Below are 57,671 nucleotides of genomic sequence, written 5' to 3'. Positions count from 1 at the left end.
TCGTTACTTCCTAAGTACTGGATCATCTCCTGGGCAGGATTTACGTTACTCTACAGAAAAAGTAGAGGCTGTATGGAACTTTGCTAACAAAATTTGGAATGCATCTCGTTTTGCATTAATGAATATGGATGGCTTGAAATTTGAAGAGATCAATTTAGATGGTAAAAAATCGGTTGCGGATGCATGGATTCTTACACGTTTAAATGAAACGATTGAGCAAGTAACAAGACTTTCGGAGCGCTACGAATTCGGTGAAGTAGGCCGTGCGCTTTATAACTTCATCTGGGATGATTTCTGCGACTGGTATATCGAAATGGCAAAACTTCCGCTTAATGGGGAAGACGAAGCAGCAAAAAATATGACGCGCTCTGTGCTAGCTTATGTTTTAGACAATACTATGCGTTTGTTACACCCATTTATGCCATTCATCACCGAGGAAATCTGGCAAAACCTTCCGCATGAAGGGGAATCGATTACAGTTGCTGCTTGGCCGACTGTAAATGAAGCACTTTCCAATAAAGAAGAAGCGGATAATATGAAATTACTTTCTGAAATTATCCGCTCCGTTCGTAATATTCGTTCGGAAGTACAAACACCAATGAGCAAGAAAGTACCATTATATGTATCAGCGAAGGATGCAAATACATTAGCGGTGTTAGAAGCAAATGCTAAGTATTTAGAACGCTTCTGTAATCCAGAACCACTTGTATTTGGATTAGATTTAGAAGCTCCAAATCAGTCCATGTCTGCTGTAGTTACCGGAGCGGTTTTATACCTACCACTACAGGGATTAATCGATATAGATGCTGAGAAAGCTCGCTTAACAAAAGAGTTAGAAAAATGGGCAAAAGAAGTAAAGTTAGTACAAGGAAAACTTTCTAATGAGCGCTTCGTTTCAAAAGCACCTGAAGCAGTAGTTGCAGAGGAACGTGCAAAAGAAGCGGACTATCTAGAAAAACACGCTGCTGTGTTGAAGCGTATGGAAGAATTGAATAGTCTATAAGAATGGAGCGCACACTCGTTAATCTGAGTGTGCGCTTATTTATATGGTGGAAAGTTTCTTCAGATTCTAGTGATTCTTCATTTCATTCTAGCGATTCTCATTTGTATTCTAGTGATTTTTCTCTACATTCGAGTGATTCTCGGAAACATTCTAGCGATTCTTATCATATGCCAAAAAAGAGAGGACGAATTAATTCTCGTCTCTCTCATTTTTTGTAAGTTTATTATCGATATATTCCATAATAGGTTCTGCAATATCCTGCTTAGTAGTTTTGAAATAGGACCTTGCACCAACGGGATCTTCTATTTCATTGAAAAGCCAACTCTCATCAGGTAAGAGTAAAAAATCGATACCAATATAATCACTTTTTAAAGCTTTAGCAATTTTCTCTACCTCTGTAAGTTGTTGTGAGTTAAGTGTATATTTTTCAACCGCTCCACCTAATGTGAAATTAGATTTAAAGCTATCTTTTGGACCGGTTCTTTTTACTGCACCCACTACTTCTTCACCAAGCATGAATATTCGAACATCGGTAGCATTTGTTTCAATATAATGTTGTGCGATAATCGTTTCCTCGGAAAATGTATTCAAATAAGTAGATGCCTCTTTTTCGGTGTGTACTAATTCGACTTGTTTTCCACCGTGACCATTTATCGTTTTTAGTACTACAGGATATTCTTTTATTTCAGAAACAGTTGTTATCTTTTTAGTTGGAACAGTTGCGATTCCTAGAAGTTGAACGAGCTGTATTGCTTTTAATTTGTCATTAGCAATAACATTCACTTCTGCACGATTGAACATTGGTATATTTCGTTGTTCTAATTTCTTTGATAATTGTGGATTTCTTGTACGGAAAAATATAAAATCTGCTTGTGGAATGGGCTCCTTGTCATCTACTACTGTTAAGGTATGCGAAAAAGTACTTGCGGCCTTTATTAATCGGTCGATAAAGCTACGATTTCGTTCTATTTCTGCCCTCTCGTATATGAGTAACCCTTTCATACAACAGCAGCTCCAATTTTTGATTGAATATAATCGATCATAGCATCTCCAACATTTATTCCGGTTACATTATAGATATTTCTAATATGGGCAACCCCATTTACTTCACAAACTAGAGGTTCTTCATTTTCCCCAAACAACAAATCGACTCCCGCGAACTCTGCGCCTAAAGCTTCCGCAGCTTGTATCGCCACATCTTTTTGTCTTTGTGTGAGAATAATAGGAGAGGCAGAGCCGCCATTTGTTATATTGGCACGGAAATCTGTTTGTGATTCACGGAGCATACATGCAACGACTTGCCCGCCTACTACATTTACACGGATATCTCTACCTTTACTATTTTCGATAAATTGTTGGAAGACATATTCAATACCTGCTAACTCCTCTACTTTTGCAAAGAATTGTTCCCTTGTTTCAATTAAATATACTTTCATACCAAATGAGCCGTGTGCCTCTTTAATAATCATAGGTAAAGAAAGTATTTGGAGTACCTGCTCGTAATAGCCCGATTCTTTAATAGAAAACCCTGGATACACTTTAGGTGCAACAATTGTTGTTGGCATTGGCACTTGAGCATTTGCTAACATCATGTATTGCCTTGCTTTATTATCACAAATTTCAATTACGTTTGGATCATTAAATACTGGTATACCTTCGTTTTTCAAATACTGGGCAAGCAAAATATCTTTGTCAAGAAACACGACAAAATCAGGTTTAGCATGTAAATTTTGCTGGACATTCATTAGCAATTCATAATTTTTCACTAGAATGGCATGAATATCATGTCTATCCGCAGCTTCTTTCAATAGAAGTGCTTGATCGATAAATTTATCATGTGTAAGACTACCGTTATAAACGATCCAACATGTTTGCATAATGAATGACCTCCACTAGTACGTGTTATAATGTGTTCACAAGAAGTTTAGCACGAAATTTAATCAGACGGAATAGGGTGAACTACGTGGAAATAAAAAACTTTAATAAATACAAAATAAAATGGAATATACAAAGTGAAACGGTTATAAAACCAGGTCTTGAAACGATACAAGCTGCACTACAAAAACTTGGAAATCCCCAGGACAAGCATAAAGTGATTCATGTAGCTGGAACAAATGGTAAAGGATCTACTATTGCTTTTTTATCAGCGCTAGCAAAGGAACATGGCTTGTCCTACGCCTCGTTTACTAGCCCGAGTATCTTTGATGTCCATGATCAAATTCAGATAAATAGTATACCCGTTACAGAAAAACAAATGGATAAAGCATTTTTACATATGCAAAAACGAGGAATTAGTGGAATGTTAACAGATTTTGAATTACTAACCGTTACAGCCTTTGTTGTCTTTGAAGCGCTAGAATTAGATATTGTATTCATAGAGGCAGGTATGGGTGGAAGACTAGATAGTACAAATGTTATGAAAAAATCAGTGGCTGTTATACCTAGCATATCCATAGATCATACAAATTTCTTAGGCGACACAATTGAAAAAATTAGTTGGCATAAAGCAGGAATTTTAAAATACAATAGCCAATTAGTTATAGGGTCCTTTATAGAGCCAGCAAAAACTGTCGTATATAAAGAAGTGGAAGATAAAAAAGCGGATGTCTTAGAGTACAGTGAAAATTTTCATATAAAGAATCATCAATATACTTATAAAGAATATTCATTTTCTAATTTAAGTCCCCAAATGATAGGGAGTCACCAACAAACAAATATGGCTATAGCCATTACAGCATTACTAATAAGTGGTTTTAAACTAGTAGAACCTAATGTGCAAGCAGCTGTAAAAAAAGCAAGATTGCCAGGTAGAATGGAGAAAATAAAGGATAACCTTTATTTGGATGGTGCCCATAATCAAGCGAGTATTGATGCATTGGTGGAAACTATTAAAGAAAATTTCTTTAACAAAAATATACATTTTATAGTAGGAATTTTAAGGGATAAGGATTATGTCTATATGTTAAGGAAGTTAGAGGAAATTGCTAGTTCTTTTGAATTTGTAAACTTCCAACATGAAAGAGCTTTAAATGCTAATATTTTGTATAAACACTGTACGCATAGTGTAAAGAGTATAACTTTAGATGCATATGACGTTGATTTGCTTAAGGGATTTGAAAATGATGTTACAATAGTCACTGGCTCTTTTTATTTTATCGCAGAATTGAAGGGAAAAACAGGAATTTAGTATTTGAAACTTTCAGACAACTTAGTGATATAATAATTTTATTAAAAAGTGTGTGTTTAGTAGTAGTTATTTAGATAGAAAGGAGATTAATAGTCAGATGAATTTTACAAAAAAAGCACAAAGAATTATGTTTGCTTTGTGGCTATTATTTGTTCCGCCTGGAACTCTCTTAATGTATTTATATTCTCCCGCTAGACCTGGTGAATGGGAAGGTTACGGAGCTTTTTTACTATTAGCGTTACTTTCAAGTATTTTTCCATTTTTTATAGCTGGAACTACTTTTGTTTTGGTCATATGGGTTCAAATTGCAATCTTTTTAAAGTATGGGATTTTAGCAGAGCTTATCTCCATGCAAATTTGTATGATACCGCTTTCATATCATTTGAAAATTTCAAGAGATTCCTTATTTAAGTATTTCTTTAATTCGTTTATGTTTTTTTCTCTTTCTGTCATATGCGGTACTTTAATAGTCTTATTAGGCTATGAAATAGGTAGTGTAAAAATAGGAGATGTAATTATATATGGTTCTATTTTTGCGATATCTTATTTAATAATAAACCATCTGTTCCTTTATATGAGGGAATATTTATGTAATATGAAAGTTATATTTTTCTCGAAAGACTTCTACTGGGAATTTGCATGTCTGTTTATAACATTACCGTTTGGTTTAGGTTTATATCTATTTGAACACTCAACGGGCAATACTGCTTTGTGGTTATTAGGGCTACCCTTAATATCGATCACATTATTAATACGTATGTATAGTGATTCAGAAAAAGTAAATGCCGATTTAAATGAGGCAAGTGAATTTGGACATCAGCTTGCGGAGCGCATGACTTCGACAGAAATATTGGATATGTTCTTGAAAAGATTATCTGATATGTTCCCATTTAATGCAGGGTACATTGTCGATAATGTTGAAGATAACTTTTTTGTTTTACGAGCAAGAGAAGACGGGGAAAACAAAGAACTAGAATATGTACATGATGATATAAAATATAGCCTAGCTGGTAAAGGATATGAAAAAGGAGAACCAATTCTTTACAATAAACAGACAGAATGGACACATATGAAACCGCCTTTTTTAGCGGATGATATGCAAAGTGTCATGTGTGTGCCTATCTATAGAAATCAAAAAATTGAAGGCGTTCTTGTTTTGGCAGCAAGAGAGAAGTTTGCATTTGAATCGTATCAACTAAAAATTGTCCATCTTCTTTGCTCATATTTTGCTGTTTCATTAGAAAAAGCTAGGTATGTAAAAGAAGCAGTAGAGAAAAGTGAAATTTGCGATCTAACGAAGATTTATAATTATAGGTATTTAGACAAGCAATTGAAGTTAGATATCTCAAGATTGAATAATGGAGCTTTTAGAACAGTTTCCTTAATCATGATGGATATCGATAAATTTAAAGCTGTCAATGATACGTATGGCCACCATAGTGGAAACATTATCTTACAGGAATTTGCAAATATTATTAAAAAAGAAATTGGTTTTAATGGGACGGTTGGGAGATATGGTGGAGAAGAATTCGTTATTATCTTACCTAATTATACGAAATTGCAGGCGATGAAGGTAGCCGAGCAACTTCGAAGGAAAATTGAGCAAACTCCATTTATGGTACCTCTCGATTTAGGAGAAATATCACGAGAAGAAATAATATTCATTACCGCAAGTATTGGTGTTTCTACAGCACCAGAAGACAGTGATGAAGGACTGTCCTTACTTCGAAATGCAGACCGTGCCTTGTATATTGGAGCGAAGCAAGCGGGTAGGAATCGAGTTGCGGAGTATGTGAGATAGATGTTATAGTGAATTAGGACCAATTAGATTAAGCTAATTGGTTTTTTTTTATTAGAAATAACAAACTGATAGGCAAAGGGAATGAAAAAAATGATAAATAAAGTAAGTGAACATTTTAATAATAAAGGCTTAACACTAGTCGAAGTTTTAGTATCCATCATTCTAATCTCGTTAATTTTGTTTACATTTTTTTCGTTTTTAATTCAATCTGCAAAAACTGGGAAAACTTCAGAAGAAGTAGTGGATGGAACATACTTAGCGCAACTAGAAATGGAAAAGTTATATGAGGTTAGTAGAAAGGGAGATTTTAACTCTGGTATCGATGAAATAGTAAATAGTTTAACATATAAACAAATTACTTCAACTACACAGGATGAATATGTATTTGAAAAGAGTATTGATGGTAGATACATTAAGTTGAAATTAAAAGAACATTCATATCCAGGAATGTCGTATTTAATTATAGAAGTTTTTGACCAAGAAAATGGAACAAGGCCTAGAGCTAAAATGGAAACTATTTTAGAATGGGGGTCATAATTGATGTGGAAACAATGGAATAACGAGAAGGGTATCACGCTCGTTGAACTTCTTGCAGCTGTTGTGCTCGCTAGTATAGTAATGTTATTAGTTTTCAGTGTGCTGATGTCTGGTACCAAACAATACAAGAATCAACTTGAAAAAAACAACCAACTAACGGATATTTCTTATGCATTAAAAATGATTACAAAAGATATTAGAAAGACAGAGAATCCTCGAATAATTAGTAAAAGTGAAATAGAGTTGAACGGCATTAATTATTCAAAAGTTGGCAATACAATTACTAGAAATGGTGATGTAATTGCTCGCGACATTGAAATATTTTTTGTTGATGATGGTTATGAGACGGGAAAATATGATGAAAAAAATATTAAATGGTTTATTGAAATAAAGAGTTTAGACCAGAAAGAAACCAAAAAGACTGAAATTTATATTAGGAAAGGAGATGAATAAGTTTGAAGTCCAATTACGAGGGAAAACTCAGACTATTAAATGCTAGAGGTTTTACGCTCTTAAGTGTATTAATGTTAGTAATTCTAATTACTGTTTTAGGAGTAAGTATACTAGCAGTAACGAGTAATAGCTTGAAATTATCTGCAAATGAACGGACTGATCAATCTACTTTTTATATAGCTGAAGCTGGTATTGTTGTTACTAGAAAAGATGCGGAGAATAAATTGCAACAAGCATATAGTAATGCTTATAACGAGACGCTTAAGGATTATAAGGAAGCAGAAGAAGATTACTTTCGGCGACCTATTAAAGAGCAAACAGGGTTTAAATTTGATTTTGCACGTGTATTAGAAGAGTATTACGCAGAATATGTGGGAAAAGTTCTACCTGAATCATGGAGTGTACATTCCGATAGTGAAAGTTATAAAAGCAGATTTAAATTTGAATCTAATTATAGTGAGAATAATTCAAAAATTACTCCGATTGCAAGAGTACTAGTCACTAGAGAGAGAAATAGTGATGAGGAAGTAGAATATAATATGACCTCAGTTGGTACAATTGGCAACAAGGAGCGTATCGTATCCCAGAAAATAATAGTCAATCTAAAAGTTGGAAACTTGGGGGAACCCGGAACACCAGGAACTCCGGGAACACCAGGAACACCTGGTCATGGCGGAGGGCCAGTCGAAGGATTGCCAGAAGATACAGCTATAATTGTGAAGAATGGAATAAAAATAAAAAGTTCAACTGTTACAGGGAATATTGGTACTTTGAAATCAGGTACTGGAAGTATAGTTATAGATTGGGGGGTGCCTACTATAAATGGGTTGTTTTATGTACCAAGTGGCTCGGAAAAGACAGCATTATCAAAACCAGCACAAATGGGGTTTACCACTAAAGTAAATGGAGGAGCGGCAGGGACTATTCCGGAACTACCTTCTTTCCCATCTCCACCAAAATATACTTCTTTAGGTAACTATACTCCTCTTGAATATGGATCTTCTTCCTTAAAAGTGCAAAATAATTCATCAATAGGAAATTTGAAAGTATCAGGGAGTCATACTTTAACAATAGATATAGGAGATGAGGATAAAGAACTTGTACTAGACAACTTAGAAATAAGTGGTGAAGCGCAAGTAATTATTAAAGGAACAGGGAAGTTAACACTACATGTAAAAAATAAACTTTATATTACAGGCAGCGGGAAGTTTAATGTACAATCCTCTAACAAAAATGCAGAAATCTTTTATTCAGGAAATGAAGTGCTTGGTAAGAACTTTGGTGGAGGGGCAGAAATACATGCTTCTATATATGCCATGAGGGCAAATGTAGATATCGCCTCAAGTACGAAAGTATATGGGAATATTCTTTCTGGTGGTAGTTCATTTATTGTACGTGGGGAGGGAAAGGTAGGTCCTTCCTTATACTTTGCTCCTAATGCACATTTTGAAGTTAGAAATAGCGGAAAAGTAACCGGAACCATTATTGGTAATTCTATTAGTATGGAGGGAGAGGGATTAGTTCAATATGGAGAACCGCAATTTAATACTTGGGTTCCTGGAACTCCTAGTACACCAGGTACGCCTGGGACACCTCCAACAGAATCCGAAAATCCTGAATTAACAAAAACAGAACCATTAATTGAAATCTAGTATCCCACCTTGATCGAATTCATCAGTTAACATAAAATATATCACCATAAATAATTCTAAAGACTTACCTTTATTTACGATTAATAAAACTAAAGTTTTAGTTTTATTTTGGTGATTTGTTAATTTTAAATGAACTTATGAAAAAAGTCATATACAATAGGGGGCGCTATATTGTATTATGATTACAATAAATATTAAACTCAAACTAAAAAAGAGTAAGTATTTAATCGGAGGAATGATTATGAAAATACTCACAAAAAACCTCATCATTATATGTTTCATTACATTGTTTATCTATGTTTTGATACCAAATAATAAGCTAACATTCTTATCCGTAGACGCTGAATCAATAAGTTCAACTATAGGTGGAGTAGAAATAGGAGAATTAGAGGCAGAAGAAATAACTAATCACCTGAAAAAAGCTATAGAAAATTGGAAGAGAGAAAGCGAGATTTTGATAGAAGGTGAGGGTGTACATTTACCTATAGATTCTACTTTTTTTGTTTTTGATGTGGAAGCTTCTGTAAATGAATATATCAATATTACTGAAAAGCCGTGGTATGCTTTTTGGAAATCAGATTCAATCATACATATACCTCTCCAACTTACATTAGAGCCTGAACTGATAACTACTATAGAAGAGAATTCACAATTGGATACGGAAAAGACAATAAATAACATCAAGCAGCAGGTAAGCATGTTATCTGAGGAACCTATCGAAGCTGTTTTAATGGACTTGTCAGCTCTGGAATCTGAGCGTATTGCTTTTTCAATTGAAGAAGTTTCTGTAAATCTAGCAGGTTTATCAGAGGTTACAGAAACGTTGAATGACCAGGTCATTTCTACTGGAGAAGTTTTTTCTTTTTTAGATCAAACTAGTGAAATAAGCAATTCTTTTAGTGATGAGACTGCAGATTTTATTGGTTCAATGTTATACAGCCTTATTCTACAAACAGATTTTGATATTGTGGAAAGGCATTCCCAAGGAGTAATTCCACCTTACTTAGAACCGGGAATAGAAGCAGATATTGACCTCCCGCTTAACAAAGATATAAAGTTTGTAAATAATAATAGTCCTGCACTATTAAAAGTAAGTTTAAAAGACTCGAGCTTATTAATCGAACTATATTCACTTTCTAATAAAACAATTAGTAAGTATGAGGTTCGTAATAGCCAAGTTGTTAAACCAAGAACAATTTATCGCTACTCTACAGATTTAAAACCAGGTGAGGAGAGTCTTTTACAAGAAGGTTCTACTGGATTGAGGGTGACCATTTATCGTGTTATTTCAGATAAAAAAGGACCGTTTAATAAAGAAGAGAATATCGGTGAGGACTACTACCCACCGACACATCGAATTATATTAAAATCCTCTTTAGCCTCTGAAGCTACGTTTACGAAGGATCCTGACTTGGAAATAGATTTGAATGGTGACGGATTAGCAGATGTGAATGTAAATGAATCTACTAACTTTACTAAACCTGAAAAAGATTCTGAGAATCCAATCATAGAAGAGGATTCGGATACGTTGCCAGAGGGTAGTTATTATGATAAGGCAGGAAATATTATTTCAACAAAGTAGTAATAATGAATTATAGAGTTAAGGGTGGGAGTGTATTGAAAAAAAACACACGTAAACTACTTGGAGATTTACTAGTAGAATCAAGCGTAATAGGATATGAGCAACTTGAATATGCCTTAACTCATAAAAACAAAAATGAGAAATTAGGTGATTATTTAATAAGTGAAAATTTAATTACTGAACAACAACTTATAGAAGTATTAGAATTCCAATTAGGTATTCCGCATGTAAATCTAAATCAGTACTCAATTGATCCTGAACTTATCCAATTAGTACCTAAGGAATTAGCGAAAAGAACAAATATAATGCCTCTGAAAAAAACTAAAAATAGGTTGTTAATAGCTATGGCTGATCCTATGGATTATTTCGCTATCGAAGAAGTACGCATGGCAACAGGATGTCAAATTGAGACAAGTATTGCTGCGAAAGATGATTTATATCGAACAATAACTAAGTACTATGATTTACAAGAATCAATGGATCAAGCTTTAATAGACATGACACCGACAGAAATAGAAAATGACAACCAAATTCTGGATGAAGATTCCCCCATTGTTCGGTTAGTGAATCAGATTATCGTAAATGGAGTGGCGCAACGTTCTAGTGATATACATTTTGATCCACAAGAGACAGAGCTTAGAGTTAGATATCGTATTGATGGAATGTTAAAAACAGAGCGGGCACTTCCCAAATATATGCAAAATGTTATTTTGGCTCGCATTAAAATTATGGGTAACCTCAATATTACAGAGAACAGAGTACCACAAGATGGACGTATTAAAATGACGGTTAATATGAGGGCAATAGATATTCGACTTTCTACATTACCGACCATCTATGGTGAAAAAGTTGTTATGCGAATTCTAGACATGGGTAATGCGTTAAATGACTTAAACAAATTAGGCTTCAATGATAAAAACTTATCGGCATTTACTAAAATGATTGAACATCCGAATGGAATTGTTCTACTTACGGGACCAACTGGATCAGGAAAATCCTCCACGTTGTATGCGGCTTTAAATAAACTCAATGATGAAAATGTAAATATCATCACTGTGGAAGATCCGGTTGAGTATCAATTAGAAGGTATCAACCAAATACAAGTACGAGATGAGGTTGATCTTACTTTTGCGGTCGGACTCCGGTCCATATTACGCCAAGATCCAGATATTGTAATGGTCGGAGAAATAAGAGACTTAGAAACCGCTCAAATTGCTGTTAGAGCCTCATTAACAGGACATTTGGTATTAAGTACACTTCATACAAATAGTGCAGTTGAGTCCGTTTCAAGATTACGAGACATGGGTATTGAGCCGTTTTTATTGTCATCTTCCTTGGTAGGTATAGTGGCGCAACGTCTAGTAAGAAAAGTTTGTAGAGATTGTGGAGTATATATTGAACCAAACGGAAGGGAAATAGAAATTTTCTCAGAACATGGAATGACGGTGGAAAAAGTCCGTCGAGGAAAAGGGTGTCCGGCTTGTAATCAGACGGGATATCGAGGAAGACTTGCGATCCACGAAGTATTAATAGTAGATTCTCTTGTAAAAGATATAATCCTAACAGGAAAAAGCCCAGCTCATTTGAGAAATCATATGAAGAATACTGGATATTTAAGTTTACTAGAAGATGGATTGTTGAAAGTAAAAGAAGGTCTTACAACAACAGAAGAAGTTCTTCGTGTAGCTATAGTTAACTGAGGTGAGTTATATGGAATTCGATATCATTCAATTATTAGAAAAAACCTTTCAAGATAAAGCTTCAGATTTACATTTAACAGTAGGAGTAACTCCAGTTTTTCGTGTGAATGGAAAACTAAAATCTTATGGAGATTATTTATTAAAAGAATTGGATACGAAAAGAATGTTAGAAGAGTTGTTATCTCCAGACAAGATGGAAGAGTTCGAATTAAAGGGAGAAATAGATTTCAGTTATGCTTTACCTGAACAATGTCGCTTTCGGATTAATGCATACCGCCAACAAAACCATATAGCTATTGCCATAAGAATGATTGAATCTCAGATTCCCTCAATAGAATCTTTGGGTATGCCCAATATACTTTATACACTTGCCGATAAACCTCAAGGGCTTATTTTAGTGACAGGTCCTACTGGTTCTGGTAAATCTACTACTTTAGCTTCAATGGTAGACTATATAAATTCTACTACATCTAAGCATATAATCACTCTAGAAGATCCAATTGAATATGTGCATAAACACAAAAAATCTATTATCAATCAGAGAGAAATAGGGTCTGATACTCAAAGTTTTTCGAATGGATTAAGAGCTGCTCTACGACAAGACCCAGACGTGATTCTTGTAGGAGAGATGCGAGATTTAGAAACAATTTCTACTGCAATAACAGCTGCAGAGACAGGGCATTTAGTCATGGCGACTCTTCATACTAGCAGTGCACCAACAACCATTGATCGAATTATTGATGTATTTCCCCCTCATCAACAAGGTCAAATTAGAATACAACTAGCAAACGTACTGCAAGGAATTGTTTCGCAGAGATTATTTATTAGTAAAAATGAAACTAGCCGTGTAGCTGCTACTGAAATTCTCATGCAAACACCATCCGTTGCGAATCTAATACGGAATGAAAAAGTGCACCAAATACAAAATGTTATGCAAACAAGTCGCGCTCTCGGTATGCACACACTAGAAACATCTATACAGCAATTAATCACAGCTGGCAAGATTTCTATAGATGTTGCACGCCCCTATTTGAACGTTGGTGATTTCTAATGGTAGTTTATAAATATATTGGTAGGACTTCCAGGGGTACCGTAAAAAAAGGTGTTGTGGATGCTTCTAATAAGCAGATGGCTATGACAAAATTACGGACTCAAGGAATAAATCCTCGGGAAATAGAGGAATCAAAAAGTATTTTTCATAAGGAACTGTCTTTAGGTGGTAAAGTGCGCAATCAGGACTTTGTAGTATACAGTCGACAATTTGCCACTCTCATTAGAGCTGGAGTTTCTATATTGGAATCTACAAAAATATTAGCTGAGCAAACTTCTAGCAAACCTTTAAAAAAAGGTTTGAAGGCTGTGGAAGAGGATGTACGTTCAGGTGTTTCCTTTTCAGATGCAGCTTCCAAAAATTCAAAAGTATTTCCTACCTTATTTGTGAATATGATTCGTGCTGGTGAAGCTACTGGAAATCTAGATGAATCCCTGGAACGGTTGGCATTTTCTTATGAAAAACAGTTTAATTTGAAAAAAAAGGTTCAATCTACGTTGGCATATCCTGTGGTTTTATTGTTTCTGTCGATAGTGGTATCGGTGTTTTTAATGCTAACAATTGTTCCCCAGTTTGTTTCCATGTTTGAAGATATGGGAGCAGAATTACCTATGATAACAAGATTGGTTATGGGGGTAAGTGAATCTCTTCAATCTTTCTGGTATATATTCTTGATATTTTTCTTAATTGTAGCTATTATTTTCAACTTTTTATATAAGAAAAATGAACAATTCAATTATTCTGTTCATTTACTACTACTGAAGGTACCTATATTTGGTAAGTTACTTCAAAAGTCTGCAATTGCTCGTATGACCAGAACACTATCTTCACTTTTCAGCAGCTCAGTGCCTATCTTGCAAGCATTAACAATTGTTGAAAAAGTAATAGGAAATCCAGTCGTTGGTAAGGTTGTAAGAGAATCGAGGACAAGCCTTGAACAAGGGAGTACATTATCAGCCCCGCTAGCAAAGAGTTGGATATTTCCTCCTCTTGTTACTCAAATGACCTCCATTGGAGAATCTACTGGATCACTAGACTATATGCTTGAAAAAATAGCGGATTTTTATGAGGATGATGTCGATCGTACCGTAGATACACTTAAGTCATTAATCGAACCTCTGATGATAGTTTTCTTAGCAGCAATTGTAGGAACAATTGTTATGGCGATAATGATACCGATGTTTAGTATGTATGAACAAATTTAATATATTGCTATTTGAAGGAGGTGAAAAATGCATGATGAACGAAATGAATGAACTAAATGAATCAAATGAATCAAATGAATCAAATGAAATGACAAATAAAGGAGCTAATCATATGAAAAAGATGAAGCAATTATTAAAAAATCAAAAAGGTATGACACTTATCGAGCTTTTAGCCGTAATCGTTATCCTTGCAATTGTAGCTGCAATTGCAGTGCCAGCTATTGGGAATATTATTGAAAACAGCAGATATAATGCTGTTAAAGCAGATGCCACTAATGTACTAAGTTCGGCTCAATTATATTTTACGGATGAACAAGACGAGACAACAGTAACGGTGAAGATATTAAAAGATGAAAATTACCTTGAGTCTGAAGGTACTATACCCCTAGATACCACTATAACTAAAGACAGCCCAAGCACTATTAAAACTGAACCAATAACTTATTCCAACAGTAAAAAAGTAACCTTCAGTGATGCATCATTAAAAATAATTAATGATGATGAACAAAAAGGTAGTGAAACTGGGGATAAAACAATTCCAAAGACAACTACACCAACTAATCCTTAAACTGTTTCTACTTAATTTTAATGTATTTTTACTATGGATTTACAGCAGCCCTCCGCTGCTGTAGTCTCGTAGTTTTATCTTTGAGCAAATGAATACTTCATTTCCTGAACCATAAAACTAACTACAGCTATGTATAGGGGAGAAGAAAATGTTTAAAAAGAAAACAAAGCGCTATGTGGCTTTAGATTTGAATGAATATATAGTAAGAGCTATAGTGATGGCTGGTTCTGATATCGAGCAAGCAGCCGTTTATGAGTACCCTTTAAATAAAGATATTTTTGAAAACGATATATTAGTAGATGAAATGGCACTATATGAGACTCTGAAGACACTTATAGAATTATGGGGTATCAAGCGTTATAATGTACGATTCTTTGTCCCAGACAGTACAGTTATGCTGAAAACGTTTGAGCATCCTTCCGATGTGACATCCGATAAATTAAAAGGCTATGTGGAGATGGAGCTAGGGAGAACTATACATTTGCCTTTCTCTCAACCACTTATAGATGTATATGATTACAAACTGGATGACGGAGAGGCAGTCTTGTTTGCAGCGCCTTCTGAAGAAGTAAATAAAATTGCAGGCTTATTAGACGATTTGCATCTAAACCCGACTACTGCAGATGTTAGGTCATTAGCAACAATTCGTTTTCTAGAGAAGACAGTTGGTTTGGAAGAAAGACTGAGTTATTTAATCGCAGAATGGTCAATATCTGGTGTTTCTATTAGTATTTACACTGGAGGAAAAGTAGAATTCCTACGCTATCAAACAATTGATACACTTAAAGAGAAGTGGCAAAGTAAAGAAGACAATAATGAAATCAGTTTTAGTTATGAGGGACAATTGGAAGAGTACCAGTCGCAGTTGGTTGATCAAATTGCTGAGATAGATCGAATTCTTAACTTTTATCGTTTCTCTCTATATAAAGGGGAGAAAGCAGTGGACGAGATAATTATTTTAGGTGATTCACCTGAAATGGATTATATTGCGTCAGAAATGATTGCAAATTTTGTTACACCAGTAAAACACATAGATGATTCTCAAGTACAGGTCTATCATCCAAATTTAAAATCTAAGCATATTCCACTCATTGGACTTGTGTATAGGGAGGCATGATGATGGTTCCAGAAATAAATTTATTGCCTAAAATGGAACGACAAAAGTCCAATTCTATTTTAATTATTGCTATTGGTTTAATTTTATTTATAACGGTAATTCTGTTATTTTTTGTCCAGTATTTTTCTATTAAAGGAGATATAGAAACTCTTACAGCTGAAGAAGCTTACTCAGTCGCAGAAAGAGAAGAGTTGACACAATTGGTGAAGGATATAAATATGTCCGGGCAAGGGAATTTACAAACTTCTGTTTCTTTCGCTGAAAGTGTTTCAAAACCTGTGAGCCCTTTACTGATAGAAGTGAATGCTTTATTGGAAGAACATACATATCTTCGCGAATATGAATTTACGAACCAGAGTATAAATATAACAATAGATGTAGAAACGATGATGAGTTTGTCTAAATTCGTAGACAAGTTATTAGTAAGTGAATATTTTTCAGATGTGAAGGTAGAGAGTGTCACTCACTTTGAACTCTCTAATTCTGCAGAAAGTATAGAAGAAAGGTTTGAGATTATTCCACGCTACTCAGCAATAATAAATTTAGTTGTTAATCAATCTTATTTGGAAAATGGAGGTGTCACTCCATGAACGAATTAGTTAGTGACAAAAAAACTGCATATATATTAATATCTGCTCTTGTAGTAGTTTTATTGGGGGCAGTTTACTATTTTGTTCTACATCCTCTCAAAAATGAAAAGGAGTCCAAGGAAGTAAGTATAGAAGTTTTACAAGGAGAAGTTGCTGCTTTGAAGGAAGAATATTCTTCTTCTCAATTACAGGACGATTCTACAGAGAATGCATTCTATTTAAAAACGCAAGTTCCATTGACTCGTGAGTTGAATGAACTTATTCGTTCAATAGAAGAAGTTGAATTACTTAGTGAATCTAAAATTCTTTCTGTCGAGTTTAATAATTATGATGGAACGATAGAGGATGCGCAGTTATTACCTGAGACGAGTGAGGAAAATACAGAAACAGAACCGCAAAGTGAGGATGTGTTAACTGATGAACCATCAGAAGAACCACCAGTTTCACCTGTTGCTGAAGCGAGTCTGCCAGAAAAATTAAAATTAATCACTTTCAATATTTCTATTTTAACAAAAAACTACGATCAATTAGTTATGTTTGTGGAAGAAATTGAGCATTTAAAACGAATATATCGTGTCGATCAAATTACTTTGTTGGCTCCAGGTGAGGAGCAACTTTTGGACAAAGAAGCAGTAAATAACATTGCTGCTAAGATACAACTGACTACATTCTATCATGATGAATAGAAGTAATGGAGAGCTAAAATGACTATAATCTATATGTTCTTGTTTTTCTTATACGGTTTAATTTTCGGTTCCTTCTTCAACGTAGTTGGCTTACGTATTCCGAAAAAGGAATCGATCGTTCATCCGCCTTCACATTGTACGGTTTGTGATCGCCGCTTAACGATCAAAGACTTAGTGCCTGTCTTTTCCTACGTATTTTTAAAGGGGAAATGTCGAGGGTGTGGGACGAAGATACATTGGGTATATCCAGTGATGGAATTAGTCACAGGTCTTCTATTTGCGTTTGCTTACTATCAATTAGGTTTTACTTTGGAACTAGCAGTGGCACTATTGTTTATATCACTCTTAGTCATTATTACGGTGTCGGATATTGCATATATGCTAATTCCTGATAAAATCCTAATATTCTTTTTGATTCCTTTAATAGTATTAAGAGTATTTGTACCACTTAGTCCTTGGTGGGATAGTATTATCGGGGCGTTTGTTGGTTTTGGTGTTTTATTCCTGATTGCCGTTGTGTCTAAGGGTGGCATGGGTGGAGGGGATATTAAATTATTCTTTGTTATCGGTTTGGTTTTGGGCTGGATTCCGACTTTGTTGACTCTATTTTTAGCTTCTATTATTGGTACGGTTGTTGGTATTATTTCTTTAAGAAGAACTAAACAAGGCAGAAAAACGCCTATTCCTTTTGGACCATCGATTGCTATAGCAGCTATTATTTCTTATTTTTACGGTGAGATGCTTGTCGATTGGTATGTGAATTTGTTTTTTTAACTCGATAACTTTTTTGGACGAGCCGACATAGGTCTCGTCTTTTTTTATAATCTTCGTGATAAGGTTATGAAAAAGAGGTGATTCTATGCCAATTGGTAGACGCAATAATACGAGAAAAAAAGTAATATTAGCTGGCATACAAGGATTGATCATTGGAGTTGTCGGAGTGCTATTGTTCGGATTATTATTAAATTTAGCTAATGATAAAAAGGCTGAAAGTGAAGAGACTGAAATAACGAAACCAAAAGATGAAGACAAAAAAGTAGAGGTCACAGGGAAAGTTGAGGAAAAATCTCTTCCTTTTCAAGCAAAACAATACGGCATGTTCACTTCAAAAGAAAGTGCGTTGGCTTTTATTGGATCACAGCCTTCCCTTGCAAAAGCGAGCATTTTCCAAGTGGAAAACCAGTTTTTTGTTTGGAGTGATCTATATGTTACAACTATTCCTACACAAGAAGCAGAAGTACTACCTACCTTTATAAAGAGTTTGTATGTTTCGACGGACAGTTGTAATGATCCTAAAGTAATAAAAGTTATGGAGTTAATACAACAAGAGAATTTAAGTAAAAAATTTTTCGAGTCTATCGAAAAAAAGGAAGATTATCCAGATGATTTAATGGAAATAGTTCAAGCTATATCAGCGTTTTCGGAAGTTCCTTCTGTCATGAGATCACATATTTTTTCGCATTATGTTGCGACGAACAATTGTCTAAAATTGAATTTTTAACGCTTATTTGCGGTGAAAATTCAATTGTTGCTTTTTATACACAATTTCCTTATTTTCAATTGTTTTGTATGCTATTGAAAAGGAGGAATAGAAATTGAAACTAACAACTAATCATAGTTTTATCTTAGCTAGTGAGTCGCCTAGAAGAAAGGAACTCTTTAGTAAACTTGGTATCCCATTTGATGTGAAAGCTTCAGGAGCTGCAGAAATAGTAGAAGAAAATCTTAGTGTAGAAAAAGTAGCGATGAACATCGCTATTGGCAAAACAACCTCTATAATAAATGAAAATCCTTCAGCAATTGTCATTGCCGCAGATACAATTGTGAGTTTTGGGGATGAATTATTGATGAAACCAATAGATAATGCTGAAGCAAAGAAGTTTCTACAAAAACTTTCTGGAAATACACACCAAGTTACTACAGGTGTCGCTATATATGGTGAGGGCTGTTCGATTAGTTTTGCGGAAACTACTTCGGTAAAGTTTTTTGATCTCCCTGAAGGTCAAATTGATGCTTATGTAGCAACAGGAGATTCTTTAGATAAAGCTGGAGCTTATGGAATTCAAACGATGGGTGGTTTATTCGTCGAGAGTATTCAGGGAGATTATAATAATGTCATTGGACTTCCAATCAGTCGTTTGTTTAAAGCATTATTGTCATTGCGTTTGATAGAACTTGAGCGAGTGGTGAATTCATGAATTCTAAGTTACCGGACTCCCTTATGATTCGCGATGTTCATGTGTCTGATCGACCTAGAGAACGACTACTCAGACAAGGTGCCTCAAGTTTATCAAATCAAGAACTGATTGCAATCCTGCTTCGTACTGGTACGAAGCAGGAGTCTGTTCTCCATCTCGCAAACAGTGTCCTCAATTACTTTGAACAAATTCAAGAACTAAAAAATGCTTCAATCGAAGAAATAACAGCAGTTAAAGGAATTGGACAAGCGAAAGCCGTTCAATTGCTTGCAGCAGTTGAGTTAGGGAAAAGACTTTCTCAGCAAAAGACAGATGACAAATTTACGATTCGTTCTCCGAAAGATGCCGCTACTTACTTAATGCATGATATGACCTCACTGAAACAAGAACATTTTGTCGTCCTTTTTTTGAATGTCAAAAACCAAATACTTCATAAGCAAACAATTTTTATTGGATCTCTTAATGCTTCTATAGTTCATCCAAGAGAAATTTTCCGCGAAGCTGTAAAGCGTTCAGCTGCCTCGATAATTTGTGCTCATAATCATCCCTCCGGCAATCCGACACCATCAACAGAAGATATTGATGTGACTAAAAGACTATATGAAGCAGGTATACTCATGGGCATAGAATTGCTCGATCACGTTATTATTGGTGATCATCAGTTTATTAGCCTAAAAGAAAAAGGGTATATGTGACACTGTGCATTTTCCGTTCTATCAGTTATAATGAGAGTTATGACTTTATGACAACGAAGTAAAACTTGTTTGAGATAGAAAGGGAGTAAATAATTGTGTTTGGATTTGGATCAAGAGATTTGGGTATAGACTTAGGGACAGCGAATACGCTAGTTTTCATTAAAGGAAAAGGGATTGTACTTAGAGAGCCGTCAGTTGTAGCGAAAAATGTACAAAACGGTGCTATTGTTGCTGTAGGGAACGATGCGAAAAATATGATCGGCCGTACGCCAGGTTCAATAGTTGCGATTCGCCCTATGAAGGATGGAGTTATCGCAGATTTTGATACAACTTCTGCAATGATTGAATATTATTTAAAAAATGCGATGAAGGCATCTGGAATGTCATGGAGCAAACCAAATGTGATGATTTGTGTGCCATTTGGTATTACTTCTGTGGAGCAACGAGCAGTAATTGACGCTGCTAAGCAAGCAGGCGCACGTGATGCCCTAACTATAGAGGAGCCTTTTGCGGCTGCAATTGGTGCAAATTTACCTGTGTGGGAACCTACTGGAAGTATGGTCGTTGATATAGGTGGAGGTACTACAGAAGTTGCGGTTATATCATTAGGCGGTATTGTTACAAGTGAATCAGTTCGTGTTGCAGGGGATTCAATGGACCATGCAATTACTGCATATATACGAAAAACGTATAACTTAACGATTGGTGAACGAACAGCTGAAGCGATTAAAATTGAAATTGGTTCTGCGAGAGTAACCGATCAAATCGATAAAATGGATATTCGCGGACGTGATTTAGTTACTGGATTGCCGAAAACAATTGAAATTACCTCAAAAGAAATTTCAAATGCGTTACGTGAGTCAATTTCTTCCATTATTGATGGAGTGAAAAAGACATTAGAGCAAACTCCCCCTGAACTATCTGCGGATGTAATGGAGAGAGGTATCATGTTAACCGGCGGTGGTGCTTTACTGAAAAACCTAGATAAAGTTATCAGTGAACAAACGAATATGCCTGTATTTATTGCGGAAGATCCTCTAGATTGTGTCGCAATTGGTACTGGGAAAGCGTTAGATCATATGAATATATTGAAACGTCAACAAACAAAACAATAAGGAGAAGTGTGATATGCCACAATTTTTTTCGAATAAGCGATTAATATTGCTGCTTGTAGGGATGATTTTTCTTGTGGCGCTCATCAGCTTTTCTTTGCGAGATCGAAATCATGCATCCCTGCCTGAACAGCTGATAAAAGATGTGGTCGGTTTTGGACAATCTATGTTTTCCAAACCGACCCAGTATATAACGGGTGTTTTTGATAATGTAGAATCTTTACTTAATACATATGATGAAAATAAACGATTAAAAGTAAGATTAGAAGATTATGTAACACTACAAGCCTCCGTAAATGATCTGCGTCTTGAAAATGATGAGCTTCGCAAAATAGTCGATAAGGAAGAGAATCTTCGTGCGTATAATCCTATTCAATCGACTGTAATCGCTAGAAATCCCGATCAATGGGAAGAAAAAATAATAGTTGATAAAGGCGAGATTCATGGAGTAATGGAAAATATGGCAGTAATGACTGCTCAAGGGTTAATTGGGAAAGTAATATTAACCACACCTTATACTTCTACTGTGGAACTTTTATCTACACAAAATCCAAACTATCGGGTTTCTGCTGTAATTGCTGAAGGTGAAGAAGTTTTTGGACTTATTGAAGGATATGATGAAAAGCGTAAAGAATTAATACTAAAAAGAATCGACTCAGAATATGAAGTGAAAGTAGGTCAAAAAGTAACTACTTCTGGCCTAGGTGGTATCTTCCCGAAAGGTATTCTGATTGGGGAGGTAACAGAAATCACAACGGATGATTATGGCTTAACTAAATTAGCATATGTCAAACCTGCTGCTAGCTTTTCTATTTTAGATCATGTGATTATTTCTAAACGTACAATTACTAATGTGGATGGTACAGATGGAGGAAATACAGGTGCTGATTTATTAGAAGGTGAAGGGGACGGCTCATGATTCGTTTTCTAGTTATTGCAATTTCGGTTCTATTGTTTTATTTAGAACCGATTTTTGGTCTTTTTTCTCCCGTTGAATTGAATAGTGATTTTTACGTATTAGTTCCACGTTTTCTTATCATTTATCTGATCTTTGTAGCCATCTATTATGACCGAAAACGCGCAATGCTCTATGGATTGTTTTTTGGGCTCTTGTATGATGTCTTTTTCATTGATATTATTGGATTATATTCTTTTATTTATCCTCTAATGTGTTTGGTTGCTAGTTATACTGTTAAATACATTCACCAACATCTATTGGTTTCTACTATTCTAACCTTGCTTCTAGTAGCAGGGGTAGAGTTATTATTGTTCTTATTTTATACTTTCATCGGTATTAAAACGATGACCTTTACTTATTTTTATCAACATAATCTCATTCCTACAATGATTGCAAATGCAGTATTTTTATTGATGTTCGGATGGGCTTTTAAATATATTCTTCTAAATAGGTTTAATCAAAAAGCCTTATTGCTTCAAAAATAGCTTGTTGATTTAACAGTAAATCTGAGGTGACTTGATTGACAAAAAAGCAGTTAATATTTATTAAAGGAACGAAAGAGGGCCTTGTATTACGCCTAGACGATCAGTGTTCATATGCAGAGCTTTTAGATGAATTAACAAAAAAGGTTTCTGATGAAGGGTTTGAAGGTCAAGCGGAAGTACTTTTACATTTAGGTTATCGTTATTGTAACGATGAACAGACGAAAGAAATTATATCTTGCGTCCAGCAAACTGAACATCTACGTGTGACCAAAATTCAAAGTGAAGTTATGACTGTAGAAGATTGTAATAGAAGATTACTAGAAAACCAGTCAGAGACTTATGTAGGAATTGTTCGGTCTGGACAAGTCATTACTGCTTTGGGGGATTTGGTTGTTGTAGGTGATGTGAATCCAAATGGAAGAGTTGTTGCTGGAGGGAATATTTTCGTCCTTGGTCGTCTGAAAGGAATAGCCCATGCAGGATCATCTGGTAACAAAGATGCGGTTATAGCTGCTTCTTGGCTAGAAGCCACGCATTTAATCATCGATAGTGTGGTTGAAACGATGACGGATGAGCTGACGGTTCTATCGGAACAACCCGAAATGGAATGTGCTTATTTACATACTAATGGTTCAATCGCAATTGATCGATTACAGGATCTTCGTCTGTTAAGACCAAATTTATCAACATTTAAAGGAGGAAGCTAATGTGGGAGAAGCAATCGTTATAACTTCAGGTAAAGGTGGGGTCGGTAAAACGACAACAACAGCTAACCTTGGAACTGCATTGGCCCTGCAAGGAAAAAAAGTTTGTTTAATGGATACGGATATTGGATTACGTAACTTGGATGTTGTTCTTGGTCTTGAAAATAGAATTATCTATGATCTAGTAGATGTTATAGAAGGTAGATGTAAGATTCATCAAGCGCTAGTAAAAGATAAGCGCTTTGAGGATAGACTTTATCTTCTTCCTGCAGCTCAAACTGTGGACAAAAACGCCGTAAATCCAGAACAAATGAAAGAACTTGTTTTAGAGTTAAAACGTGAATATGATTATGTCTTAATTGATTGTCCAGCTGGAATTGAACAAGGCTATAAAAATGCGATTGCAGGTGCGGATAAAGCAATTGTAGTTACTACACCGGAAATTTCGGCAGTACGTGATGCAGATCGTATTATTGGGTTACTTGAGCAAGAAGAAACAATCGATCCACCAAAGCTAATCATCAATCGAATTCGTCAGCATTTGATGAATAATGGAGATGCACTGGATATAAATGAGATTACTACTCACTTATCCATTGATTTATTAGGAATTATAGCGGACGATGAAAGTGTTATTACTTCATCTAACAAAGGTGAACCAATCGTTATGAATCCGGCAAATAGAGCTGCTCTTGGGTACCGTAATATCGCTCGTCGTATTTTAGGTGAATCGGTGCCATTAATGTCCATGGACCTTCCTAAAACAGGTGTTTTTACTAAGATTAAATCTATTTTTTCTAAATAATATAGAAGACCGACTGCAGTACTTTGATGCAGTCGGTTTGTTTTAGTATACAAATATGTACCGTGAAAACTGGGTTATTGATTATTAAAAAAATGATTACTCCCGCTGGAGTCGCCGTCTTGCGCTCCAACCAATTAAGTGGTTAGCCTACTATTAATTCATTAAAATCAAGCTATTATGGAAAACACGTTGAGTATGCAGGGTATATAAAGACACTAACCATTGCAGTCGACTTAGTGAGTAGAAAGCAACTTTTTTGTAATTCAATTCTATATATTTAGGCTGTGCATTAGTAAAGTAATTTGGTGAAATTACCCATTCCGCAAGTAAAAGGTAATTGTTCGAAAGTAAATATAGGCTTAGAGCGAGTAAAACGTTTAAGACCGCAAGTAAGCAGCAAGTGGGAGCAAGTAAAGATAAACTAAGAATAAATCATCATTAAATATAAGAATGTATATTCTTCTTGAGTATTTAAAATCAGTGTTACCGGTATTTTGAATGATATAGAATAAAAGGATTGCTTGCAAAGTAGAGGCTCTGGATATGTTATCGAGCATCTTTAAAACAGCATTTCTTTTCTATTTCTCACCTAGTAAAACAGTATATGACTTAAAAATAGCTGGTATATATCTATAGAGTAACGTTAGAGCTCCCGATATTGGATCTTCGGGAGCTATCTCTATGAATAGGAAAGTATCTTTTCTCTAGTTATACAAAATCGCTCTTACCTGTTTCTAATCGTTGTAGAAGGGCGACGTACAGATAAACACCATAAGCTTACCGGAAAAAGGATGCTGGTTGGTTGTAATGAACTTCACTCGGTAATCATATAGAAAAAACGTCTGTCCAAAGCGCTTCGGAAACGCTAGAAACTGGTTTTGGCCTTAAAGAGCGAACTGTACTTTTATTATAAAGGAAATATCAACTATTTCCTCAGAAACTCTTAATTAAAGGATATATTCATTAAATAACCTCGTCCTTCATATATTCTTCTTAGGGGGAATGTTATGCTTACGAAAAGAAAATGGGTACTTTCATTTGTATTTGTATTATCATTTATTTTATTAGCAAAGTTAGAGGGAAATAGTACCTTATCAACCAATTATGCAAGCCTATTATTAGAGCCACAAAAACCAACAGAAATATATAAACAAGTAGTTGCTTGGATTACACGTTCAGATGAATTAATCAGTGTTAGTGCACCTGTATCTAATCCTCCATTAATCGAATATAAATCGATTCAGCCTTTAGAAGACGGTGCAGTTTTATCGATTGATAAATCGCAAGATCTGTATGCGTCTGAAGATGGACTAATTGTCTTTACTGGTTATAGAAAGAAGACTGGTAAAACGTTGTCTATTTTATATGACACAGGAGAAACTGCCACATACGGTTTTGTAGATGAGTTTAGTCAACTGCCATATACGACTGTAAATGCGGGAGACATTTTTGGGACTATTGAAAATGAAATTCTATATGTTCAGGTGGAGAAAGAAGGAGAGATGTTGGAAACGGATGAGCTTATTGAGTGGCTTGCCGTAACCTATGAATAAACAACTATTTCGTGTCCACCCTATAATGATTCCATTTTTTCTTTTCTTTTATTTATCCGGTGAAATAGCTATGTATGCACTCGTGTTTAGCTCGTTGTTGGTTCATGAGCTTGGACATCTATTCATTGCAGTATGTATGGGTGCAAAAGTTCAATCTTGCACTATCTTACCATATGGCGGCGAAATAAAGATGGAGCAATTCTCTAAGCTTTCGAAAACAATGCAGGTTTGTGTAATCTTGGGTGGACCATTTTTTACGCTTCTTTTGCTCTTGTTTGGTATGCTTGTAGATTTTCCACAGGCTAATATATTTATCATGACTCAAATTCTTATTTTAGGATTAAATCTCTTGCCAATCTTTCCTTTAGATGGAGGGCGAATCATACATTCTATTTTTCCTGATAGGTATGAGGGGCTGATTGGCTTTTCAGGATGTATTTGCGTTGTCGTTTTTACGATAAGTTGTTTTTATTTTCCGGAAGGTTTGGTTTTTACGCTTATATTTTTGTTTCTTGCCTTTCAAAACTTATCTTACTGGAGATTTCGTAAGTACAAGCTTGCATTTGATTGGATAACGAAAAGTGCTTGACTAAGAATTTTATGTGTGATAATATTTTAATGTTATTGTTTGTAGCAGCACCCGTTGCTACAACCGCTCTGAAAAGGTTCAAGTATTCGAGTTTCGAATCACCTTTTGGAAGGCGAGTCTTAGTCTAAGAGGAGGTGCAAGTATGTACGCAATTATTGAAACTGGTGGTAAACAAATCAAAGTTGAACAAGGGCAAGAAATCTACATTGAAAAATTAGATGCTAATGCTGATGAAGTTGTAACTTTTGAAAAAGTTTTATTCGTAGGTGGAGAAGATGTTAAAGTTGGCGCTCCATTCGTGGAAGGTGCTAAAGTTACAGCGAAAGTTGTAAAAAATGGCAAAGCTAAAAAAATTACAGTCTTCAAATACAAAGCGAAAAAGAACTATCACAAAAAACAAGGTCACAGACAGCCATACACTAAATTAGTAGTAGAATCTATTAGTTTATAAGATGATTAAAGTGACTATAACAAAAGACCAATCGGGTCATATTCATTCTTTCGAGATGAAAGGCCATGCTGATTTTGCGGAACACGGAAAAGATTTAGTATGTGCAGGAGCTTCTGCTGTATCCTTTGGTGCAGTTAATGCTGTAATCGCACTTACGGAAATCACGCCCGTTATTAAGCAAAAAGGGGACGGAGGCTATTTATATGTCGAGGTTCCAAGCATATCAAATTTAGAAAAGGCTGCTCAAATACAGCTAATTTTAGAAGCGATGATTGTTTCTTTACAAACGATTGAGCAAGATTATGCCAAGTATATAAAAATAACCTTCAAAAAGTAGGAGGTGGAACATATGTTAAAATTAAATCTTCAGTTTTTCGCATCCAAAAAAGGAGTAGGTTCGACTCGTAACGGTCGTGACTCTCAATCGAAACGTCTAGGCGCTAAACGTGCTGACGGACAATTCGTATCAGGTGGATCAATTTTATACCGTCAACGCGGGACTAAAATTCATCCAGGTGAAAACGTTGGACGTGGTGGAGATGACACACTTTTTGCGAAAGTTGACGGTGTAGTGCGCTTTGAGCGTTTCGGCCGCGACAAGAAAAAAGTAAGTGTATATCCTGTAGCTCAAGAAGCTTAATGAATAATAAAAGGACTGCATTTATGCAGTCCTTTTTGATTTCTTAGGAAATTTTAATTTATGGCATATAGATAACTTTTCCCATGTAATTCTCCGTCTATACTCCAGTGCTTTTGTTATTTCAAAAATTTCATATAAGTAAGATATACTCTAAAAGCAAAATAGAACTATTCCTGTTATACTAGTAAAGATAGTAAATGTTGGGATGTGTCTAATATGGATCATAGCGAAATTACACTAAATGAAGTACTTCGTCATACAATGCATGATTTTTTAAATAATATGCATATATTACAGATGAACTTAGATATGGGAAAGCCAGAGGAAGCTAGGGCTTTAATACAAAAGTATTCCCAAAAATGCAATCAATTTTTTGATATAAATAATATTGGCTTATATAAAACAAATGAATGGTTACAAACGTTTGGTATTAAATATAATCAATTAACTTTAGATGTTCAAACATCTCTTCTAAATAGAAAAGCAGAAAAATACGATGATGCTTTAAAAGATTATCTAAATAGATTTGTGCAAGCTATTTACCCACATTTTAGAGGATATCAAGAGCAGTTACTGAAAGTTCATATCATTTCAGATGAATTTTTGGAAATACTAATAGATATTCGGGGAGATTGGTCTAATAATAAGTGGCAGGATGAATTAACAGGAGAGTTATTTCAACTGCATATATTAGAAACTACCGACAATTCGATAAAAGTAAAACTAATTGCAAGTGGAAGATTGGAGTGAGGTAAATGTTTGTTGATCACGTGAAAGTATATGTCAAAGGTGGCGACGGCGGAGATGGTATGGTTGGATTCCGACGTGAAAAGTATGTTCCTTTAGGAGGCCCAGCAGGTGGCGACGGAGGAAATGGTGGCGACGTTATCTTCGAGGTAGAAGAAGGTCTTCGTACATTAATGGATTTCCGCTATAAGAGAATTTTTAAAGCTGATAGAGGAGTACATGGCGGTAGTAAGAATATGCATGGTGCCAATGCAGATGATTTAATCATTAAAGTACCACCTGGAACAGTAGTTAAAAATGAAGAAACTGGGGAAGTAATTGCAGATTTAGTTGAGCATGGCCAAAAAGCCGTAATTGCAAGAGGTGGTCGTGGCGGTAGAGGAAACTCTCGTTTCGCAACACCAGCTAATCCGGCTCCAGAGCTATCTGAAAAAGGAGAGCCAGGTTTCGAGTTAAATGTGGAGTTAGAGCTAAAAGTATTAGCGGACGTCGGTCTAGTTGGATTCCCAAGTGTCGGAAAATCCACGTTATTATCCGTTGTATCAGCAGCTAAACCTAAAATTGCTCCATACCATTTTACTACAATTGTACCGAACCTTGGAATGGTGGAAACTGAAGATCATCGTAGTTTTGCGATGGCGGATCTACCAGGACTAATCGAAGGTGCACATGAAGGTGTAGGGCTTGGTCACCAATTCTTACGTCATATCGAGCGTACGCGTGTAATTGTACATGTCATTGATATGTCTGGTATGGAAGGTCGTGATCCTTACGAGGATTATTTGACTATTAACGAGGAGTTAAAACAATATAATCTTCGTTTAACGGAAAGACCTCAAATTATTGTAGCCAATAAAATGGACATGCCAGATTCTGAAGAAAATTTAAAAGCATTTAAAGAAAAAGTCGGATCTGATATGAAAGTATTCCCGATTTCAGCAATTTCTCGTCAAGGTTTACAAGAGTTATTATTTGCTGTAGCCGATATGTTAGAGGTTGCGCCTGAATTCCCACTAGAGGAATTGATGGAAGAAGAAACAGAAACATCTGTAATGTACAAGTATCAAGCTAAACAAGAAGATTTCACAATTTCAAGAGATGATGATGGAGCCTTCGTACTTGCTGGTGGATCAGTTGAAAGATTATTTAAAATGACTGACTTTAGCAGAGAGGATTCTATCCGTAGATTCTCTAGACAGCTACGTGGAATGGGTATTGATGATGCCCTTCGTCAGCGTGGAGCTAAAGATGGGGATACAGTACGATTATTGAAATTTGAATTTGAATTTATCGAATAGTAGAAAGTAGGGAACCGCATGAAAGATGTGACAAGCCAGCGATTTTTTTTAGTCCGGGAGGATGTGCTGACAGAGGCGATGCAAAAAACCTTGGAAGCAAAACACCTCTTGCAATCTGGGAAGGCATCTTCGATATGGGATGCAGTAAAAGAAGTAGACCTCTCTAGAAGTGCTTTTTATAAATATCGTGATGCGGTTTTTCCTTTTCATTCGATTGTTCAAGAACGGATTTTAACTGTATTTCTACAATTAGAGGATAGAGAAGGGACACTTGCTAGACTATTGCAATTGGTTGCTGAATCTACATGTAATGTATTGACGATCCATCAAACGATACCGATTCAAGGCAGAGCTAGTGTAACTTTGTCACTCGATGTAACAGCGATGAACAAGGAATTAGAAGAATTTATAAATGAAATGAAGCGACTGGACTTTGTGGAATCTGCAGAAGTAATTAGCTCTGGTGCTTTATAAGAGAAGTTCCAGCGCTTGAGAAGGAGAAGTTGCTGGAGCCAGACAATGGGGAGGTATTTCTAATGAAAACCAAACAGGTTGCTTTTCTAGGGCCAGAAGCTTCTTTTACACATTTAGCAACTAAGTCATTATTTCAACAAGAGGTGTTAGTGCCAATTCGTACTATACCTGAATGCATTGAAGCTGTTGCAAATGGTGAAGTAGATATAGCAGTAGTTCCTTTGGAAAATGCTTTAGAGGGCACAGTTCCGTTAACGATAGATTATTTATTCCATGAGGCAGAGCTGTACGTTATTGCAGAGCTATTATCTCCAATCGAACAGCATTTGATGGTCCATCCAAATAATGCGGGGCGATGGGAAAACATGACAACCGTTTACTCCCATCCGCATGCTTTGGCACAATGCCACAAATATTTGTTTTACCGATTTGGTAAAGTACCGTTAGAGCAATCATCTTCTACCGCTGCAGCAGCAAAATACGTTTCTGAAAACGAAGACTTATGTATAGCTGCGATTGGAAATACTTCCGCTGCATCAGAATATGGTTTGAAAATTGTCGAACAAAACATACATGATTTTCAATTTAATCACACACGATTTTTTGTGATTTCTAAAAAGAATTATTATATCGAGCAAGAAGGTCATACAGATCAAGTGAAAACAACTGTCATGATCACCTTACCTAAAGACGATCGTTCCGGAGCCTTACATCAGGTGCTTTCCGTTTTTGCGTGGAGACAGCTCAATTTAAGTAAAATTGAGTCAAGACCATTAAAAACAGGTCTAGGGCATTATTTCTTTATCATGGATGTTCTAGAGGACGAAAAGATGCCAATGATGGTTGGTGCAATGGAAGAGTTAAAGGCACTGGGCTGTGGTGTGAAATCATTAGGTTCGTATTATACATACGAAACAAAAAAAGAAGCAATCCGTTCATAAATGGATTCGCTTCGTTTTTTGTTTGAAAAAAGTATATAATAAGTTCCCGTGAATACTGTTTCATGTGACTTTAAATAATAGTAGTGATTTCGGGTTCAGGTGCACCTTCCGCAGGGTGCGATGAGCTATCGCCGTTGCTAATGCATCGTTGTGTTAGGATCAAATTATTTGTAACCTCTTTTGAATTATATATGCTATTATCCATTAATAGATGAAGACAGCAGACCTCCATTTCCACTCGTGGAAATAAAGAGAGACAGAAAGTGTTTTTACCATAATGAAGCCTTATTGCGAACGAAAATAGTATCTTCGAGATCTTGCTCATTATATAGAATAGTGTATTTTCCCTAGTTATCCAAAAACGCAATGACCTGTTTCTTAGTGTTATAGAAAGGGGAAGGAAAGACAAACGCCATAAGATTACCGAAAAAAGTGATAAAGGTTGTGATTGAAGTCACAACCTTTATCACTAAAAATTTACTTGATAATAATATAGCACACACGTCTATCCAAAGCCCTTCGAAAACAATAGAAACAGGTTTATTTTCTTAAAGGATTTTTTATCTTTTCTTTTTACGATAGTACATGAAGAAATTATCCTTCCATCAAATAACCCTTTTCCCTAATTGCACTAATACCCCTATTTAAAATTTCTTCAGTTGGCGCGGATAATAAATGCAAATGAATTCCAGCAGTAAGTTCCAATAAAAATGGAGCATCCGTATCTCGGACCTTCTTTAAAAACATTTCAACGTCGTGTCGATTGGCAACCATGATAGAGGACGTGATTTCTCCATAAACAGGGTGTTCAATGGTAACGTTTTCTACAGTGACTCCAGCATCAACTAAGGTTAGAAGCTCGTCCTCAGAGTGAATGGATTGATGATTGCAAGCGACTCGTCTTTGAATATATGAAGTACCTTCTTTATCAGACAGTACAATATAGCCTTGACTGGTGGACATAATTGAGGCATTCATTGCTTTTAATAATGTTATATCATTAACAATAACCTGCCTGCTAACATTAGTAAGTTTTGCTAACTCAGTGCCAGTCACAGGTGCCTGTTGCTGCTTTAAATAGGAAAAAATCCAATCCCTACGATCCCCGCCTTTTAACTTTTTCAAGATTAACCCCTCCGAACTTGCATAATGACTTGGTTCCTATTCATAAGTTTAACATGAAGGGGTGGTTGTTTGTTTAAAATCTGTGACCATTTTAAGATACTACACATAATTTAAAGGAGAAGGAAGGAGGAAGACCGTGCAAACTCATATTGTTGTTAAAGGGGACACTTTGTGGAAAATTTCCAGGAATTATGGTGTTTCTTTTGAGGAATTAAAGAAAGTAAATGCGCATCTAGCTAATCCGGAATATATTGTGCCAGGTATGAAAATCTTTATTCCGAATTCGAAAAAAATGGAGTCGACAACACATCCATACAGTGACAATAGACCAGTGAAGAAAGAGATGGTCAAAAATGAAATGGTGAAAAAGGAGGAAGTAAAAATCCCGCAACCAATCGACAAAACGAAAACAAAACCAGCGCCACCAGTAATGCCAACACCACCACCAGCACCAGCACCACCTACGTATCAGCAGCCAAAACAACCTGTGCAACCATCACCATCCTATACATTCCCATTTCATATGATGCCTGTCCCTGATATTGATACGACCCCATCACCACAAGGTTGGAGATTAATGGAGTCCACTTCTATTCACATTCATAACCATATCGAGAATTATGATATAAATGTGGATAAAACACCAGTTGCACAACCAACACCACCACCCGTACAACCACAACCAATTCAACCAACACCGCAGCTAACTAGTCCGATAACTGAGGATGCTTCACCTACATTCCCGACAATGTATCCGTGTCCACCACCAGTTCACCAGTTTCCATACATGCAGCACCAAGCAGATTTCGGAGGATGTCCTTGTATACAGATATGTTATGTTCCTGTATATCCATGTCCTCCATATCCCTATCCACATTATTAAAACGTGAGTACGTATATACGACAAATTAAGAAAAATGTATGGAAATGGAAAAATGAAAACGGCATATTCTCTGTAAAAAAGTATCCAACCGTTGAACAGGCGGAAAAAATTCGCCTAATTCATAAAGAATTAGAATACATCGATAAACCTTTTATACTTCCAATTATTGAATCGACACAAGAAGATTTTATTATTCAACCGTGGTATAAGGGGACTCACACAGTTTCCTATCGTTTTAAAGAAGATAGAAAAGCAGTCTACTCTCTTCTAAGTCAGATTCATGAGACCAATAATATAGTTGACTGGGAAGATAGTAATTTATTTTATTCTTTTAATCTTATTTCTAAATGGCAGAATCGGAAATGGAAGATGAATGAAATTTCTTTTTTCATCGAGTCGCATATAGGATGTAATCAGACAAAATTATTATTACTTTGTGGTGATGTTGCATTACGTAATATGAAACCATTTAATATGGAGAAACGTACCCTGCTGCATGGAGATGTTGTTCACCATAACTTTTTATCGGATAGTTCTGATTATAAAATAATTGATTTTGATTTGGCTGTGATCGGTCCAAGAGAAATGGAAAATATTCTATGGATGCACCGAGTACTTCCGGAAATTGATTATGATATTTTGTTGCTTATCTCAGAATTTCCACATCTTGAAAAAGTAGTTCGGCGATACAAAGAAGCGATGATGTATCCAAATGAGCTATACCGAGAGTGGCTGTACGCGTACTCATTACCAAAAGAGCGTAAACAAAAATTTATCGATCAGTTAATACCCTATACGAATAAAGCACTAACAGAATGGCCCAATTTATGCTATACTTTAAGTAAATTATAATCGTACTTTTAAGGAGTTGGTCGCTCGTGCTTTGAGCGGCCATCTTTGTTTGTTATGCTATAATAATAGTATGAATTGCGAGGGATTTAAAGGATGTATGATTACATAAAAGGACAAGTAACTCGAGTAACACCAGAATACGTAGTAGTAGAACAGCAGGGGATTGGTTATCAACTATTTACACCAAATCCATTTGCCTTCAGAAAAAGTGAGGAAATGGTCCAAGTATATACGCATTTTCATGTACGTGAGGATGCACAACAGCTAATGGGATTTCCAACGCTTTCACAGAGGGAGTTATTTCGAAAGCTCATTTTAGTTTCCGGAATCGGTCCCAAAGGTGCTTTGGCTATATTAGCAAGTGGTGAGCCGACTCATGTTATTCAAGCAATAGAGAGAGAAGACGAAACATTTTTAGTGAAATTTCCTGGGGTAGGAAAGAAAACTGCTCGTCAAATGATATTAGATTTAAAAGGAAAACTAAATGATTTAATAGATTTTGAAGAACTGGAATTCGAAGACGATGGACCTAACTTATTTGACAATGGGGAATCCGATCATGAACTAGAAGAGGCAATGCTAGCATTAACAGCTTTAGGCTATTCAGAAAGAGAATTAGCTAAAATTCGTCCATTACTTAAAGCAGATGCTGGACTTCAAACAACCGATCAATTTATGAAAAAAGCCTTACAGTTATTATTTTTAGGTAAATAAACATAAGAAAGGAGGTTCTAGCTATGGATGAACGTGTCATTTCAAGCGAAATTTCCAATTTTGACGAACCTTTCGAACAATCTCTTCGTCCTCAGTTTTTACAGCAATATATTGGGCAAGATAAAATTAAACATAATTTAGAGATATTCATCGAAGCAGCTAAAATGAGAAGTGAAAGTTTAGATCACTGTCTTTTGTACGGACCTCCTGGACTTGGAAAAACAACACTTGCTGCTGTAATTGCAAATGAAATGGACGTACAAATTCGAATGACAAGTGGCCCTGCTATCGAGCGTCCAGGTGACCTAGCTGCAATTGTTAGTTCTTTGGAGCCTGGAGATGTATTGTTTATAGACGAAATTCATCGGTTGAATCGATCCATCGAGGAAGTACTTTATCCTGCTATGGAAGACTTTTGCTTGGATATCGTAGTAGGAAAAGGTCCTGCTGCCAGAAGTGTGCGTCTTGACCTCCCACCGTTTACCTTAATAGGTGCGACTACTAGGGCAGGTGCATTATCTGCACCTTTACGTGATCGCTTTGGAGTATTACTGCGACTAGATTATTATGATGAAGATGCATTAACCTCCATTGTGGCACGTAGTTCAGAGTTATTTAATGCATCCATTGACCACGAATCTGCTGGAGAAATCGCTAGAAGATCTAGAGGTACTCCACGTATTGCTAACCGTTTGTTAAAAAGAGTACGTGATTATGCACAGGTTCGTGGAAATGGGCATATCTCTCTTGATATTGCTAATGAAGCATTGGAGTTGCTTCAAGTAGATCCACGTGGATTAGATCATATAGACCATAAACTAATTTTGTCCATGATTGAACGATTTAGAGGTGGCCCTGTTGGATTAGATACCATTGCAGCTAGTATTGGAGAAGAATCTACTACAATTGAAGATGTGTATGAACCGTACCTGCTGCAAATTGGATTTATCCAACGTTCGCCTAGAGGAAGAATTGTTACCCCACTTGCTTATGAACATTTCGGTATTCCATTGCCAGTGGAAAGAAAAGAATTATAAAGGATGTCCTATATATGAGAGTAGAAGATTTTGATTTTGAATTACCAGAAGAACTAATTGCACAAACTCCGCTGTTAGACAGAACGAGTAGCAAACTATTGATAGCAGATTTTGAAAAACAGTCGTATACACATACTCACTTTAAGGAAATACTAAATGAATTAAATGAAGGAGATTGCCTTGTATTGAACGATACGAAGGTAATGCCTGCTCGCTTAATGGGTATGAAAGAGGAAACAGGAGCTAATGTAGAAGTTCTTTTATTGACACAAATAGAAGGGGATCATTGGGAAACACTTGTGAAACCTGCAAAACGGGTCAAAATAGGCACTGAAATTACATTTGGTGAAGGTTTGTTGAAAGCTGTCTGTACAGGCATCAAAGACCATGGTGGACGAATTTTCCGTTTTGAATATACGGGAGTGTTTTTTGAAGTATTAGACCAATTAGGAGAAATGCCACTTCCCCCATACATTCACGAGAAGTTGGAAAACAAGGATCGCTATCAAACGGTCTATGCAAAAGAGCAGGGTTCTGCTGCAGCTCCAACAGCAGGCCTACATTTTACAGATGCATTATTAGATGAAGTTCGCTTAAAAGGTGTTAAAATAGCATTTGTAACATTACATGTAGGACTTGGAACTTTTCGTCCGGTTAGTGTAGATTCTATCGATGACCATGAAATGCATTCTGAATTTTATCGGATTACACAAGAAACAGCAGATGTAATTAACAAAGTGAAAGCCATTGGAGGAAAAGTTGTAGCAGTTGGGACCACTTCTACTAGAACATTGGAAACAGTGGCAACTAAATTTGATGGACAACTTCAAGCAGATAGTGGATGGACTTCGATATTTATCTATCCAGGTTATGAATTTAAATGTATAGATGGAATGATTACGAATTTCCACTTACCTAAATCTACTTTAGTAATGCTTGTTAGTGCACTTACTTCAAGAGATTTTATTTTGAGTGCCTATAAAGAAGCAGTTGACTTAAAGTATCGCTTTTTCAGTTTTGGCGATGCAATGTTAATAAAAGGAAGGAATTATTAAATGACAGCAATTACGTATGAACTTATAAAAAAAGATAAACAAACAGGTGCTAGGTTGGGTATTGTACACACTCCTCACGGTTCCTTTGAAACACCAGCATTTATGCCAGTAGGTACACAAGCTACTGTAAAAACAATGGCTCCAGAAGAAATAAAAGAGATGAATGCTGGTATTATTCTTAGCAACACGTATCACTTGTGGCTTCGTCCTGGAAATGAAATTATTCGTGAAGCAGGCGGACTTCATAAGTTTATGAACTGGGATCGTGCAATTCTTACAGATTCTGGCGGATTCCAAGTTTTTAGTTTAAGTGATATGCGTAAAATTGAAGAGGAGGGTGTTCATTTTCGCAATCATCTCAATGGGGATAAACTATTCCTAAGTCCTGAAAAATCAATGGAGATTCAAAACGATTTAGGTTCTGATATTATGATGGCCTTTGATGAATGCCCACCTTATCCTGCATCTTTTGAGTATATGAAAGCGTCTGTAGAACGTACATCACGTTGGGCAGAACGTTGTTTAAATGCTCATACGAATACAGATAAGCAAGGGCTATTTGGAATCATCCAAGGTGGAGAGTATGAGGAATTACGTCGTCAATCTGCACAAGATTTAGTTTCTTTAGATTTCCCTGGATATGCAATTGGAGGGTTATCGGTTGGTGAGCCAAAAGATGTAATGAACCGTGTACTTGATTTTACTACTCCAATGATGCCTGACAACAAGCCGCGTTATTTGATGGGTGTTGGATCGCCTGATTCATTAATAGATGGTTCTATTAGAGGCGTAGATATGTTTGACTGTGTATTACCAACACGTATTGCGCGTAATGGTACATTCTTTACTCATCAAGGTCGCCTAGTTATTAAAGGAGCAAAATATGCTCGCGATTTTGGTCCTATCGATGAAAAATGCGATTGTTACACATGTAAAAATTATTCACGTGCTTATATTCGCCATTTATTCAGAGCTGATGAAACGTTTGGCTTACGCCTAGCATCCTATCATAACCTACATTTCCTAATGAAATTAATGGAAAATGTACGACAAGCTATACGTGAAGATCGTCTGCTTGATTTTAAAGAAGAATTTTTTGAAGAATATGGGTATAACAAACCAAATGCAAAAAACTTCTGATTCTTGTATACTAGATAAAGAGGTAAAGGAGGGGAAATAAAAATATGGGTAATTTAGCAGGTTTGTTGCCAATTGTTGCTATGTTCGCTGTAATGTGGTTCTTCATCATTCGACCAGCACAAAAGCGTCAAAAAACAACTTCACAAATGCAAAGCAATCTTAAGCGTGGAGACGATATCATAACTGTTGGTGGTTTACACGCCAAGGTAGATGCAGTAGATGATCAAACAATCTTTGTTACTGTTGCAGACGGAACTCGCTTACAATTCGAGCGCGTAGCAGTAGGACGAGTAGTTTCAGAGTCAAAGTTATAATAAAAAGTGAATGGGTCTATGATAGTCATGTTAGGCACTGGAAGGATTTTGAGTAAAAGTGTAGCTTGTTTACTCAAAATCCTGAAGCACTATATAAGTGCTTCAAATGCCTGGACAAACCACATAAATTCGCAGTATTCTAGGTTTAGATACATAATATTTTATCTTTACTAAAATACATAAAAAAGAACTTGCTCAATATATGAGTAAGTTCTTTTTCTTTGGGCATGGTAATTATGAGGTGATTATGTGCAGGACATACTCATAATAATAATTCGGACATTTATTTTGTACTGGTTTATTTTACTGATTTTTCGTTTGATGGGAAAACGAGAAGTGGGCGAGTTAAGTATTTTTGACTTGGTTGTTTTTCTTTTAATAGCCGAGGTTGCAGGCTTTTCATTGGATGATCCTCAAAGTAGTTTTATCAATGCAATTGTCCCAGTTCTTATGCTATTTTTCATCCAGATGGGCGTTTCCTACTTTTCATTAAAAAGCAAAAAGTTTCGGGATGTCATGGAAGGTGAACCTTCTATACTAATAAGAGATGGAATAATCGTTGAAAAAGAGATGAGAAAACAACGTTATAATTTAGATGACTTGCTTCAACAATTACGTGAACAACAGATTGGTTCTATTCAATCAGTCTCTTATGCTTTTTTGGAGTCATCAGGTAACTTATCTGTTTTTAAAAAAGAAGAAGAACAATATGTATTTCCTCTCATTATCGATGGCGAAATACAACATAGACATTTAGAGCATATTGGTAAAAATGAAAAATGGTTGATACAAGAACTAGAGCAAAAGCAAATTTTGAACTATAAAAAAATATTTTACTGTAGTTATGAGAATGAGAATCTCTATATTCAACTAAAGACATCATTTTAGTTCTTACATTAAAACCTATTTTTTGATGATTTGGCAATCTTGAAAATGACACTAATCTCTTTGCGTTTAATCTGTCTAAAAAGTACCAGAGCGACTGTTAAATATACCAAGGTGAGTAGACAATCGATTAGTAATGGTTGACTTCCAATAGAAATAACCAATGGTCTTGAGATAATTGTTATTAAGAATACTGCATAGGGAATTACAAAAAAAGAGAAGCCAATTTGTGCTTCTTTTTTTTCTTTCAAAGAAGCGATATGTAAAAAAGAAGTAATCAATACTCCAAATCCAATCGCAACGACAGCACCTTTTTCTTGAATAGTAGCTTGGGAAGCAAGAAAAAATAGTAACAATAGTTTTCCTACGCCACCATATAAGGAATTGAGAAATGCAGCCTTTGAATTATTTAATGCCTGCAAAATAGAAAATAAAGGGCTTTGAATATAATAAAAGAAAAAAATCGGTGACAGAATTTTCATATAAACCGTTGCGTTTTCAACATGAAATAGTGACTCAACTAGTTCCCCACCGTGTAAATAAAATAACGTTGCTGCATAACAGCCCGTTAAGGTAGAAAACTTTAGAGATAGGTGAATTCTTTCTTTTAATAGCGTTAAATTTTTTCGTGCAAATGCATCACTAACTGCAGGTATTAGGACGATAGAAAGTGCGTACGGTATGAATGAAGGAAACAATAACAAAGGAACTAACACACCTGAAATAACTCCATAAAGAGTAGTAGCTGCAACTGCAGTAATTCCAGTAATAGCTAAAGCTTTGATAAAAATGATTGGCTCCAAAAACCATGTAAATGATCCGAATAACCGACTTCCTGAAGATGGTAGAGCAATTGCGAAGAGAGGTGATAATGGATATGCTTTAGATTTTTTATTATAGGTTTGCTTAGTTTTCCATCTGTCATATTTCCATTTTAAGTAAAGCAAAGCGATAAGTTCAGCGACAAGAGCTAAAATCATTGCATAAGCAGCGGCTTCTTGTGGAGAAGCAGATGTAAGAAAAAATGGAAGTAAAAAGGTAATTAATAAAATACGCACAATTTGTTCCATTAATTGGGCTACTGCGGTTTCTTCTAATCTTGCTATACCTTGAAAAAATCCTTTTAATATTCCTCCAGCTGCAGCAATTGGAACGATTGCGATGGAAACATACAAAGTCATAGTGATTGCATCATTTTTTAATAGACTACCCGAGATATAAGGAGTTACGAAGATAAATAATGGTGTGAATATTAAAATCGAAATAACTGTAACAATAACAGAGGTTCGCATAACAGAAAAATAATCCGATGTGGCACTTCTTGCGCGTAACTCTGCAATAATTTTAGCCATTGCAATTGGAATACCAAGTTGTACCAAAGAAAGGAAAAAGATGAAAGCTGGATAAGCAGTCATATAAATCCCAACTGTTTCTTCACCTGTTAAACGAACAAACTGCATACGATAAATAAATCCTAAAAACTTAGACAAAAAAATAGAAATCATTAACACAATGGACCCTTTTAAAAATGTTGACAACTAAACACTTCCTTCTCAAATACAGGAACTTCGTATACAATAACAATATGCATATTGCTTAGTACATTATTCTTTAAAAGAGGTGCGATATTATGGAAAATAATTATGAAGATATTTTTACGCACGTACTACCAGCTATAGAAAGTAAGAGAAATGAGTTTGTCGTTTATCAATACAATACAGTTACAGAAATGGATATTTGGAAATTTTGTGTGACAAAAAAATGGAGAAAAAAAGAAATATCTTCGTTGCCTCTTTATCAAATCATAAATGATATTTTAACTATTTCTCCCGCTGAATTTATGACATTTGAGCAAATTGAAAATCAAAGAACATCTAATTGGTTTTCTGAGATTAATCAAGACGAATTGCAATTGTTATTAAATCCCATTTCTGAAGAACATTAAATGCATCGTTATTTGACAGTGAGCGCAACGTGTTTCATAATAAACTTGTTGCTTTTTTTTGAGGAGGAAATCTACATATGAAAACTAGAGGACGCATAGTTGCGTTTTTATTGTTACTCGTTATTTTTGCAGGAACAATCAGTCCCACTGCTACAGGCGTACTGAACAATATTAAACTCGGTCTAGATCTTCAAGGTGGTTTTGAGGTTCTTTATCAAGTAAATGAATTAAAGGATGGACAGAAAATAACGGAAGACGTTGTAGCAGATACCGCTTCAGCACTTACGAGCCGTATTGACGTATTGGGTGTAAGTGAGCCTAGTATTCAAATTGAAGATGGCAACCGTATTCGAGTACAGCTTGCTGGTGTGGATGATCAGAATTCTGCCAGAGAGTTACTTTCAACACAAGCGAATTTAACATTCAGAGATTCCGATGATAATATAATGCTAGACGGGATGGACTTGAAAGAAGGCGGTGCTAAGGGAGCTTTTGATCAACAAGGACAACCTATCGTAACATTAGAATTAAAAGATGCGAATAAATTTGCAGAAATTACTTCAGAGATTGCTGCTAAACCAGCGCCAGACAATGTGCTAGTTATTTGGTTAGACTTTGAAGAAGGTGTGGATTCATACAAAGAGGAAGTTTTGAAGCCTGAAAAAGAGCAAAAATTCACTTCAGCTCCACGAGTTTCTCAGCGTATTAACTCAGATAGCGTTGAAATTTCCGGTGCATTTACAGTAGATGAAACAAAAAATCTATCGGGAATTTTAAATGCTGGTGCTCTTCCAGTTGAGTTAGAAGAAATCTACTCCACCTCAGTAGGTGCACAATTCGGAGAAGAAGCATTAAACAGTACAATTTTGGCTAGTATTATAGGTGTTGCGGCAATTTTCATATTTATGATTGCATATTATAGATTGCCTGGTATTATTGCAGTTATTTCATTGGTTGTGTATATTTTCTTGATCTTAGTAATTTTTGATTGGATTAATGGTGTACTAACACTTCCAGGAATTGCAGCAATTGTTCTTGGGGTAGGGATGGCAGTAGATGCAAACATCCTAACTTATGAGCGAGTACGAGAAGAGTTACGTGTAGGTAAGTCGGTGAAGAAAGCATTTGATGCTGGAGCGAAAGAATCCTTTACTGCTATTTTCGATGCAAATATTACTACTTTATTAGCAGCTGCGGTATTATTCTTCTTCGGCACAAGTTCTGTAAAAGGATTTGCTACACTGTTAATCATTAGTATTTTAGTTATATTCATTACAGCAGTATGGGCTTCGCGTATTTTACTTGGACTACTTGTTCATAGTGGCTACTTTGATAACAAACCAGGTTGGTTTGGTATTCCGAAGAAAAGAATGCATGCTCCAGAAGAAGAAACGGATACGTTAGATTTAACAACAAAATTTGATCGATTTGATTTTGTTCGTAGTCGTAAAGTTTTCTACATCGCATCTATAACACTAACGATTGCAGGAATTATAATTTTAAGTGTGTTCAAGTTAAATCTTGGTATTGATTTTTCTTCTGGGACACGTGTTCAAATTAATTCCACTCAGCCATTAACAAATGCACTTGTTACGGAGAAAATAGAAAGTATCGGCTTGCCTTCAGATGATATTGTAATTTCTGGTGATAACGGAGATAGTGCAGTCGTACGCTATAAAGACGACTTTACACAAGAAGAAATTAAAACATTAAAAACAGAAATGAATGAGCAGTTTGGGAAGGAACCATCTGTGAGTACGGTTTCACCAACTGTAGGACAAGAACTTGTCAAAAATGCATTAAAAGCATTGGCGTTTGCTGCTCTTGGAATAATCATTTATGTCGCATTCCGATTTGAGTGGAGAATGGGGCTAGCATCGATCGTTTCGCTACTTCATGATGCATTCTTAATGGTTACTATATTCAGTATACTGCGGTTAGAAGTAGATATTACATTTATCGCAGCAGTCTTAACGATAGTCGGTTATTCTATAAACGATACGATTGTAACATTTGACCGTATTCGAGAAAACCTACATCGTAGTGCTAAAATTACATCCGAAGATGAGCTTGCAACGATTGTAAATAAATCATTACGACAAACGCTAGGTCGTTCTGTAAATACGGTTCTTACAGTAATTTTAGTTGTTGTAGCACTATTGATATTCGGTGCAGAAGGTATACGTAACTTCTCTATTGCTTTATTAATTGGGTTAATAGCCGGAACGTATTCTTCCATTTACATTGGAGCACAAATTTGGTTTGACTTGAAAGTGAAAGAAATGCGTAAAAATGGCGGTATTGATGTGAAAAAAGAAGAGAAAAAATGGGGTTCTGATGAGCCAGTCGTATAATGTTTAAGTATAATATGGAGCAGGGTATAACTTTTATATACTCTGTTCCATATTTTTCTATACTACAAAGTAAAGGAGTGCCACTATGAAATTTCAATGGTCATTATTATTTGGATTGCTTTTTGCTATTATTATTGCTTTATTTGCCATTTACAATGTAGACACGGTTCCGGTCAATTATGTATTTGGAACTGCACAATGGCCACTTATCCTCGTTATCTTGGGCTCAGCTTTATTAGGAGCGCTCCTAAGTGGGTCTGTTGCAATTTATCGATCATTTATATTATCAAGGAAAGTTAAGCACTTAGAGAAAGACCTTGAAAAGAAAGAGGCTACCATTAATGTTCTACAAAACGAGGTAGTAGCCCACAAAGAAAAACCAGTAGATTTTTTTGAAGAACCAGTTACTGTAAAAGATGAAAATTCAACTATTTAAAGAGAAAACCTTCTGACGAAAGTCAGAAGGTTTTTTTAAAATAATATATAAAAATGTATCGTGTACACTCGATTCAAGATACTTTTTAGCATGAGATATACTGCTGATTGATTTTAAAGTTTTGATCTTAAGAGACCGAGCATTTTTTTTCACAGTTTTTCTTATTGAGAGGGTATTCGTACATAGATGTACTGCTTTTTCACAACGTTACAACTACAGATAAGGTATAATAGATTACAAGGAAGTGAATAAAATGATTAAATCTCAAAAAAAATGGCAAGTTTCAAGGCCTAATATAAATGTAGTAGAAATGTTAGAAAAGGAGCTTTCAATTCCGAGAGTTTGTGCAAAGGTATTAGCTTCTAGGGGATTTGAGCGCGTTGAGGATGCAAAATCATTTTTACATGTAACAGCAGACCAATTACATAATCCGTTTTTATTTCCAGGTATGGAGGCGTTGGTTGCTCGTGTGCATCAAGCAATAGATGCAGAAGAACGTATTATGGTTTATGGAGATTATGATGCGGATGGCATTACAAGCACAACTATCATGGTGAAGACGTTAGAGTCACTAGGTGCTGATGTCATCTATAAGATTCCAAATAGATTTATAGATGGCTATGGTCCGAGTGAGCGCTTGTTTCAAGAAGCTTTTGATGAAGGGGTTAAACTAATAATAACTGTTGATAACGGTATTTCTGGTTTAAAGCCTATTGAGTTTGCGAAAGGGTTAGGGATGGACGTTATTGTAACAGATCATCATGAGCCTGGTGAAAATCTCCCAATGGCGGATATTATTATTCATCCGAATTTAAGGGATTCTACCTATCCTTTTCCGCACCTAGCAGGAGTAGGTGTTGCTTTTAAAGTAGCTCATGCATTATTAGAGGAAATTCCAAAGGAGTTCTTTTATCTAGTTGCAATCGGTACAATCGCGGATCTTGTTTCTTTAACAGGGGAGAATCGTTATTTAGTTCAACAAGGTTTAAAACAAATGCAGCAGACAGATTCTGTAGCGATAGAAGCACTAGCAAACATAAGTGGAGTAGAGCTAAGTTCTATTGATGAAGAGACAGTTGGATTTATGTTTGGTCCACGCATTAATGCGGTAGGAAGACTAGGAGAAGCTGCGCCTGGTGTAGATTTGTTCTTAACGGAAAACCCTAACCACGCACTAGCATTGGCTAATATGCTAAATGAAAAAAATAAAGAACGACAAGCAATCGTTAAGCAAATTACAGATGAAGCAATGGAACAACTAGAGCAATTTTCTCCAACGGAAGGACCAAGTGTCATAGTAGTAGGGAAGGTCGGTTGGAATCCAGGAGTGCTTGGTATTGTTGCATCTAAGCTGGTAGAAAAATACTATAGACCAGCTATTGTTTTAGGATTTGATGAAGAAAAAAATATTGCAAAAGGTTCCGCTCGTAGTATTGAAGGATTCCATATGTATAAAGAGCTTGCCAAGAATCAGGATATTGTCCCGCATTTTGGTGGGCATCCTATGGCTGCTGGTATGACATTACCTTTAGAAAATGTGGATGAGTTGCGGGCAAGACTAAATGATCAAGCCAAAACAAGTTTAACAGAGGAACAGCTAATACCGATTGTATCTATAGACGTTCCATTAGAGATGGATGAAATATCTACAGAATCTATTGAATCCCTAAAAAAACTAGCTCCGTTTGGTATGGACTTTGCAAAACCTGTTTACTGCATAGAAAACGTAGAGGTTTCATCCATTCGAAAAATTGGCTCTGCACAAAATCACTTGAAAATGGAATTAAAACAAGATGCCGTCTTATTAGATGCAATTGGATTTGGAAAAGGACAACTAGCAGATGAAATTGCACCAACGACCAAATTGTCATTTATTGGAGATTTGCAAATAAATGAATGGAATGGACGAAAAAAAGCCCAATTGATGATACAGGATGTAAAAACTGATGAATGGCAGCTTTTTGATATTAGAGGAATCCGCCAAGTGAATCGCTGGAAACCACTAATTCCTGTAGAGGATACAGTATATATTGCTTTTAATGAACAAACGATTAAGCATTTTAGTTCTACCATCGACAGCAAGCTCTATTTGGTAAATGAATTACTAGAACAGCCGATTCAAGCTCAATTTGCCGTACTATTGGATTTACCAGAAGATGAGCAAACTTTGGTTAAACTAATGCAATATCTTTCTTTTAAACGAATATACGCACACTTTTATACAAATGAATCTTCTTATTTTGAGGGATTACCTACAAGAGAACAGTTTAAATGGTATTTCTCTCTACTAACAAAAAGAAAATCATTTGCATTGAAACAGCATGTACACGAATTATCCAAACATACAGGTTGGAGCCAAAATACATTTAATTTTATGTCGAAGGTGTTTTTTGAACTAAATTTTGTTAGAATAGACAATGGGATGTTAGTGCTTAATGAAAATCTAGCTAAAAAAGATTTATCCGAGGCACCATCATATAAGAATAGAGAGAAACAGATGGAACTTGAACAGAAGTTATTATATGCCCCGTATATAGAGCTGAAACAATGGTTTGAAGAGCGTAGAGCAGTACAAACCGTTCCTGAGGAGGAGCAAATATGGATTTAAAGCAGTATGTAACAACAGTAGAAGATTGGCCAAAACCAGGTATTAGTTTTAAAGATATTACAACAATTATGGATAATGGAGAAGCATATAAATATGCAACTGACCAAATTGTAGAATATGCAAAAAAAGTGGATGCTGAGCTAATTGTAGGACCAGAAGCACGTGGATTTATCACTGGATGTCCAGTTGCATATGCGCTAGGTATTGGTTTTGCTCCAGTTCGTAAAGAAGGTAAACTACCTCGTGAAGTAGTTCGTGCTGAATACGGCTTAGAATATGGAAAAGATGTTTTAACGATGCACAAAGATGCTGTTAAACCAGGTCAACGTGTATTAATCGTCGATGATCTATTAGCGACAGGTGGTACTATTGATGCTACAATTCGATTAGTAGAAGAAATGGGCGGAGTAGTTGTAGGTTGTGCATTTTTAATAGAACTTACTTATCTAGAAGGACGTAACAAACTAGATAACTATGATATTTGTACATTGATGCAGTATTGATCATTCTGTGGACAATTGTTCTCAGGTAAGAAAGCTTATTTAGGGTGGACTTTACAAGTCCCTCTTTTTTTTTATACAATATAGCTTATATACTATTTTAGAAATATAAAACGAAATCAGGTGGGTTAGCATGGCTAAAGATCAAGTGAAGACGGCAGAAGATGTGTTTGAAACACTCTTTACTTATATGAATGAAGAACATGTGAACTTTGTGAAAAAAGCCTATGAGTTAGCAGAGCACGCGCATAGAGAACAATTCCGTAATTCGGGTGAACCATATATTCTACATCCTATTCAAGTAGCTGGTATTCTTGCTGACCTTCAAATGGATCCAGAAACCGTTGCTGCTGGTTTTTTACATGATGTCGTAGAAGATACAGAATATACCCGTGAAGATATAGTAGAGCAATTTAACGAAGAAGTGGCTTTATTAGTAGAGGGAGTTACTAAACTAGGTAAGATTAAGTACATGTCAAAAGAAGAACAACAAGCAGAAAATCATCGGAAAATGTTTATAGCAATGGCGCAGGACATACGAATTATACTCATTAAACTAGCAGATCGCCTACATAATATGCGCACATTGAAACATCTTCCAGAAGAAAAGCAACGTAGAATCTCCAATGAAACCTTAGAAATATTCGCACCACTTGCTCATCGACTTGGTATTTCTGCAGTGAAATGGGAGCTAGAAGATACTGCATTACGATACCTAAATCCTCAACAATATTATCGAATTGTTAATTTTATGAAGAAAAAACGTACAGAACGTGAATCCTATTTAAATAATGTTATGGAAGATATTCGCAAACAGTTAGTTGAAATGGAAGTTGACGCCGATATATCAGGTCGTCCAAAGCATATTTATAGTATTTATCGTAAAATGGTCGTACAGAATAAACAATTCAACGAAATTTATGATTTACTTGCGATGCGAATTATCGTGGATAGCATAAAAGATTGTTATGCCGTTCTAGGAGTTATTCATACGCTTTGGAAACCAATGCCTGGTCGTTTCAAAGATTATATAGCTATGCCTAAACAAAATTTATATCAATCATTGCATACTACTGTTATAGGTCCAAATGGTGAGCCTTTAGAAGTCCAAATCCGTACTGAAGAAATGCATAATATTGCAGAATTCGGTGTAGCTGCTCACTGGGCTTATAAAGAAGGTAAAAAAGTAGAAGCCGATAAAAAAACGGTTGACTCTCAGTTGAATTGGTTTAGAGAAATCTTAGAATATCAGCATGAATCTTCGAATGCGGAAGAGTTCATGGAGTCGTTAAAGTTTGATTTGTTTTCCGATATGGTATATGTTTTCACACCTAAAGGGGATGTTGTAGAACTTCCTGCTAGCTCAGTTCCAATAGACTTTGCTTACCGAGTGCATTCGGAGGTCGGTAACAAAACAATTGGTGCGAAAGTCAACGGTAAAATGGTTCCACTTGACACAAAACTAAAAACCGGTGATATTATCGAAGTATTGACTTCCAAACAATCATTTGGCCCTAGTAGAGATTGGATTAAAATAGCTCAATCATCCCAAGCGAAAAATAAGATCAAGCAATTCTTTAAGAAACAGTTGCGTGATGAGAATGTTATCAAAGGAAAAGAACAAGTAGAGAAAGAAATTAGATCCCAAGAGTTTGATCTAAAAGAAGTACTTACTCCAGAAAATATAAAACGCGTATGTGATAAATATGCTTTTGCAGGTGAGGAAGACTTATACGCAGCTGTAGGATTTAATGGTATTACCGCACAGCAAGTGGTTAATCGACTAGCTGAAAAAATGCGGAAAATCCGTGATCAGGAAGAAGCATTAGAGAAAATAACAACCGAAATGCAAACTCCTACGGTTAACAAAACAACAGAATCAGGAGTTATCGTTAAGGGAATTGAGAATATGCTCATCCGTTTATCGCGTTGCTGTAGCCCGGTTCCAGGAGATGATATAGTTGGATTTATAACAAAAGGTCGAGGAGTTTCAGTCCATCGTGCTGATTGTCCGAATGTACACAACGATGATACGAATTCCCGGATTATAGAAGTAGAATGGGTAAAACATGATTCTCCAACGAAAAAAGAGTATCAGGTTGACATTGAGGTTTCAGCATATGATCGATCAGGCTTATTGAATGAAGTTTTACAAGTGGTAAATGAATCTAAAACCAATATCGCTGCAGTGAGTGGAAAATCAGAAAATGATATTGCTATCATTCATTTAACTATTCTAATTTCAAATACAGCACACTTAAACAGGATAGCAGATCGAATAAAGCAATTGCCTGATATATATTCTGTTCAACGGATTATCAATTAATAAGTTTTTCTATGTTTTCAGTTAAAAGGAGTTAATTTTATATGAAGGTTTTGTTGCAACGATGCAAAAATGCTAGTGTGACCGTGGATGGACAAGTCACTGGAAAGATAGACAAAGGCTATTTATTATTAGTCGGTATTACTACAACTGATACCGAGAATGAACTAAATTACCTAGTAGAGAAAGTTGCAGGGTTACGCTTATTTGAGGACGCTGAAGGCAAAATGAATCACTCTATCGAAGAAGTTGGTGGGAGTATTTTATCGGTTTCTCAGTTTACTCTGTATGCTGATACGAAAAGAGGTAGAAGACCAAGCTTTACCGATGCAGCCAGACCAGAAATTGCAAAGCCTTTATGGGAACTTTTCAATGAAAAACTACAAGCAAAAGGTCTGCTAGTAGAAACAGGTGTATTTGGTTCTATGATGGACGTTACCTTTACGAACGATGGTCCAGTAACGATTATGTTAGAAGCTTGAAAAAGTTGTATAAATTACTCAAATTTGGAGTAATTTGTACAACTTTTTTTAATATGGAATAATCCTGTAAGTTTCTGCTATATATAGACGTTTTCCATAGGCTTTGAATAAAGTATTTTGGAAAAACTATCCATTTCACAAGTAAAAGCCATCCGACCGCAAGTAAATATAAAGTTAGAGCAAGTAAACTTTTCATGACCGCAAGTAAGCCGGAGATAGAAGCAAGTAAACAATAGGCGAGAGCAAGTAAAGATAAAATACAATCCAATGATAGTAGAAGAAAGTAGATTTTCTTTTACACTAGTGGAAATAAAGGGAAATAGTGAGTATTGGCACTATAAAGAAGTGAATAGCGGACGATATTGCACCTTCGGGGGCTAACTCTAGGAATGAAAAGTAGCTTTTCTCTAGTAATCAAACAGTGTAATAACTTGTTTCAAAAGTTGTAGAAGGAAGACGGTCAGACAAATTCAATAAGACTACCGAGAAAAAGAGCAGTTGGTCGTGATTTTAGTCACGACCAACTGCTCTAAAAAACATTTGGTTATTATATAGCGCCAAGTCTGTCCAGAGCAATTCGAAAACATTAATGGTTTTGAACTATAAAGACTGGGCGATTTTTGTACAGTCTTTCATATTATGTTAGAAGATTAGGAACATGGATTTTTAGTTAATTTAATCTAATTGAGCATTAAAGTAATTAATAATACCATTATAAATACCGTGTGTAGCTTGTTCTCGGTAGTTTTGAGTAGTCACATTCCTTTCTTCGGAAGGATTACTTAAATAACCTAATTCTATTAAAATAGCTTTCTGTTTATTTTCTCGGAGTACTAAATAATCCCCTGGTTGAGTTCCTCTATCCTTTAAAGAAATCATATTTCCAAGCCCATTATGGACATACTTAGCCAATTCTTTTTGGTAACCATGCATGTAGTAGGTCGTGAAACCTCTAACTGAACTATTATCAATTGCATCATAATGTAGGCTAATGAACGCATCAGCATCAACCTGGTGCCCAATTGATACTCGTTTGCGAAGATCTACATACTCGTCTGATTCTCTTGTCATAATTACATTGGCACCAGCGGCTTGCAATTTGGATGATAGTAATTCTGAAGTAATTAATGTGATATCTTTTTCATCTGTTCCAAGAGCACCAGTTGTCCCACGGTCATTCCCACCATGCCCAGGATCGATGACAATAGTTAGTCCTTTTAAAGTGCCTTTTTTACGAGCGTCATCCTTCTTATCCTGTTTTTCCAGCTTAGTTTTATCGCCTGATTGCTCAGTTTCATTTGAAGTGGTGGACGAAGCAGAAACTACCCAACTAGCAACATATGCAGCTTGTCCATCATCTAATATGATTTTATACCAATCTTCTACTTTTTCAGCTATTGGAAATGTAGTGCCAGCATCAGCTCTTGAAACTACATCGCTACTCGTTGTGCTATTAGAACGAAGGTTTGTTCCATTATAGAGAATGATGATGGTTTCATTTGTTTGGGTAGATGTTATTGATGAAGAACTAGTAGTAAATGTTCCATAGAAGCTGTACAACCATCCCTTTTCTCCGTTTTCTAGTTCTACTTGCACCCAATTATGATCGGAGTCAATAATTGAAAATTGATCACCCTTATTTACTAGTCCAATTTTTTTAGAAGTTAAATCAGCTTTTGAACGAACATTTAGTGCATCGACGGATACTTCAAATATATTTTCAGTAGTATTTGTATTTTTACTTACTGTTTGCTCAGTCAAAGTGATATACGATTCATTGATCCATCCTTTTCGACCTTGGAAATCTATTTCAATCCAATCTCCTTGAGATTTGTAAGCATCTGCAGAATCACCCTCTTGTAATTGGCCAATAACTGCTGAAGAAGTTGTAGGTTCGGTTCGAACGTTTAATTGATTTACTTTTGAAACAATCTGTTTGTTTGTTAACTCAAGAGATTCTGTTGTTGTGTACCAACTAGCTACCCAACCAGTAGAATTCCCAAAATTAACTTGTAGCCAATCTTTTTCTTTGCTAATTACGTCTAGTTTGTCATTTTTTGTAACAGCACCGATAATGTTGTATGTAAGACCGGGACCTGATCGGACTTTTAATGAATTAACATTTACAGTAACTTCATTCCCCTGTGCATCTACCTGCAAGTATGGTATTAGTAAACATACAGACAAAAAAATAATGGTTATTTTATGTATAATTTTAGCGTTCATTGAATCACTCCTATCTCTATTGTAAATAGTCTGATAAAAAAATTCTACCTTTTATTCAAAAGGGTTGACTTATTTGTCTTGCGTCATTAAGATAAAGTATAATCAAAAACTAAAACAAACCGATGACCGAAAAAGTAGCTGTTTAAAACGGATGACAAGAGAAGGAAAGACGTGGCTGAAATCTTTCCTACATACGCACTCAGTGAACAACATTCGAGAGGATTTTTGTCGAAAGGGATTTTTCTCTAGTAGGCAGAAACGGAACTGGTCGTTATCCAGAATTGAGAGGGTCAATATTTTTGACCAACTAGGGTGGAACCGCGGAAGCTTATATAAGCTCTCGTCCCTTGCTATTTATAGCAGGGGATGAGGGCTTTTTTATATGCAATGGAAAGGGGCAATTGCCATGGATATTAAAGTACCTAGAGGAACACAAGACATTTTGCCAACGGAAACTGGTAAATGGCAAGCTGTAGAAGAACTAATAAGAGAACAATGTCGTATGTATCAATACAAAGAGATTAGAACTCCTGTTTTTGAGCATACTGAATTATTTACTAGAAGTGTTGGAGACACTACAGATATAGTTCAAAAAGAAATGTATACATTCCAAGACAGAGGAAATCGTTCTCTCACGTTGCGACCAGAAGGCACTGCATCAGCGGTAAGAGCATTTGTAGAGCATAAAATGTTTGGTTACCCTGATCAACCTGTGAAGCTTTACTATATGGGACCAATGTTCCGATATGAACGTCAACAGGCAGGTCGATACCGTCAATTCGTTCAATTTGGTATTGAAGCAATAGGTAGTGCTGACCCAGCAATCGATGCGGAAGTTATCTCATTAGCAATGTCAGTCTATCAAAATGCAGGACTGAAAAAGCTTAAGCTTGTTATAAATTCGCTTGGAGATAAGGAAAGTCGAGTTTCTCATAAAACAGCTTTAGTTAGTCACTTTGAACCGCATATTGAAGAGTTTTGCTCGGATTGTCAAAATAGATTACAAAAAAATCCACTTCGTATTTTAGATTGCAAGGTAGATCGTAACCATCCGTTAATGGAAACAGCACCTTCCTTAGCAGATTTTTTAAATGAAGAATCAGCTGCTTACTTCGAAAAAGTAAAAGAATATTTAACAATATTAAATATTCCATTTGAGGTAGATCATAATCTAGTCCGTGGATTAGATTATTATAACCACACTGCTTTTGAAATTATGAGTGCTGCAGAAGGCTTTGGAGCAATCACAACGCTAGCAGGTGGAGGGAGATACAACGGGCTGGTAGAAGAGCTTGGTGGGCCAGATGCTCCTGGAATTGGATTTGCAATGAGTATTGAAAGACTATTGTTAGCTATTGAAGCAGAAAACAATGTCTGGTCTGATAAGTCGACATTAGATGTCTATGTAATTGGACTTGGTGAAGCAGCTAAGAAAAAAGCAGTTGAACTTACCTATCAACTTAGACAGGAAAAAATTACAGCAGAGATGGATTATTTAGATCGTAAAATGAAAACTCAAATGAAATCAGCCGATCGCCTAAAAGCAAAATTTGTATTAGTAATTGGCGATGACGAATTAGAAAAAGAAAGTGCTATGTTAAAGGAGTTAGCAACAGGTACTCAAAACTTAGTTCCATTTAGTTCATTAATAGATCAAATAAAGACGAGTTCAACACAGTTGGAGGCAGAGGAAAATGAGTAGAACACACACAAGTGGACAATTAAATGAACAGCAAATCGGTGAATCAATCCAATTAATCGGCTGGGTACAAAAACGTAGAGATTTAGGAGGATTAATATTTGTTGATGTACGTGATCGCACAGGGCTAGTTCAAGTAGTTTTCAACCCTGAAATTTCGGAATCAGCTATTCAAATAGCAGATAAATTACGAAATGAATACATCATAGAGGTAAAAGGTACAGTAGTTGCACGTGCAGCGAACCAAGTGAACAAAAATATATCATCTGGCGCGATTGAAGTACATGCTAGTGAAGCTCGTATTATTAACGAAGCTAAAAACCCGCCTTTTGCGATTGAAAACCAAACGGATGTAGGGGAAGATATTCGTTTAAAATATCGCTACCTAGATTTAAGAAGACCGGTAATGTATGATACATTCAAAATGCGTTCAGATATTACTAAAACAGTAAGACGTTTCTTAGATGATGAAGGATTTTTAGAAGTAGAAACTCCGATATTAACTAAATCTACACCTGAAGGAGCACGCGACTATTTAGTGCCAAGTCGTGTCCATGACGGAGAATTCTATGCACTTCCTCAATCTCCACAGTTGTTCAAGCAGCTTTTAATGGTTGGTGGATTTGAAAAATATTATCAAATAGCTCGATGCTTCCGTGATGAAGATTTACGTGCAGACCGTCAACCAGAATTTACTCAAATTGATATGGAAATGAGCTTCCTATCGATGGATGAAATTTTGGAAATGAATGAACGTATGATGAAAAAGGTTATGAAGGACGTTAAAGGCGTAGATGTCAACATTCCTTTCAACCGTATGAATTACGATGAGGCTATGAACCGCTTTGGGTCAGATAAGCCGGATGTTCGTTTCGGATTAGAACTTGTTGATCTTTCGGAAATTGTAAAAGACAGTTCATTTAAAGTTTTTGCTTCGGCTGTAGAATCTGGAGGACAAGTAAAAGCAATTAATGTTAAAGGAGCAGCAGCTAATTATTCTCGTAAGGATATTGATGCACTGGGGGAATTCGCTGGAGTTTATGGTGCTAAAGGACTTGCATGGTTGAAAGTAGATGAAGAAGGTTTAAAAGGACCGATAGCTAAGTTCTTCGAAGGCGAAGCAGCTACAAGCCTTATACAAACATTAGATGCATCAGATGGTGATTTATTATTATTTGTTGCTGACAAATCTTCTGTAGTGGCTGATACTTTAGGTGCATTACGCTTAAAACTTGGTAAAGAACTTGAGTTAATAGATGAATCACGCTTTGAATTCTTATGGGTAGTTAACTGGCCATTATTCGAATACGATGAAAAAGAAGGGCGTTATTACGCTGCTCATCATCCTTTCACAAGACCTTTTGATGAAGACCTTGCGTTAATGGATTCTGATCCAAGTAAAGTACGTGCGCAAGCATATGATTTAGTATTGAATGGTTATGAATTGGGTGGAGGATCTCTACGTATTTATTCTAGAGAAGTTCAAGAAAAAATGTTCGCGATACTTGGCTTTACTGATGAAGAAGCCAAAGCACAATTTGGTTTCCTTATGGAAGCATTTGAATATGGAACGCCTCCACATGGTGGTGTTGCATTCGGATTAGATAGATTAGTAATGCTTCTTTCTGGTAGTACGAATCTTCGTGATACGATTGCATTCCCAAAAACTGCAAGTGCTAGTGATTTATTAACTTCTGCACCTAGCCCAGTAGCAGAAGCTCAGTTAGATGAGTTGAGTTTGAGCTTGAAATTGAAAACGAAAACGAAGTAAATTTAGGAGGATTTGTCATGACAGTTGTCGTGATGAATCCTCTTTTAAAGAAAGTATATAAAATGTCCCGTAAAACTTGGTTCACGGGAATTGAATGAATGAATAATACTACTGATTTCCGTTTCAGCTGGGAGTCGCTATCTTCCATTTCAATCAATATAGAGTGTTGTTCTATACACCGAGATAGGGTAAAGCATATCCCTAAGATAATAAGAGTAATCAAAGTTAATCTAGTGATAAAACCGTCTGCACGATTAGTATTTCTTCTTTACTTATTTTAAGATAAAACATGTATATCTAGGTGGTTTTATATTCAATTATCCCATTATTTAAAGTGGACCTAGTTGATTGGAGCACAGAGTCCTGGACTGAGCGTAAGCAAAAGAAGCGGCTGAAGCTGTGCCCACGGAAAGCGTCCGCTCTTCGCTACAATCAATGTCGTATCCACGTTCTTGTTTTTAGAGGACTGGGAGTCTTTTTGCAAGGTTTTTTAAACTATCCAAATAATACTTAAGACGTTTACATATAATCTCAATAGTACATATTCTTTTATTAAAGAAAGGTAGAAGATACTGATTATTGAGAAGGCGTTATTATTTATTATCATACTAAGATTACTCTCAGGTAGTATCGAGTTATCTGCAGCAATGCTCATGATTAAATTTAATGATTTAGAAAAAGCTTTTTATATTAACTCTTTACTAGCTTTAGTAGGTCCTGTTGTTTTAATAGTCACAACTGGCATAGGTTTAACGGGTTTATCGGAAAAGATATCCTTAACAAGAATGGTTTGTTTATTCTCTGGAATATTACTCATTCTTTATAGTTTAAAATCAAATTGAATAATACAAAATGGACTGGTTAGCATTTAGCTTTCCAGTCCATTTTATTTACACCTTCTGATTTTGTCCCTCAATTTCCTCGACTTTAATAAGTTTCATCGCAAGGAAAAAGAGGACAATTCCAATTACTCCAGCAACGATATAACTAATATTAAGATAATTTTTCATGACTAGCGACATGATTGGTGGACCAGCCGCAACACCGATGAATCTGGCGGAACTATAAAAAGAAGAGATAGTTCCTCGCTCTTCTTTTTTTATATTTTCCGTAATAAGTGCATCTAGTACTGGTAACAAGGCACCAATTGCTATTCCCATCACACTTGTGATAGTTAACAAAAGAATTAGTTTTTCTTTTGTAAAGCCTATAAATACAACACTAATTGACATAGCAATTAAACAAATCATCGTCATTTTTTTCATTGCAGAAACGTTTCCTTTTATATTTCGGCCAGTTATATAAGAGGCAATACAGAGCATAAGTAGTGGAATAGCTAGAACAAAACCTTTTTTAATTCCTTTTATATCATGTGTTTTTTCCAACATTTCAGATAGGAAAAACAAAACACCGAATAATATGAGCATAACAAAAGCACCATTTATAAAAACAGTTAAAAGCCATTTTCCTTCTTTTTTAAATGTCTTTTTTGTATTACTCAAAAAGTCTTTCAATTTTGGAGGTTCATCTTTCTCCTTAGGTACTTTAACAAAGAAGAATATCATCACGATGGAAATTAAACTAAAAATCGAAATTGAAAAGAACGGTAAAAACCATAATACTGCAGCTAAAACAGATCCGAGAATCGGACTTAAAACTTTGCCGAAGGTGTTTGAGGTTTCAATAATGCCAAGACAAGAACTAGTTTTCTCATCATCATCCTTATATAAATCGCCGACAAGTGGCAATACTATTGGCATGGCACCAGCCGCACCTATTCCTTGAAGAATTCTTCCTATAATAATCCAAAAAAAGGGGTCGTCTATTTTCCAAGAAGCAAAACCAGCAATAATACCTCCGATGAGTGCCAGTATTAAACTTGGTAAAATGACAATTTTTCTTCCGAAACGATCAGAAAGGTAACCAGCTACTGGTATTAGAAAAATGGCTGCGATTGAATAACTGGTAATAATCATACTTGACTGGAACGAACTGATTCCTACCTTTTTTTCTAAAATAGGTAAAATTGGAATCAGCATGGAGTTACCAAGTGTCATGACCAGTGGGATAGAGGCCATACTAATAACGCACCATATACTTACATTGTCATTCTGATTATTATTTTTCATAATCTGCACACCTCAACTAATGTCTTTAAGGTATGTTCTCCCTGGTACCTTACAATATACGTTTCAATAAATTACTAAAAAAGAGCATTAAAAGCTTGGATGCCAAAATAGATACCAAAACCAATCATACATAAGGAAGAAATAAAAGAAATAGCTTTTAAAAGAGGGGTGGACAGTAAATTTCTTGAACTACTCGATAAGAAGGCCATTATAAAATCTACAAGCCCAATACCAACTAATATTGCTAGACTAATGATTATGGTTTCAATACCAGATATTTCACTACCACCACTTACCAAAATAGAACCATAAATACCTAACCAAAATAGAATTGTTAAAGGATTCAAAAAAGCCATTAACGAGCCAGCTAACATTGAGTGCCGAAATCGAACAATTTTTCGGAATTTAGGA

At 35.8% G+C, this 57,671-nt stretch carries 57 protein-coding genes and 2 other annotated features (2 of these 59 running past the window's edge); of the genes, 50 read left to right on the top strand and 7 right to left on the bottom strand.

The features are described 5' to 3' along the window. Positions 1-1,003, top strand: partial view of a valine--tRNA ligase gene (locus MKY60_RS12570; protein WP_340930035.1) — the 3' portion only. The gene continues 1,640 nt to the left of window position 1, outside the view; only the last 1,003 of its 2,643 coding nucleotides appear in the window; its start codon lies off the left edge, out of view; it ends in the stop codon at positions 1,001-1,003. 189 nt (positions 1,004-1,192) lie between these two features. Here the strand turns inward: MKY60_RS12570 and MKY60_RS12565 are convergent, their stop codons facing one another. Then, positions 1,193-2,005, bottom strand: a complete 813-nt coding sequence (locus MKY60_RS12565) for an ATP-grasp domain-containing protein (RefSeq protein ID WP_340930034.1) — start codon at positions 2,003-2,005, stop codon at positions 1,193-1,195. Beyond that, the gene (locus MKY60_RS12560; protein ID WP_093496511.1) at positions 2,002-2,880 is read right to left on the bottom strand and encodes an ATP-grasp domain-containing protein; all 879 of its coding nucleotides are present in this window, start codon (positions 2,878-2,880) and stop codon (positions 2,002-2,004) included. Before MKY60_RS12560 ends, MKY60_RS12565 begins: the two co-directional genes overlap by 4 nt. Before the next feature lie 86 nt (positions 2,881-2,966). Here MKY60_RS12560 and MKY60_RS12555 point away from each other — a divergent pair, with 86 nt between their 5' ends. The 31 genes from MKY60_RS12555 to pheA all read left to right on the top strand — a co-directional run bounded on the left by MKY60_RS12555 (position 2,967) and on the right by pheA (position 30,782). After that, entirely contained in the window at positions 2,967-4,190 is a 1,224-nt protein-coding gene (locus MKY60_RS12555; RefSeq protein ID WP_340930032.1) for a bifunctional folylpolyglutamate synthase/dihydrofolate synthase, read from the top strand. Between the two features lie 97 nt (positions 4,191-4,287). Then, the gene (locus tag MKY60_RS12550) at positions 4,288-5,991 is read left to right on the top strand and encodes a sensor domain-containing diguanylate cyclase (protein WP_340930030.1); all 1,704 of its coding nucleotides are present in this window, start codon (positions 4,288-4,290) and stop codon (positions 5,989-5,991) included. Positions 5,992-6,081: 90 nt separating this feature from the next. After that, positions 6,082-6,528, top strand: a complete 447-nt coding sequence (locus tag MKY60_RS12545) for a type IV pilus modification PilV family protein (protein WP_340930028.1) — start codon at positions 6,082-6,084, stop codon at positions 6,526-6,528. Between the two features lie 3 nt (positions 6,529-6,531). Beyond that, positions 6,532-6,981, top strand: a complete 450-nt coding sequence (locus MKY60_RS12540) for a PilW family protein (RefSeq protein ID WP_340930027.1) — start codon at positions 6,532-6,534, stop codon at positions 6,979-6,981. Positions 6,982-6,983: 2 nt separating this feature from the next. Further along, a complete protein-coding gene (locus tag MKY60_RS12535; RefSeq protein WP_340930025.1) occupies positions 6,984-8,633 on the top strand; it encodes a pilus assembly PilX family protein in 1,650 nt (549 codons plus the stop codon). 178 nt (positions 8,634-8,811) lie between these two features. Further along, the gene (locus MKY60_RS12530; RefSeq protein ID WP_340930024.1) at positions 8,812-10,215 is read left to right on the top strand and encodes a VanW family protein; all 1,404 of its coding nucleotides are present in this window, start codon (positions 8,812-8,814) and stop codon (positions 10,213-10,215) included. Between the two features lie 35 nt (positions 10,216-10,250). Continuing rightward, entirely contained in the window at positions 10,251-11,915 is a 1,665-nt protein-coding gene (locus MKY60_RS12525; protein WP_340930023.1) for a GspE/PulE family protein, read from the top strand. A gap of 10 nt (positions 11,916-11,925) precedes the next feature. Further along, a complete protein-coding gene (locus MKY60_RS12520; protein WP_340930021.1) occupies positions 11,926-12,966 on the top strand; it encodes a type IV pilus twitching motility protein PilT in 1,041 nt (346 codons plus the stop codon). Beyond that, positions 12,966-14,171 (top strand): type II secretion system F family protein, encoded by a 1,206-nt coding sequence (locus tag MKY60_RS12515; RefSeq protein WP_340930020.1) that lies wholly within the window; start codon positions 12,966-12,968, stop codon positions 14,169-14,171. Before MKY60_RS12520 ends, MKY60_RS12515 begins: the two co-directional genes overlap by 1 nt. 31 nt (positions 14,172-14,202) lie before the next feature. Next, complete coding sequence (locus MKY60_RS12510) at positions 14,203-14,739, top strand: prepilin-type N-terminal cleavage/methylation domain-containing protein (protein ID WP_340930019.1); 537 nt, start codon at positions 14,203-14,205, stop codon at positions 14,737-14,739. A 148-nt stretch (positions 14,740-14,887) separates the two neighbouring features. Then, a complete protein-coding gene (pilM, locus tag MKY60_RS12505; RefSeq protein WP_340930018.1) occupies positions 14,888-15,856 on the top strand; it encodes a type IV pilus biogenesis protein PilM in 969 nt (322 codons plus the stop codon). 2 nt (positions 15,857-15,858) lie between these two features. After that, the gene (locus tag MKY60_RS12500; RefSeq protein WP_340930017.1) at positions 15,859-16,446 is read left to right on the top strand and encodes a hypothetical protein; all 588 of its coding nucleotides are present in this window, start codon (positions 15,859-15,861) and stop codon (positions 16,444-16,446) included. After that, positions 16,443-17,132, top strand: a complete 690-nt coding sequence (locus MKY60_RS12495) for a potassium transporter (protein WP_340930016.1) — start codon at positions 16,443-16,445, stop codon at positions 17,130-17,132. The genes MKY60_RS12500 and MKY60_RS12495 overlap by 4 nt, the downstream gene beginning before the upstream one ends. Positions 17,133-17,150: 18 nt before the next feature. Next, complete coding sequence (locus MKY60_RS12490) at positions 17,151-17,906, top strand: prepilin peptidase (protein ID WP_340930015.1); 756 nt, start codon at positions 17,151-17,153, stop codon at positions 17,904-17,906. Between the two features lie 85 nt (positions 17,907-17,991). Further along, positions 17,992-18,633: a hypothetical protein gene (locus tag MKY60_RS12485; RefSeq protein ID WP_340930014.1), complete on the top strand. Its 642-nt coding sequence runs from the start codon at positions 17,992-17,994 to the stop codon at positions 18,631-18,633. 94 nt (positions 18,634-18,727) lie between these two features. Continuing rightward, on the top strand, positions 18,728-19,330 hold the full coding sequence (locus tag MKY60_RS12480; RefSeq protein ID WP_340930013.1) for a Maf family protein: 603 nt from the start codon (positions 18,728-18,730) through the stop codon (positions 19,328-19,330). Continuing rightward, positions 19,327-20,025: a RadC family protein gene (radC, locus tag MKY60_RS12475; protein WP_093496527.1), complete on the top strand. Its 699-nt coding sequence runs from the start codon at positions 19,327-19,329 to the stop codon at positions 20,023-20,025. The genes MKY60_RS12480 and radC overlap by 4 nt, the downstream gene beginning before the upstream one ends. Positions 20,026-20,120: 95 nt before the next feature. Continuing rightward, on the top strand, positions 20,121-21,140 hold the full coding sequence (locus MKY60_RS12470) for a rod shape-determining protein (protein WP_090564020.1): 1,020 nt from the start codon (positions 20,121-20,123) through the stop codon (positions 21,138-21,140). 13 nt (positions 21,141-21,153) lie between these two features. Continuing rightward, a complete protein-coding gene (gene mreC, locus MKY60_RS12465; protein WP_090564018.1) occupies positions 21,154-22,056 on the top strand; it encodes a rod shape-determining protein MreC in 903 nt (300 codons plus the stop codon). Beyond that, complete coding sequence (gene mreD, locus MKY60_RS12460) at positions 22,053-22,580, top strand: rod shape-determining protein MreD (protein WP_090564016.1); 528 nt, start codon at positions 22,053-22,055, stop codon at positions 22,578-22,580. Before mreC ends, mreD begins: the two co-directional genes overlap by 4 nt. A gap of 35 nt (positions 22,581-22,615) precedes the next feature. Then, positions 22,616-23,287: a septum site-determining protein MinC gene (minC, locus tag MKY60_RS12455; protein ID WP_090564014.1), complete on the top strand. Its 672-nt coding sequence runs from the start codon at positions 22,616-22,618 to the stop codon at positions 23,285-23,287. Between the two features lies 1 nt (position 23,288). Next, positions 23,289-24,089, top strand: coding sequence for a septum site-determining protein MinD (gene minD, locus MKY60_RS12450; protein ID WP_090564012.1), 801 nt, complete (start codon positions 23,289-23,291; stop codon positions 24,087-24,089). 1,007 nt (positions 24,090-25,096) lie between these two features. Next, a complete protein-coding gene (locus MKY60_RS12445; protein WP_090564010.1) occupies positions 25,097-25,642 on the top strand; it encodes a peptidoglycan DD-metalloendopeptidase family protein in 546 nt (181 codons plus the stop codon). After that, positions 25,635-26,231, top strand: coding sequence for a site-2 protease family protein (locus MKY60_RS12440; protein ID WP_090564009.1), 597 nt, complete (start codon positions 25,635-25,637; stop codon positions 26,229-26,231). Before MKY60_RS12445 ends, MKY60_RS12440 begins: the two co-directional genes overlap by 8 nt. Positions 26,232-26,282: 51 nt before the next feature. Then, positions 26,283-26,361, top strand: a sequence feature (ribosomal protein L21 leader region). Positions 26,362-26,373: 12 nt separating this feature from the next. Further along, a complete protein-coding gene (rplU, locus tag MKY60_RS12435; protein WP_090564007.1) occupies positions 26,374-26,682 on the top strand; it encodes a 50S ribosomal protein L21 in 309 nt (102 codons plus the stop codon). 1 nt (position 26,683) lies between these two features. Next, positions 26,684-27,019, top strand: a complete 336-nt coding sequence (locus MKY60_RS12430; RefSeq protein ID WP_340930012.1) for a ribosomal-processing cysteine protease Prp — start codon at positions 26,684-26,686, stop codon at positions 27,017-27,019. A 12-nt stretch (positions 27,020-27,031) separates the two neighbouring features. Further along, positions 27,032-27,322 (top strand): 50S ribosomal protein L27, encoded by a 291-nt coding sequence (rpmA, locus tag MKY60_RS12425; RefSeq protein ID WP_090564003.1) that lies wholly within the window; start codon positions 27,032-27,034, stop codon positions 27,320-27,322. A 216-nt stretch (positions 27,323-27,538) separates the two neighbouring features. Then, complete coding sequence (locus MKY60_RS12420; protein WP_090564001.1) at positions 27,539-28,072, top strand: Spo0B domain-containing protein; 534 nt, start codon at positions 27,539-27,541, stop codon at positions 28,070-28,072. A gap of 5 nt (positions 28,073-28,077) precedes the next feature. Then, positions 28,078-29,367: a GTPase ObgE gene (gene obgE, locus MKY60_RS12415; RefSeq protein ID WP_090563999.1), complete on the top strand. Its 1,290-nt coding sequence runs from the start codon at positions 28,078-28,080 to the stop codon at positions 29,365-29,367. A gap of 18 nt (positions 29,368-29,385) precedes the next feature. After that, positions 29,386-29,841, top strand: coding sequence for an ACT domain-containing protein (locus MKY60_RS12410; protein ID WP_090563997.1), 456 nt, complete (start codon positions 29,386-29,388; stop codon positions 29,839-29,841). Positions 29,842-29,903: 62 nt separating this feature from the next. Beyond that, the gene (gene pheA, locus MKY60_RS12405) at positions 29,904-30,782 is read left to right on the top strand and encodes a prephenate dehydratase (RefSeq protein WP_241596650.1); all 879 of its coding nucleotides are present in this window, start codon (positions 29,904-29,906) and stop codon (positions 30,780-30,782) included. Between the two features lie 594 nt (positions 30,783-31,376). On the opposite strand, the gene MKY60_RS12400 is transcribed toward pheA, so the two are convergent. Further along, positions 31,377-31,907 (bottom strand): transcription repressor NadR, encoded by a 531-nt coding sequence (locus MKY60_RS12400; protein WP_241596648.1) that lies wholly within the window; start codon positions 31,905-31,907, stop codon positions 31,377-31,379. Between the two features lie 136 nt (positions 31,908-32,043). Here MKY60_RS12400 and safA point away from each other — a divergent pair, with 136 nt between their 5' ends. The 8 genes from safA to MKY60_RS12360 all read left to right on the top strand — a co-directional run bounded on the left by safA (position 32,044) and on the right by MKY60_RS12360 (position 38,790). Then, positions 32,044-32,790: a SafA/ExsA family spore coat assembly protein gene (safA, locus tag MKY60_RS12395; RefSeq protein ID WP_340930010.1), complete on the top strand. Its 747-nt coding sequence runs from the start codon at positions 32,044-32,046 to the stop codon at positions 32,788-32,790. A 3-nt stretch (positions 32,791-32,793) separates the two neighbouring features. Then, positions 32,794-33,642: a hypothetical protein gene (locus MKY60_RS12390; RefSeq protein WP_093496537.1), complete on the top strand. Its 849-nt coding sequence runs from the start codon at positions 32,794-32,796 to the stop codon at positions 33,640-33,642. 93 nt (positions 33,643-33,735) lie between these two features. Further along, on the top strand, positions 33,736-34,356 hold the full coding sequence (gene ruvA, locus MKY60_RS12385; protein ID WP_093496538.1) for a Holliday junction branch migration protein RuvA: 621 nt from the start codon (positions 33,736-33,738) through the stop codon (positions 34,354-34,356). A 23-nt stretch (positions 34,357-34,379) separates the two neighbouring features. Next, on the top strand, positions 34,380-35,393 hold the full coding sequence (ruvB, locus tag MKY60_RS12380; RefSeq protein ID WP_241596643.1) for a Holliday junction branch migration DNA helicase RuvB: 1,014 nt from the start codon (positions 34,380-34,382) through the stop codon (positions 35,391-35,393). A gap of 14 nt (positions 35,394-35,407) precedes the next feature. Beyond that, positions 35,408-36,448: a tRNA preQ1(34) S-adenosylmethionine ribosyltransferase-isomerase QueA gene (gene queA / locus MKY60_RS12375; RefSeq protein WP_340930009.1), complete on the top strand. Its 1,041-nt coding sequence runs from the start codon at positions 35,408-35,410 to the stop codon at positions 36,446-36,448. Continuing rightward, entirely contained in the window at positions 36,449-37,588 is a 1,140-nt protein-coding gene (tgt, locus tag MKY60_RS12370) for a tRNA guanosine(34) transglycosylase Tgt (RefSeq protein ID WP_090563979.1), read from the top strand. 44 nt (positions 37,589-37,632) lie between these two features. Beyond that, positions 37,633-37,902 carry a preprotein translocase subunit YajC gene (yajC, locus tag MKY60_RS12365; protein ID WP_090563977.1) on the top strand — a complete coding sequence of 90 codons (270 nt, stop codon included), beginning with the start codon at positions 37,633-37,635 and terminating at the stop codon, positions 37,900-37,902. A 249-nt stretch (positions 37,903-38,151) separates the two neighbouring features. Further along, positions 38,152-38,790, top strand: coding sequence for a DUF421 domain-containing protein (locus tag MKY60_RS12360; RefSeq protein WP_093496541.1), 639 nt, complete (start codon positions 38,152-38,154; stop codon positions 38,788-38,790). 8 nt (positions 38,791-38,798) lie between these two features. Here MKY60_RS12360 and MKY60_RS12355 read toward each other — a convergent pair whose 3' ends face one another. Then, entirely contained in the window at positions 38,799-40,325 is a 1,527-nt protein-coding gene (locus MKY60_RS12355; protein ID WP_241596624.1) for a putative polysaccharide biosynthesis protein, read from the bottom strand. Positions 40,326-40,417: 92 nt separating this feature from the next. Between MKY60_RS12355 and MKY60_RS12350 the strand changes: the two genes are divergently transcribed. The 7 genes from MKY60_RS12350 to dtd all read left to right on the top strand — a co-directional run bounded on the left by MKY60_RS12350 (position 40,418) and on the right by dtd (position 49,435). Then, entirely contained in the window at positions 40,418-40,732 is a 315-nt protein-coding gene (locus MKY60_RS12350) for a post-transcriptional regulator (RefSeq protein WP_090563970.1), read from the top strand. A gap of 77 nt (positions 40,733-40,809) precedes the next feature. Then, the gene (secDF, locus tag MKY60_RS12345; protein ID WP_340880049.1) at positions 40,810-43,086 is read left to right on the top strand and encodes a protein translocase subunit SecDF; all 2,277 of its coding nucleotides are present in this window, start codon (positions 40,810-40,812) and stop codon (positions 43,084-43,086) included. 85 nt (positions 43,087-43,171) lie between these two features. Beyond that, positions 43,172-43,522 (top strand): LapA family protein, encoded by a 351-nt coding sequence (locus MKY60_RS12340; RefSeq protein ID WP_241596618.1) that lies wholly within the window; start codon positions 43,172-43,174, stop codon positions 43,520-43,522. 253 nt (positions 43,523-43,775) lie between these two features. Then, positions 43,776-46,130, top strand: coding sequence for a single-stranded-DNA-specific exonuclease RecJ (gene recJ / locus MKY60_RS12335; RefSeq protein WP_340880048.1), 2,355 nt, complete (start codon positions 43,776-43,778; stop codon positions 46,128-46,130). After that, complete coding sequence (locus MKY60_RS12330; protein ID WP_090563954.1) at positions 46,121-46,633, top strand: adenine phosphoribosyltransferase; 513 nt, start codon at positions 46,121-46,123, stop codon at positions 46,631-46,633. Before recJ ends, MKY60_RS12330 begins: the two co-directional genes overlap by 10 nt. A 130-nt stretch (positions 46,634-46,763) precedes the next feature. Next, complete coding sequence (locus MKY60_RS12325) at positions 46,764-48,956, top strand: RelA/SpoT family protein (protein ID WP_093496158.1); 2,193 nt, start codon at positions 46,764-46,766, stop codon at positions 48,954-48,956. A gap of 41 nt (positions 48,957-48,997) precedes the next feature. Next, the gene (dtd, locus tag MKY60_RS12320; protein ID WP_093496157.1) at positions 48,998-49,435 is read left to right on the top strand and encodes a D-aminoacyl-tRNA deacylase; all 438 of its coding nucleotides are present in this window, start codon (positions 48,998-49,000) and stop codon (positions 49,433-49,435) included. Positions 49,436-50,110: 675 nt separating this feature from the next. Here dtd and MKY60_RS12315 read toward each other — a convergent pair. Further along, a complete protein-coding gene (locus MKY60_RS12315; protein ID WP_340930007.1) occupies positions 50,111-51,661 on the bottom strand; it encodes an SH3 domain-containing protein in 1,551 nt (516 codons plus the stop codon). A gap of 113 nt (positions 51,662-51,774) precedes the next feature. Then, positions 51,775-52,012: a binding site (T-box leader), on the top strand. A 55-nt stretch (positions 52,013-52,067) separates the two neighbouring features. Between MKY60_RS12315 and hisS the strand changes: the two genes are divergently transcribed. The 3 genes from hisS to MKY60_RS12300 all read left to right on the top strand — a co-directional run bounded on the left by hisS (position 52,068) and on the right by MKY60_RS12300 (position 55,973). Continuing rightward, positions 52,068-53,363, top strand: coding sequence for a histidine--tRNA ligase (gene hisS / locus MKY60_RS12310; RefSeq protein WP_241597150.1), 1,296 nt, complete (start codon positions 52,068-52,070; stop codon positions 53,361-53,363). Next, on the top strand, positions 53,356-55,131 hold the full coding sequence (gene aspS, locus MKY60_RS12305) for an aspartate--tRNA ligase (protein WP_241596600.1): 1,776 nt from the start codon (positions 53,356-53,358) through the stop codon (positions 55,129-55,131). The genes hisS and aspS overlap by 8 nt, the downstream gene beginning before the upstream one ends. 569 nt (positions 55,132-55,700) lie before the next feature. Continuing rightward, positions 55,701-55,973, top strand: a complete 273-nt coding sequence (locus MKY60_RS12300; RefSeq protein ID WP_340880866.1) for a YqhV family protein — start codon at positions 55,701-55,703, stop codon at positions 55,971-55,973. 48 nt (positions 55,974-56,021) lie between these two features. Here MKY60_RS12300 and MKY60_RS12295 read toward each other — a convergent pair whose 3' ends face one another. After that, entirely contained in the window at positions 56,022-57,260 is a 1,239-nt protein-coding gene (locus MKY60_RS12295) for an MFS transporter (RefSeq protein ID WP_241596594.1), read from the bottom strand. A gap of 74 nt (positions 57,261-57,334) precedes the next feature. Beyond that, positions 57,335-57,671 carry the 3' portion of a LysE family transporter gene (locus tag MKY60_RS12290; protein WP_093496152.1) on the bottom strand. 290 nt of this gene lie beyond the right edge of the window, so only the last 337 of its 627 coding nucleotides appear in the window; the start codon falls outside the window, past its right edge — the gene reads right to left on this strand; it ends in the stop codon at positions 57,335-57,337.

This window comes from Psychrobacillus sp. FSL K6-1415 (genome assembly GCF_038003185.1).
Taxonomy (GTDB): domain Bacteria; phylum Bacillota; class Bacilli; order Bacillales_A; family Planococcaceae; genus Psychrobacillus; species Psychrobacillus psychrodurans.
This window is presented reverse-complemented; position numbering and strand designations above follow the sequence as displayed.

What these genes read in the sequence shown, in the direction of transcription:
- MKY60_RS12565 (WP_340930034.1), bottom strand. Translation starts at nt 2,005, where the DNA reads ATGAAAGGGTTACTCATATACGAGAGGGCAGAAATAGAACGAAATCGT.
- MKY60_RS12560 (WP_093496511.1), bottom strand. Translation starts at nt 2,880, where the DNA reads ATGCAAACATGTTGGATCGTTTATAACGGTAGTCTTACACATGATAAA.
- MKY60_RS12550 (WP_340930030.1), top strand. Translation starts at nt 4,288, where the DNA reads ATGAATTTTACAAAAAAAGCACAAAGAATTATGTTTGCTTTGTGGCTA.
- MKY60_RS12545 (WP_340930028.1), top strand. Translation starts at nt 6,082, where the DNA reads ATGATAAATAAAGTAAGTGAACATTTTAATAATAAAGGCTTAACACTA.
- MKY60_RS12540 (WP_340930027.1), top strand. Translation starts at nt 6,532, where the DNA reads ATGTGGAAACAATGGAATAACGAGAAGGGTATCACGCTCGTTGAACTT.
- MKY60_RS12530 (WP_340930024.1), top strand. Translation starts at nt 8,812, where the DNA reads ATGATTACAATAAATATTAAACTCAAACTAAAAAAGAGTAAGTATTTA.
- MKY60_RS12520 (WP_340930021.1), top strand. Translation starts at nt 11,926, where the DNA reads ATGGAATTCGATATCATTCAATTATTAGAAAAAACCTTTCAAGATAAA.
- MKY60_RS12515 (WP_340930020.1), top strand. Translation starts at nt 12,966, where the DNA reads ATGGTAGTTTATAAATATATTGGTAGGACTTCCAGGGGTACCGTAAAA.
- MKY60_RS12510 (WP_340930019.1), top strand. Translation starts at nt 14,203, where the DNA reads ATGATGAACGAAATGAATGAACTAAATGAATCAAATGAATCAAATGAA.
- pilM (WP_340930018.1), top strand. Translation starts at nt 14,888, where the DNA reads ATGTTTAAAAAGAAAACAAAGCGCTATGTGGCTTTAGATTTGAATGAA.
- MKY60_RS12500 (WP_340930017.1), top strand. Translation starts at nt 15,859, where the DNA reads ATGGTTCCAGAAATAAATTTATTGCCTAAAATGGAACGACAAAAGTCC.
- MKY60_RS12495 (WP_340930016.1), top strand. Translation starts at nt 16,443, where the DNA reads ATGAACGAATTAGTTAGTGACAAAAAAACTGCATATATATTAATATCT.
- MKY60_RS12490 (WP_340930015.1), top strand. Translation starts at nt 17,151, where the DNA reads ATGACTATAATCTATATGTTCTTGTTTTTCTTATACGGTTTAATTTTC.
- MKY60_RS12485 (WP_340930014.1), top strand. Translation starts at nt 17,992, where the DNA reads ATGCCAATTGGTAGACGCAATAATACGAGAAAAAAAGTAATATTAGCT.
- radC (WP_093496527.1), top strand. Translation starts at nt 19,327, where the DNA reads ATGAATTCTAAGTTACCGGACTCCCTTATGATTCGCGATGTTCATGTG.
- mreC (WP_090564018.1), top strand. Translation starts at nt 21,154, where the DNA reads ATGCCACAATTTTTTTCGAATAAGCGATTAATATTGCTGCTTGTAGGG.
- mreD (WP_090564016.1), top strand. Translation starts at nt 22,053, where the DNA reads ATGATTCGTTTTCTAGTTATTGCAATTTCGGTTCTATTGTTTTATTTA.
- MKY60_RS12445 (WP_090564010.1), top strand. Translation starts at nt 25,097, where the DNA reads ATGCTTACGAAAAGAAAATGGGTACTTTCATTTGTATTTGTATTATCA.
- MKY60_RS12440 (WP_090564009.1), top strand. Translation starts at nt 25,635, where the DNA reads ATGAATAAACAACTATTTCGTGTCCACCCTATAATGATTCCATTTTTT.
- rplU (WP_090564007.1), top strand. Translation starts at nt 26,374, where the DNA reads ATGTACGCAATTATTGAAACTGGTGGTAAACAAATCAAAGTTGAACAA.
- MKY60_RS12430 (WP_340930012.1), top strand. Translation starts at nt 26,684, where the DNA reads ATGATTAAAGTGACTATAACAAAAGACCAATCGGGTCATATTCATTCT.
- rpmA (WP_090564003.1), top strand. Translation starts at nt 27,032, where the DNA reads ATGTTAAAATTAAATCTTCAGTTTTTCGCATCCAAAAAAGGAGTAGGT.
- MKY60_RS12420 (WP_090564001.1), top strand. Translation starts at nt 27,539, where the DNA reads ATGGATCATAGCGAAATTACACTAAATGAAGTACTTCGTCATACAATG.
- obgE (WP_090563999.1), top strand. Translation starts at nt 28,078, where the DNA reads ATGTTTGTTGATCACGTGAAAGTATATGTCAAAGGTGGCGACGGCGGA.
- MKY60_RS12410 (WP_090563997.1), top strand. Translation starts at nt 29,386, where the DNA reads ATGAAAGATGTGACAAGCCAGCGATTTTTTTTAGTCCGGGAGGATGTG.
- pheA (WP_241596650.1), top strand. Translation starts at nt 29,904, where the DNA reads ATGAAAACCAAACAGGTTGCTTTTCTAGGGCCAGAAGCTTCTTTTACA.
- ruvA (WP_093496538.1), top strand. Translation starts at nt 33,736, where the DNA reads ATGTATGATTACATAAAAGGACAAGTAACTCGAGTAACACCAGAATAC.
- ruvB (WP_241596643.1), top strand. Translation starts at nt 34,380, where the DNA reads ATGGATGAACGTGTCATTTCAAGCGAAATTTCCAATTTTGACGAACCT.
- queA (WP_340930009.1), top strand. Translation starts at nt 35,408, where the DNA reads ATGAGAGTAGAAGATTTTGATTTTGAATTACCAGAAGAACTAATTGCA.
- tgt (WP_090563979.1), top strand. Translation starts at nt 36,449, where the DNA reads ATGACAGCAATTACGTATGAACTTATAAAAAAAGATAAACAAACAGGT.
- yajC (WP_090563977.1), top strand. Translation starts at nt 37,633, where the DNA reads ATGGGTAATTTAGCAGGTTTGTTGCCAATTGTTGCTATGTTCGCTGTA.
- MKY60_RS12350 (WP_090563970.1), top strand. Translation starts at nt 40,418, where the DNA reads ATGGAAAATAATTATGAAGATATTTTTACGCACGTACTACCAGCTATA.
- secDF (WP_340880049.1), top strand. Translation starts at nt 40,810, where the DNA reads ATGAAAACTAGAGGACGCATAGTTGCGTTTTTATTGTTACTCGTTATT.
- MKY60_RS12340 (WP_241596618.1), top strand. Translation starts at nt 43,172, where the DNA reads ATGAAATTTCAATGGTCATTATTATTTGGATTGCTTTTTGCTATTATT.
- recJ (WP_340880048.1), top strand. Translation starts at nt 43,776, where the DNA reads ATGATTAAATCTCAAAAAAAATGGCAAGTTTCAAGGCCTAATATAAAT.
- MKY60_RS12330 (WP_090563954.1), top strand. Translation starts at nt 46,121, where the DNA reads ATGGATTTAAAGCAGTATGTAACAACAGTAGAAGATTGGCCAAAACCA.
- MKY60_RS12325 (WP_093496158.1), top strand. Translation starts at nt 46,764, where the DNA reads ATGGCTAAAGATCAAGTGAAGACGGCAGAAGATGTGTTTGAAACACTC.
- dtd (WP_093496157.1), top strand. Translation starts at nt 48,998, where the DNA reads ATGAAGGTTTTGTTGCAACGATGCAAAAATGCTAGTGTGACCGTGGAT.
- MKY60_RS12315 (WP_340930007.1), bottom strand. Translation starts at nt 51,661, where the DNA reads ATGAACGCTAAAATTATACATAAAATAACCATTATTTTTTTGTCTGTA.
- hisS (WP_241597150.1), top strand. Translation starts at nt 52,068, where the DNA reads ATGGATATTAAAGTACCTAGAGGAACACAAGACATTTTGCCAACGGAA.
- aspS (WP_241596600.1), top strand. Translation starts at nt 53,356, where the DNA reads ATGAGTAGAACACACACAAGTGGACAATTAAATGAACAGCAAATCGGT.
- MKY60_RS12295 (WP_241596594.1), bottom strand. Translation starts at nt 57,260, where the DNA reads ATGAAAAATAATAATCAGAATGACAATGTAAGTATATGGTGCGTTATT.